The organism is Levilactobacillus brevis ATCC 14869 = DSM 20054, assembly GCF_001433855.1.
GTDB lineage: Bacteria > Bacillota > Bacilli > Lactobacillales > Lactobacillaceae > Levilactobacillus > Levilactobacillus brevis.
In genome coordinates this window covers 324,236-381,906 of the sequence record NZ_AZCP01000004.1, presented here as the reverse complement: position 1 = coordinate 381,906, position 57,671 = coordinate 324,236, and the positions used below count along the sequence as shown (strand labels likewise).

Below are 57,671 nucleotides of genomic sequence, written 5' to 3'. Positions count from 1 at the left end.
TCGGCATTATGGACTAATCCGGCGAAGACAACCGCGATAATCCCCGAGACATTGAGGCGTTCAGCAACAAAATAAATGAGATATGGCGTTAATAAATACATGACTTTAAGGGGCGTCCCGTTGTTATACGTATTATTCAAAAAGTTCAGTCGCGACCGCAACATACGTTGTCGAATATAGATCAGGATCGCACTGATGACACTTCCCCAAATAATTCCCCCTAAGGCAGAGTACCCAAAATCCACTAGGGTTTGACCGTAATTAATATACCCATTAACGTACCAGAGAATCGCCATATTCAAGAGAATAATCCCGGAAGCGTCGTTAAATAGTGATTCCAGCTTAAGCGACAACGCTTCACGTTCTGGTAACACCAATCCCATTGTTACCGACTCCGTGGCCGTTGCATCAGTTGGCGTACTAATGGCCGCTAGGATAAACGCCAATGGTAGTCCCAGCGTTCCCATCCAGGCCGCCCCAAATCCTGCAACCACCGCACATAGAACGACCATCACAATCGTCAGACTGATAATCTGACGAAAATTACGCCCGACACGATTCATTCTGGTACTCTGCCCCTCAAAAAACAGTAAAGGGGCCACAATTAAACCAATAAATATGTCCGAATCAAATTTAGTGACTAATCCATTTAACACTGGAATTGCCGCCAACAAGCCACCCAATAACATGCTGACATAGTTAACCGATACCCGGGATAAGAATTGCCGATTAATGACAATACTCAGGGTTGCAACCACAATTAGCGTTGCGCTTGACGCTAAAAGTTCCATTATCTTCACTCCTCTAAATGGTCACCATCAAAACTGGTTGACAGTACCATCGTTTCTTATTTTTATCATACTGCGTTGCCCGCCTTAACGCTACCCAACCAAGACCCCTGCAATAAATTTCCGATCAAACCAACCAAAAAGCCTAACCGCAACACCGTGTGGTTAGGCTTCTATCCGTTTAAAATTGACGTGTGTGCCTTGAGATCAGGCTAATCATGTACTGACAACAACCGGGCAATATTTTCTGCCGTACGCGTTAAATTCTCTGCACCAGTCGCCATTGCCGTCGTTAACGGTACCACTCCGGGTAAGATACCAAAAACTGCGTCAATCCCTAAACCATACAGTTGGTCAATTCCCGTTCCAACATTGCCGGCTAGTCCAATGACTTTAGCCTGTGGACTGACAGCCTTAACAGCTTGGGCAGTTCCCATAGGCGTCTTCCCATACTGGGTTTGGAAATCAATTGCCCCTTCACCGGTGAACACATAGTCGGCCTGAACCGCCCGTTCTTTTAAGTGGGTTTCGCGAACGACAATCTCAATGCCCTTTTCCATCGACGATTGCGTAAAAGCTAGAAGTCCAGCGCCCAGACCCCCAGCGGCTCCGGCACCCGGATAATCGGCTAAATCTACGCCCAGAGTTTCTTGAATAATCGTCGCATAGTGTTGTAAATTCCGGTCCAATGTCGCAACCATTTCTGGTGTGGCACCCTTCTGTGGACCAAAAACAGCAGCTGACCCCTGTGGTCCGACCAACGGATTGGTCACATCCGAGGCAATCCGCACATGTACCTGCTTAACCAATGGATCAACTTGAGACATATCGATCGTCGCAAGTTCGGCTAATCCACCACCGCCACGTTGAATGGGCTGTCCCTGTTGATTCAAGAAGCGAACCCCTAAAGCTTCCGCCATCCCTTGCCCGCCATCGGTTGTGGCACTACCACCAATCCCAATAATCAATTCCTTAGCACCATGCGTTATCGCATCCAACATCAATTGCCCTGTTCCATAGGTTGTTGTTATCAAAGGATTTTTCGTCTGGTCATTGATGAACTGGATACCGCTGGCGGCTGCCATTTCAATCACAGCCGTTTGATGATCGCCCAACAACCCATAGGTTGCCGTCACGGGTTGACCTAACGGGTTGAGCACGACCGCTTGGCGAAAGTCACCCTGCGTGGCGTCAACTAATGATTGCACCGTTCCCTCACCACCATCGGCCATTGGCACAAGTTCATAAGTCGCATTAGGGAAGACTCGCCGCAAGCCTGTGGCAATTGCTTGAGCCGCCTCCTGTGCCGTTAAACTTCCTTTAAATGAATCTGGCGCAATAACAAATTTCATGATAGATCTCCTTTACAGTACAGCATACATGAGGACCCCGACAACGGTCATGGTTAACCCAACCATGGTTTCATACGGAACAGACTGCATCCGCTCCTTTAACGTCATGTTCATGGCATTGGCAGTTACGTGAAAATAATTTCCTTGGGGCAGGTGATCAATAACGGTTGCCCCCGTATGCACCATAACCGCTGCGGCTAAGGGCGCGGTTCCAAAGGCCAAAATAGCTTTGCCGAATGACCCAGTAGCTAAAATAACCCCAGTAGAGGTTGAAGCCGTTGCTGCCGCCATTAGAATTCCGGCAATCGGTGCTAAGAAAGTTCCTGAAATTCCTGAAATCTTGATTAAATAGACAATAACACTTGGCAAGGTGGAAGTCGTGATTAAGCCCCCAATGGCACCAGCCCCAATCAGAATCAAAACTACGTCTGTCATTCGGGCCATCCCAGCCTTCGTATAAGCTAAGACCTGCTTACCTTGGTGCATGGCTAACATACCCACCAATCCAGCTAATGGCAGAATATACATCGCGTCCACTTCAAACTTCTCAAGTAAAGCAATGTGAAGAATATGACCAATTGGGTTCAGTAGCAGTAAGACAATCGCCAGCACTGGTGCCACAATTGCTGCTTTTAATGACGGTAATACGGACACATCACTGGCTGCTTGTTGTTTTTGATTAGCCGCAACATCAGCCATGGTGGCAATCGCACCATGATGCCGCAATAATGTGGCTAGTAATACGCTCGCGATCAAACCAAATATCGCCGGTACAAAGTCAGCAACCATGAGTTGACTAAGCTCTATATTGAAGCCGTGAGCCGCCGCAATCGTATTGGGATTCGGCGAAATAATATTGCCTGCCTTGCCCCCACCAGATAAAGCCACTAATAAGGCTAATTTTGAAATTCGCATCCGACTGCCTACCTCCAGTGCAATTGGCGCTACGATCAGTACGGCTACGGGAATAAACACCCCCACGGCTGTAATAATCATCGTCGCCAACGCTAACGAGAGAATTGCTAAACTCTCACCAAATCGATCGACGATTCCCCGAGCTATTGCATTAGCTGCGCCAGACTCCATCATAACACCAGCAAAAACACCGGCCGCTAGCACCCGAATCACTGTTCCCATAACACTCTGCGACCCAGCAACCACGATGTTAACGGTCTGTGTCAAGTTAGCACCACCAATTAACGCCCCAACAATCGTTCCCAATAATAGCGCATAAACCGGATTAAGTTTTTTGAGAATTAAACCAATGGCTAATGCTAACCCCAACAATGCCCCAATCCAACTTACAGATACTGCCATCGTACGACACTCCTTACTTTTTTATCAATTATCTCGCTAGACGTAAACCAGTCGCTTTTCTAGCTCACAATTTAGTCACTTACCGAACTAATTATTTGTTACTAATTGAGCAATGTAACTATGTCTTTAACTTTAATCGACTTTTCAAATTGGTACAATCGGCAATCTGCCCAAAAATTAGCGCTATTTTTTGGAAAATTCTCCCTGTATTTTTTCGGTCAAACGCTTATGATAATAATTGATCAAAGATTTTCTCTTTTTACGCTACCATTTTGAACAAAGGACCGGTGCCCGATGAAACTAGACCCTAAACTCGCGCAAGATATTGTGAATAAAATGATGACGCAGATCCCCTATAACGTCAATATGATGGACGACCAAGGCTATATCATTGCTAGTGGTGACCCCCAGCGGTTAAATACCTTGCATGTCGGCGCCGTGGCGGCCATTAATCAACAAACAACATTACCGATGCACGATTCTTACGGCGATCACGGCCAACCTGGTGTGAATATGCCAATTGTTTTTAACGACCAAATTATTGGCGTTATTGGTATCACTGGTGACCCTGAAAAAGTCACGCCGTTAGCCTCTCTGCTACGGGTAGCCACCGAGCTATTGCTCGATCAAAATCAGCACAACCTTCAGAAAAAGCAATACGAAACAACGTTGAATCGATTCCTATATCACTGGTCACAGGTCACCCAGCAGATTGACACGAATACAAACTTGTTACTGGAAGCGCAACAGTTGGGAATTGATATCCTCAAACCCCGTACAGCCATTGTCTTACCCAAACAGACTTTACCCATTGGACTATTGGATGCGACCGATTTTCAGTTCGACCTTGATACGACTACTTTAATTGTCTTAACAGCCTTACCGGCAACCATTGCGCGATTCACGGCCTATTGCCAAACGGGACAGCACCGATTGGGCATTGGCTTATTTGATCGTAACGTTGGTAACTCTGTGCGACAGGCCCGACAGACCTTACGCATCAGCCAAATCTTTCAGCGCCCTGATTTTATTCACTACTCGCAAATCGCCTTCATTCAAGCATTACTAGATGGTCATCTGCACGTTACCGACCTACAACAACGCTTTCAGAAGTTAGCCAGTACCGCAAATGGCCGCGAATTAATTAAGACTTTAGGCATGTTCGTCCGACTCAACACCAACGTCTTGCAAACGGCCGCGGCCTTACATATCCATCGTAATACCTTGAGCTATCGCCTTGACCGATTGCAGCAGATCTTTCAGTTGGACCCCCACCAAACACTCGACCTTTTCACCCTATATGTTGGTTACCTATACTTCAAAGCTGATAAATAAGACCACAAAAAAGCTGCTGGATGTTTTTCATCCAACAGCTTTTCAATACAGATGAATCATCCCCCAACGATTCATCCAACTACCCCAAGTGTTTCTTCTACCCGATAACCATCAAACTTGACTCTTTAGCCATCATGCCGTGCGCGCCACTGATGCAACCGTTCCCCGATACGTGGACGCCACAACCAGGCATATCCAAAGATAACCGTGATTAAAAAGGTCACAACATCTGCCATCCAACTCGTGTCGCCCCACGAAAATATTCCGGTCACATAAATCACAAAGACAAGATACACCGGTCGTTTCAACCGGGGCACCATGAGATATTCTCCATTGTGTTCCAATGACAGGTGTTGATAAAGTACTGCTCCCCATACAAATAAAATAATCGCCGCAATCAGCCAAACACCAATTACTAACCAAGTTAATTGACTACCTGATAAGGAAAATGGTCGGTTAGTTAAGATTGGTTGGCTAATCGCTCCTACACTCATAAGTGACAAGGTAAAGCCGGTAACCGTCACGATCAACGCCCCGGTTTGCCCAATAATTAACGCCGCAAACCAACAAATCGCAAACAACCCCGTTGCCACAGCCAGTCCACTAATCCATGAGGTTAGTAATCCCGGCCAAGCTAGTGTAAAGCTAACACCGTGAGGCTTCATTAACCAATACAAGCTGTACTGCACGGCAATCGTAACGATTGAAATTCCTAATAGGACGACTAAAGATTGGCGGAGCTTTGTCCAATAAACCCGCTGACGTGAAAAACCACTGGTAAATAGGAACTGGTTAAAGTTATCCTTCAAGTCCTGATTCATTAGCAGCAATCCCGCTAACCAATAAACGAAGATTAGCCAGTAGGAATAAGCTGTAAAGTAGTCACCCTTATAGGTTGCCCAATGATGAATACTTGCGCCTACTAATTGATGGGCGCCGGCAGTTTGTCGTGAACTTAGAGCAATGATCACCATCACGACATTAGCAAAAAGTGCCAATGCGCCTAATGCCAAGAATAATCGTCGATGACGGCGCCAAATCAATCGATCCAATTGATTATGCATCTGCTAACCCTCCTATTTCATTAACTGATAACCCGTGTCGTGGGCTAAATTAGCCCGGAACAGGTCTTCCAATGTCAACGGTAATTCCTCTAACAAGACCGGATTCAATGCCCGTAATTGCTGGTCTATCTCTGGTGTGTAATGAGTAATGACCACCACTAATACCCGACCAGACACACGGATAAGTTGACTATGTTCTTTGAGCACCGCCGGAATCGTTTTGTCATTGAAAACCAATTGTAATTTTTTAGCCGTCTCGCGAATCTCTTCCAAATGGTAATCTTGAACTAATCGACTGTCCTTTAACAAAAGTACGCGATCACTTAAGCCATCTAGTTCATTTAGATCATGCGATGAAATCAAAAAGCCCTTTTGTTGGTCAGCGACCTCATCGATCACCATCGTGGCAATATTTTCTCTGACAATTACATCTAGGCCATCAAAGGGTTCATCCAAAATAATATACGTCGCATTTGAGGTTAATGCCAAGATGAGGTTAACCAACGCACGCATACCTTTAGACAACCGTCGGTATTGGCTGTTCCGATCCAATTCGAATTGAACCAGTAAGTCTTGATAACGTTGTTGATCGAACTGGGCATAAACCAGCCGGAAAAATTCGGGAATTTCCCACAATCGATAATTACTTAAAAAATTATATTGCCCATCTAAGAAGAACAACTGCCGCTGCTGTAGTGGGTGTCGAGTCGTGCTCTGTCCATCAATCAGTACCTGCCCTTGCTCCGCAACGTATTGATTGGTTAGTGTTCGAAATAAGGTGGTCTTACCCACACCATTACGCCCGACCAGACCGATGATCTCACCCGGCGCCCAATCAAAACTGATGTCTTCAATAATCTGTTGGTGGTTGATGGCCTTACTGAGTGCCTTTACTTGTAGCGTCATTGTTCTACCCCCTGATAAGCCTCTTTAATCCATTTAACAACTTCGTCCAACGGAACGCCTAAATAACGAAGCTCCGTTAGTAATGTGAATAGCTGCTTTTTGGTAGCCACAACTTGTGCCGAATCTCCAGCAGCCACGGCCGTTTCTCGGACGTAGGTTCCTTTACCGTGAACCGTTGTGATCACCTGTTGTGCTTCTAATTGCTTATATGCTTTGCTCACAGTATTGGGATTCAATTGTTCTTGTCGCGCCATATCGCGCACCGAGGGTAGCCGATCACCCGGTTGTAAAATCCCCTGAACAATTTGCTGTTTGACGTGCAAAATCAATTGCTCGTAATATGGTAATCCAGACTGATCATTGACTTGCATGTGTGTTCACCCCTTGGTGTTTGGCTACGTGTTCTATCTGTACTATTATACCTAGTACACTCGATTTGACAACCCCCTTTCGGATTTTTTTGGTCCAGTCCAATCAATTTTAAGTAAAAAAAGACTGAGCCTAGGCCCAGTCCACTGTTAGTTTAACGATCATCGTCAGTCGATGCTGCCGACTGTGTTTCAGTTTGTCGCCAACCCAATTGGTTATAAAACTTCGCTCGTGCTAAATCATAGTACGGCAGAACAAACAGTCCCGCTAGGCCAAATGTTACAACTACCAGCAGGCCCCAAAGCAGAAAGCTCAAGTCCATAATAAACAAGAAACTCTTGTAGCCGTTCATCATTTCCCGAGATTGAGTAATTGCTTGTAATGCCGTCATTGATTCACCACGGTCATAAGCATCGCGGTAAATGTAAAAGGCCTGTGAGTAAGAATACGCCTTAATGATTCCGGGCACTACTAGTAAAAGGGACCAGAGGAACGTCAGAATCGCAACCAAAATACTAATAAATAGCCAACCTAAGAAATATTGGCCCTTGTCAAACAGCGTAAAGCTCCGCTGAATGGGATTGTCCATTTGCGTGCTTCCCCGGTCAATATCAATCATAGTTAGCTGCGATCCAGCCCGCAGCATAGCCGCCACGATCATAAATAATCCCGCAAATGAGAAGAGGCCGCTCAACGAAAAACCAGCGCTCCCCGCATTGATCTGCGAAATAATATTCATATTACGGGTATACATGGTATCGCCAATCCACCATAGTGCCATCCATAGAATAGATAATAAGACATAAAATTTATAGTTATCTAAAATCTGCCGTTTGGCACCGGCCTTTAGATCAATTCGATCTTGTGATGTCATCTTTATTCCCCCTCAAATAATCAGCTAATCCTTAAACGCCACACTAGGCTGATCATGGGTCACGACGTGTAACGTTGTGCTTATCCCCAAATAATCGTGCAGCCGGGTTTGTAAAGCAGCGGTTGCCGCCACATGGTCAGCGTGGCGTTGTGGATTAACATTCTCCATATAGAATAACAGATTCTGCGTGGCTTCGGTAGCCTCAACTCTGGCACTATCCCGCCAAGCCCAGCATCGAGAGATGACATCATAAGCATCGCGGTAGATGACTTCTCCTGACAGAGCCGTCTCCACGTCGTCCTCCCCGATGGGACGAAAACGTTCCCCACCCTGAGCAACCGTCAAATGGATATCGCCTTTGATTTGATCCATATCTTCAGCAGCCACTGGAAAGGCCCACTCAAGCGAGACCGAGTTATAAACATCCACGACTGGATTAATGGTGCCAACCCCTTTGCCATTTTTGGCCCGTTTCAACAGATTCTCGACCGCACAGCGCGCACCCTTTTTGGTTTTAAACTGTTGGAAAGCCTGTCGCCAGTCCTGGACAACTGTGTTTTGACTAATCGGATCATTCGGCACCCACTTAGTTGCGGCAACGTGATTGGCCGTCGTCAGCAAATCTGTGGGAACTTGCCCCTTAGCATGATTATCAATGTCTTGGGCTGTCAAAAAGGCAATTTCAACCTCTGGAAACAGTTGCCAAAATGCTTCGTCTACGATAAAACTTTGTGTCATTGGTTAACCCTCCCTAAAGCTAAGCTTTTTACCCTTTTAGTATACAATTTTTCAGATCAAAGACCCACTCTCGACTGTCACTTCTCGCCTACGACTTGTTACCTATCAAAATACTTGCTAAACTAAGCAGGAATCTATCAACGAATACCAGCATTAATTATTTAAAGGAGTTATCCATAACATGAAAAAGTTTTGGAAAATCAGTCTAGGCGTCTTGCTTATTCTGATCATTGTTGGTGGTGCTGCAGCTTATCATGAGCGTCACAAGATTCGCCGCTATCTACTCGTTCACCAGCAGTATCAAAAGACAGATATTTTACGTTTATCTCAAATCAAACTAAATTTACGACCGGCTCTATCGACTAAAAATACAACGGCAACTAATCACCTAACCACGACCTACCGGCGCGAGCTTCACCAGCTCCCAACCGGACCGCAGCACGCCAAAGTGATTGTTAATCCTTACCAAACGTCTCCCCTGTCTGGGTTAATCTTGGTTAAAACCGCCGCCAAAACTCGGGTCACCTTGACCGTCCATGGTGACCGACCAGCGACGACCATCACCAAAAAGCTATCCGGCTACAAAACAGCCCATTCGGTGGGGGTCTTAGGCCTATATGCCAATCGAACCAACCGTGTCACGCTGACCTTTACCCAAAAAGACGGGCAAACCTCGCGTACCACCTACCGATTAAAAACCGGGCACATACCGAAGGGCATTGGTAAAAATACGCTAAAAACCAGTAACCCTCAACAAATGGCTTTGGGAACCGGCCATACTAAATTAACCTTTGCCGTGTCCAGCCAGGGCTACACGTATGGACTAGATGCACGGGGAAAGATCCGATGGTACAGTACCAATAAAATTTCCCACATTTTTAAGCAGCTCAGCAATCACCACTTGTTAATTCTCACCAAAATTTCACCCGATGAGCATAAGTACAACGCCCTGCGAGAAACCGACTTTTACGGTCGTGTCTACCGGCAATATAACTTCAGTGGTCTCTTCCCCACTCGTAAAGAACCGTATAAATTAGCGACTAACACCGTCATTCATCACGATGCCATTGAATTGCCCAATCATAACCTCTTGCTAACCGTCGATGATGGTAGTAATAAGTACGTTGAAGATACCATGATTGAAATTAATTATAAGACCGGCAAGATTGTCAAAGTAATTGATTTCAAGCGCATTCTCCCCCGTTCAGCTTACACCACGTATACTGGCACCCATCGTCCTGACGGAAAAATTGACTGGTTCCACCAGAATTCAATGGTTTATGATAAAAAACGGGGTGAACTCATCGTTTCTGGACGCAATCAGGATATGATTTTCGCTATCAACTACAAGACCACCAAATTACAATGGATTCTGGCTGCACCACAAAAATTACCGGCATCCTATCAACACTACTTGTTGAATCCTCAAAGTAAACAGTTCCGTTATAGTGGCGGTCAACACGCCGTCAACCTGATTCATCAATCACAACATCAGGGCGCTACAATTAAACTGGAGTACTACGATAACAATGTCCCTGTTACCCGCGGAAAAACCAAGCAATCTAAGCAATGGTCAGCAGGGGAAATTGTCACGATTAACCAACTCCATAAGACCGTTAAAAAGACGTGGAGCTTTGGCAAAACGCTCGGCAAACGGAACTTTACGAATATTGTCGGGAGTAGCTACGCTGTGGGCAAAGGCAATACGCTCATTGGCTTTGGCTATGCTGACAATGGCAAGCGTAGTGAATTTGTTGAAGTCAATCGCCAAACCAACCAGATTGTCTTCGATGTCGATCGGACCAAGTTCGCCCACGGTGATTGGTCATACCGCGCACAACGCATGAATTTATACCCCGAAAGTGCTACCGTTTCACTTGCCACCATCACCACATCAAACTAAAAGACGTGTATCACCGGAGCTTTACGACAGTCCCGATGATACACGTTTTATAATCCAACAAGCAATGGCTATTGTTCGTTAATTACTACTGCTATTTTGTTTAGGCATCCCACTCGGTTTTCCTGATGGTTGCCCCTTCATATTTTTGGGGCCATTTTTCATCTGTGTCGTTTGGGCCGACTTTGCTTGTTGTTGTCCCAACATATAGCCGGTCCCACCGCCACCGACAAACAGAATGATTCCGGCTAGTAGCAGCACTAGCCAGCGTTTGGGTTCTTTACGGGCTGGTTGCATAGATCCGTCATCCTCTCTATTGATTCCTATTAATCAACTTAGAACCCAGTATACACGCGCTTCCTTAACCCTAACTAAATCCGTCATCGACTTTACTTGCAAACTATTGATGCTTTTGCTATTATGTGAACTATAATATGATATTAAAACAATAATGTTCGTAAATAAAGGGAGCGATTTCAGATGCGTAACGTGTATTTTAATCATGACGGAAGTGTCGACGATTTAGTATCACTACTACTGCTGTTACAAATGCCAGATGTCCATTTAACTGGCGTTGGTGTGGTTGGCGCCGATTCCTATCTAGAGCCAGCCCTAGCAGCTACCCGTAAAGTCATCGATCGTTTCGGTCACGATACTCACCTAGAGGTCGCCGCCTCTGACTCTCGCGGCGTTCACCCATTCCCGAAAGAATGGCGGCTAGATGCCTTTAGCTTAGATGCCCTGCCGATTCTAAATGAGTCGGGAACCGTTGTTACGCCCGTTGCGCCCAAGCCGGCACATTTAGATCTCGTTGACAAACTCCAGACTACCTCGGAGAAAACTACTTTGGTCATGACAGGCCCTTTAACTGATCTCGCACGAGCCTTGCAGGCAGACCCGTCAATTACGGCCAAAATTGAACAACTATACTGGATGGGTGGTACCTTTGATGGTCGTGGCAATGTTGCCGAACCTGAACAAGACGGGACTACTGAGTGGAATGCTTATTGGGACCCGCAGGCCGTTAAGACCGTCTGGGATAGTGACCTCACTATCCAAATGGTTGGACTTGAAAGTACTCGTCAAGTCCCATTGACCCCGGCCATTCGCCAGCACTGGGCAACATTACGCCAGCATCCTGCAATTGACTTTATTGGCCAAGGTTATGCCTTGGTGCCCGCTCTACAACACTTTGAGACGAACTCTACTTACTTCTTATGGGATGTGCTAACGACTGTTGCCAGCGAGTTTCCCGAAATCGTCACAACTAAACGCGTCACCAGTGATGTTTTAACTGAAGGCCCTGGTCGTGGGCGAACATTTGAAACACCGACTGGTCGGCCCGTAACCTTAGTGACTACTGTGGATCATGATGCCTTCTTTAAACGAATTGACACATTAGCTTTGCATGCCGATAAATAGGTTATACTGAAAGGGAGCCGGTATTTCCAACCGCCGACCTTTTATTTTTACTCAGAGGAGGATTTTCTTATGCTTCCCGTAACCATCGGTATTATTATTGGTGGCATCATCTCTTGCCAGACCGCCATTAATTCACGTTTGCGGGCCTTTATTGGCTCGCCCTATCAGGCTTCATTTGTCTCATTCACCATTGGAACGCTCTTTCTCGCCTTGGTAACCCTCGCCTCACATCAATCGCTTGGTGTCTCGTCCCAGCTACTAGCTCAAGAGCCATGGTGGTTGTGGATCGGTGGGTTCCTTGGCGTCATCTTCTTAACGACCAACATCCTCCTCTTTCCCCATATTGGCGCCGTGCAAACTGCCATTATGCCAATTTTAGGTCAAGTCTTAATGGGACTCCTAATTGATACGTTTGGTTGGCTAACGGCTACCCAACAATCTCTCACACCAGCCCGGTTCATCGGGGTCATTCTAGTGTTGATTGGTATCCTAGTGACTGTTGCCTTACCAGATATCTTACAACATCAAACTACCACGACGACCAGTGGCAATCCCTGGCCATGGCGATTGTTAGGAATTGTCGGTGGTGCCTTAGGTGCTGTGCAAACGACGATTAACGGCCATTTAGGTGTCGTTTTACATTCGGCAGTTCACGCATCATTCATCTCGTTTTTAATTGGTGCTATGACATTATTGGTGATTGTCTTCGTCGTTGATCGCAATCTCAGTCATATTGCCAATGCCATCGGTCACGGAAAACCGTGGTGGATTTGGCTAGGTGGTTTATTGGGCGGTATCTTTGTTTTAGGTAACACTTACCTGGCACCGATTCTCGGCACCGGCCAAACAGTAGTGTTTGCTTTACTCGGGCAGTTAACTGGTGGCCTATTGATTGACCAATTTGGGTTACTTGGAGCTAAGCGAAATCCTACGATGCCAGTTCAGTTTCTAGGCCTATTGTGTTTAGTAGGTGGCGTTATTCTCATTCGTTTATTTTAAGAATAAAAAGAGTGACTGACATGTTTTCATGCCAATCACTCTTTTTATGGCGCAGTTATGGTACCTTCTTGTAGACCTAAAAAGATTGTCAAGATCAAAAGATCTGCCGATCCCCCCAAGCTTAAATGCCGTTGGTCAAAGACCTGATTCAGTTCAACGAGTTTCTGCCACCCAGCCGCTGTCTGACTACCACCAAGCGCTAAATACGTATGCGCTTCGGTATGGGCCCAGTCAACTACCTCACTGTTGCCGGCTCGCTTCACTAAGTTTGTATCTATTGAATTCGCCACAATAGTCAGCAAAGTATCCAATAACCGCTGATTCAGTGTCCCTGTACTCTGACGCAATGCTGGTAAAGCCCAACGAAAGACCGTAGGGTACCCGGCCTCTGCTTCACCCCGAATTCCTTTAATACCATATTGTAAGTACATTCGTTCTCCCGCCGTTAACATTGTCGGGTCTTTCGTTGCCAATCCGTCAAAGTCACGTGCCATCAATCCCATCAGCATTTCCTGTACAATCTTGCGTAAGTCTTTTGTCGGGTGAGCCACCTGATAGGCACTAGCCGCGACCAAGATTCCCAAAGAAAAGACTGCTCCCTTGTGCGTATTCACACCAGCTGTTGCGGTAAACATCTCCCGCTCTGCCACAACCCCTAGTGGACGTAGTTGGTGAAACAGCTGAGTTAAATCTGCCGTCTCAAACTGGCGACCGACCTGCTCACATTGACTAAAGTAAGGCTGTAAACTTAAGGCACTGTTGATAAAGGTAAACGCCGTCATATCTGGATGAGGCCCCTGACTAGCTGGATCAACAAGTCCCGGCTTAGGTGTGACCGTCACTTCATACAATAAGGCACGGATCGCATTTCTAACCAGTGGCGTTTGGGTTTGTTCATTTATCACGGACTTCTCCTCCATTAGTGGCTAACTTGCTGATACAATCGGTCAAAATAGGCTTGTAATTCAGCAACCGAATGACGTCGTGACCGGGCACATTCTTTGGCTGGCCGTTGACAGACAAAGCAACGCCGTACTGGAAATCCCAAGGCAGTTCGTGAAATCGCTTTGGCCGGATTACCAGTTAGAATATCCACGTCAAAAATTCGTCCCAACACATCCGTATCTTCAAATGTCACTGCTGCACGCTTAACGGCGGCACTGGTAGCCGATGACCGCCAAAACAACTCATTTCCCGTTAATTCATGCCATTCCGTAATTGGTATCACCGCAAGATTCACTTGGGTCAATACCGACCGAAATCGACTTACGCCCATCGTAAATAGCTGCTGCAACGCCGCATTGTTCTTAATTGGTCCTGGAACATTTAGCTTCGTTACAATCAGAGTTTCATCTGGTGTCTGTTCTAAGATTCGTTGCTGGACTGCCACACGCCGATCCCGGTTTGCCAACACCATAGCAATGTCGACCGGTGAACCTGTTTCAAAAATACTATGTGCCATCATCGAGAGGCCTCCTTACAACCAGTTTAACAACAAGGAGTCTGAGACAACGGTCCCAGACTCCTTGCTCCTTCTTATTGATCTAACAGGACTAACCCGTTCAAATCATTTTACTTAATCTTTTACTTGTTTGACTGTATCAATAATAGTCCCATCACGATACTCAATCAAGGCAACTGTCCGATCAGTAAATTCAAGTGGTTTCGGTGTCCCAACACGCTTTTCCGCCATCTTTTGTAAATCAGCAATGTCATAAACTGGCACTCCTGGAATGTGACTCAAAGCTTGCCGCAAATCTTGTCGCTTAGGATTAATCGCAATACCATATTCCGTTACCAAGACGTCCACCGAGTCGCCTGGTGTTACCACCGTTGTTACGTCTGGGACAACGGTAGCAATCCGACCGCGGACTAATGGTGCTGAAATGATCGTTAATTTCCCTGTTGCTGCATCTTGGTGACCACCAATGGCCCCACGGATGACCCCATCAGATCCCGTCATAACATTGACATTAAACTTTGTATCAATCTCTAATGCACTCAAAATGACAACGTCAAGCTGGTCAACCATGGCCCCCTTATTATCTGGATCAGCATACCAAGACGCATCAATCTCTTGTTGATTACGGTTGGTATGCATTGAATCTGCTGCACCCTTATCAAAGTCTTGAACGTCCATAACTTTCTGAACTAGTCCTTCATTTAAGAGATCGGTCGTTGGCTTAGTGATACCACCCAAGGCAAATGAGGCCTTGATTTGATTATCAATCATCGACTGACGTAGATAGCGGGTTACGGCTAAGGCCGCACCACCTGAACCCGTTTGGAATGAGAAACCATCCTTGAAGTACGGTGAATGCGTAATAACGTTGTTGACCGTTTCAGCAATCTTTAATTCCTTAGGATCTTTGGTAAAACGGGTAGCCCCCGAACCAATCTTGTCTGGGTCACCAACTTTATCAACTTTAATAACATAATCTACTTGGGTTTGTTTAATTGACGCTGGCGTATTGGGATAGTCCACAATATTATCTGTCAGCAAAACAACCTTATCTGCATACTGAGCGTCCATCAGGGCATAACCTAGTGAACCAAAGACGGCATCGCCTTCCATCCCATTGGCATTCCCCAATTTATCTGCGCTAGGTACACCCAAGAACGCAACATCAATCTTAATGTCTCCATGCTCAATGGCCCGTGCTCGGTTACCATGAGAACGGAAGATCACTGGATTTTCTAGGCCACCATGAGAAACAAAGTCACCTAATGAGCCCCGCATCCCTGAACTGGTGATATTTGTAATCGTTCCTGCTTTAATGGCTTCAATAACAATATCATTCATGACCCCGGTTAAAGAGGATGGCGCCAACGTTAGGTTCTTGAAACCAGCATCAATGATCACCCGCATTACTTCATTAAAAACGAAGTCTCCGTTACGAAAATGGTGGTGAAAGGAAATCGTCATACCGTCTTTTAACGTAGCCGCTACAACTTTTTTAATTGAGTCAACTACCTTGTCATCACCAGTGGTAACCCGAACTTTAGGCGCTACACGTTGAACTTCGGGATGACCGATTTCAGTCGTAGCAAACGGCTGGTAGTTCATCTGTTGTAATAAATCCGTTGGTAATTCTCGATCAACATTATTTTTCAATGTAGTTTCCCTCCTCATCGACTAAGTTGGACGCCTTGGCTAGCTTCATAACTCGTTGTGCACGTAACACAACTGGCCGGTCAACCATTTGACCATTCATGGAAATAACACCAGAACCTTTTAATTTGGCCTCTTGAATGGCATTAATCACATTCTTGGCATTGCTGATTTCGGCTTCTGTTGGTTCGTAGACCTTATTGACCATGGCAATTTGCCGTGGATTGACCAATGACTTACCGTCAAAGCCTAATTGATGAATATAGGCCGTTTCACGGTAGAATCCTTCGGTATCATCCATATTTGTAAAGACCGTATCAAATGCCGCTATGCCCGCTGCACGAGCTGCATGTAAAACCATATTACGAGCAAACAGAAGTTCTTGTCCGTCTGGATAACGGTGTGTCTTCATATCAGTCGTATAATCTTCTGCAGACAACGCTACCCCAATCATCCGATCCGAAGCAGCCGCAATCGCTGGTGCCTGTAAAACACCCTTCGCACTTTCGATGGCTGCCATGATATGGATCGACCCTGCTTCACGACCAAATTCTTTTTCAGCAGCGGCCACATCTTGATCAAGCTTTTCGACCATTGCTGCTGACTCGGCTTTAGGCAACCGAATCACATCAATTCCAGCCTTGACCATGGCCTTCACATCATTATCGTAGAAGGGCGTATCCTGACCGTTCACTCGAACAACCAGCTCTGCTTCACCATAGTCTTGTGATTGCAAGGCTTCATAGACCAAAACACGCGCTGCATCCTTTTCGGGTAATGATACTGCATCTTCTAGGTCAAACATAATAGAGTCAGCACCATAGATGCCTGCATCCTTAACCATAGCTGGGTTATTCCCCGGCACAAACATCATTGTGCGTCGTAACCGTTCTTCACTTTCAGCCATTAGAGCACCTCCCATGCTGGTTGTTCCGTTGTTTCCGTTGCACGTTGGACAGCAGCAATCGTCCGGGCCTTAATCACACAGTCCAGTGCACCCTTATCAACTGCTTTTACCTTAGCTGCCGCAATTCCCATATCGCTGAGTGTTTGTTTGATAACTCCCTCGATTTGGTCGCCAAAAACCTTCTTAACATCCGATTGTAAATCAATGCTAATACCATTTGTCGCGGCTGAAATCGTCAATTGAATATCAGAAGATTCCAATGTACCGGCAATGGCTGTCTTTTTAATTTCCATTAATCGTCATTCCTTCCTGAATTCTCGACTGTAATGTTCGCTTGTGTTGCTGAATAAATGTTAGCGTTGTCGCGGGCAAAAACGACTGCACTGTTTCAAGTTTATCGGCCGCAATTGCTTGACGAACCTGCGTTGCGGTAATAACTTGTTGCCCCACCCGTTTGCGATCAATCACCTTAACCATAATTTCTGGCGGTAGTTCTTTTCGGAGCACTTGATTATAAATTCCGGTTGTCCGTGAAAAGGGTTCACTCCCCAAATAACGCGTTTGAATATTTAATCGCGGCGCAATCTGGTTCTTAAATATCCGAGCATCTATCGTTGTTTGGTAGCGAATTGCCTCATTCGGTGTGGGTAAAAAGTAAGCTGGAAATGTGACATAACTGACCATATATTGACCACCACTGACCACCGTCACATTACTTAAATCTCGTGTCCCCTGTTGAACCAGTTGACGGCGTTCATCTGTTGTAAATAAAGAAACGTTGTCTTGAACAACAAATACATAAACCCGATCATTTTCCTTAGCGGCCTGTTCCACTAAATATCGATGACCTAACGTAAAGGGATTTGCGTTCATGACGATTCCCGCAACCCGTTGCTGCGCCTGATCAACGGCCTGTGGAATTCGCGCAACGTAGTCCGCAACGTCTGTATCTCCCGTTTCTAAAACCGCGCCTAAATCCGTATGTGCTAATTCCTTAAAACCAACATGCTGAAAGCTCGCCGAGTACTTGTTTTTAGTAAAAACAAAAACATGGAAGATTTCCCGCTCAGCTAATAGATTCATCAATGCAGATATGATCGTATTAAAGTGACTACCTTGCGCCGATTCTTTATTGCAGACACCCACATATTTAAGAACATTGCCCGCAACCGACCCTGTCGCAACTAACTGATGCTGATCATTATAAATTCCGAGTGTATGATCAATTTGAGCCAATTCATTCGGCTGAAAATTGCTGATACCTAGTGATTCCAGAAAGGCTTGCCAATCATCAAAAACTACTCGATCATTTAAATTTAAAGATTGAACGTCATTATTGATAGTACTGCTCCCCCTTCACTTGTAGCATGATCTACAGGTTTTGTAAGACCATGATAATTGGAACAACGATAATAAACAAGACCGAGGTCGATACAACAATGTTTGTCGCAAACTTTACATCACCATGGTACGTATTCGCCAAGATAGGTAATACAGCCAACGATGGTGTAGCAGCCTGAATGATCAAAGTTTGTTGGAAAACACTGTTCATGTGAATACCAATATGGAAACCACAGAATACGATGATTGCCATGATAATGGGTGAAATGGCAAAGCGACCCAATAACGTCCAAATAACATTACCATCGAACCGCATATTCAAAATGCCAAAGCGACGGAGCATAATCCCGATATAGATTAAAGACAAGGGCGTTACCAACGCACCAATATCTGACAAGGCCGTCGTCGCAAAGGTCAATTTCATAAGACCATTTTCTAACCCAGGGATATAGATAAATGGCAATGCCACAATGAACCCCCATAGTGGCGCTGGAATTAGGTGATGCCAATCAAATTTCGCCTTATTGCCACCTTCACGGTCAATCGTTGGATCATCACCGGCGATAACCCAAACACCTAATGTCCAAATAATAACTGTGTTGACGATGTAATACGTCAGTAAATAAGGAACCGAAACTTCCCCAAACAAAGCCACGTTCAAGGGCATCCCAATAAATACGGTATTGGCCCCATTAATTGCTGTCATCATTAAACCACGACGCCCATGTGGTACTTTAAAGGCACGGACAGCGATCCAAGCAACAACGTAACCCACAAGAATCGAGATAATCGTGTAAATAACGCCTGCCGATAAATTCGCCAGGTTGGACGGATTGAAATACTTCATCATTGCCATAAAAATTGAAGCAGGTAAGGCGATCCGCATGATTAATTTAGAAAGTGAACCCGAAAACTTTTCATCGAACCAACCACGAAGTTGACCATAATACCCAACGGCAATCATAATCACAATTGCTAACACGCTTTGAATCGAGGTGAGGAATACATCCATGATATTTACTTCCTTTTCGAAAAACCCTATTTTTTAGAATTAAGTAATGCTTGTGTGACAGTTTCAACAACCCCATCATCAAACACACCTGGAATAATTTTTTCTGGTGTTGGAGCAGTGATCATTTGTGCCAAAGCTCGTGCAACAACTTCTTCAACCGCTAGGTCTACTGATTTTAGCCCGCTTAGAAGTAATCCCTTGAACAGCCCTGGGAACACTAGGATATTATTGACTTGGTTAGGATATTGGCCTGAGCCAGTAGCTACAACCCCAGCATGGGCTGCGTGAGCGACTGCTGGATCAATTTCTGGTTTGGGATTGGCCAAGGCAAAAATAATTGGTTGATCAGCCATGCGTTCAACTTGAGCGCCCGTCAAAACATCAGCATCAGATAAACCGATGAAGACGTCCTGATCATCAATCACATCGTCTAAGCTGTTGCCCGTAACACTTAAACCAATTTCTTTCGCCAATGTCGTTTGATACGTGTTATAGGTCGTTGAATCTGGCTTAACCACCCCATCAATATCAACCAACGTGATGTGTTGAACACCGACACCGTGTAACAGCTTTGCCGTCGCTACACCCGACGCCCCTACACCATTTAAGACGACCTTGAGATCGGCCAAGTTCTTGCCCACAACTTTAGCCGCATTCAGCAGCCCCGCAAGTACCACAATTGCGGTTCCTTCTTGATCGTCATGGTAAACCGGAATATCCAACGTCTGGCGTAACTTATCCTCAATTTCAAAGCAACGCGGTGCGGCAATATCTTCCAAATGAATACCGGCAAAAGATAATGACGTGTTCTGAACGGTCTGAACAAATTCATCAATTGGCACTTGTTTAATGGCAATCGGTAATGCATCAACGCCGGCCAAATCCTTGTATAGCAATGATTTCCCTTCAACAACGGGTAATCCGCCGGCGGGGCCAATATTCCCTAACCCTAAAACTGCCGAGCCATCTGTTACAACTGCGACCAACTTACCACTCAAGGTGAGTTGGTCTTTTAAACTAGGGTCCTTTTCAATCGCCTTTGAGATAGTCGCCACACCAGGTGTGTAAGCCTTACCCAAATCAGTTTTATTTTCAACTGCTAATTCCGGAGCCATTTCCAGAACTCCAGTATGGGTCGCATGTAATTTAACAATTTCATCTTTATCCAATGGCGTTACTTCCTTTCAGCATTTTTACCTAATCAGTGCTAAGATCGTTCATTTTTTAACAAGGCCTATCTTACTCCGACTTTTTAAATTTTGCAAATTTTAATTGATTTTTTTAATTTTTAAAATGACGATATTAATATTTTAAAAAAAGCACATTTTTTTAAAATATAAAAAAGGCTAGTTGCTTGGCAACTAGCCTAAACGATTCAGTTACGAATAATGGTATACTTAGTCCACAGCATTAGCGGAGGATTTTTAGTATGGAAAAAAATATGACTCATGAAGAATTACTCGTACAGCTCGCCCAGGACTATTATTATTCTGGTTTGGCTGTCTCCGAGCTTTCTCGTAAATATAATTTAAGTCGTTATCACATTACGAACTACTTAGACGAAGCCCTCAAATCGGGTATCGTTTCTATTCAAATTAAGGCCCCTGTCGCGCGTAACTTTCAACTCGAAACTCGATTCAAACAGATCTTTGATATTCAACACATCGCCATTCTACGCGGGGATGGTAGCTCAGACGCCAACGCCGACAATGTTATTGCCTATGCGGCTAATCGCTTACAGCCTTTAATCGCTGATAGCCATGTTGTTGGTCTGGCTTGGGGGGGCACTGTCCACAGTATTATCGATCACTTCAAGTCGGAGCTCAATGAAGACCTAATTTTCACGCAATTCGTGGGTGAAAACATGAAATACAATTCCCGAACAGGGTCCACACGGATGGTTGAACATGCCGCCTCCAGATTTGAAGCTGATTACGTTACCCTTCCAGCACCACTATACGTCATCAACCAAGTTGTGCATGATTTATTACCGGAAGAACCAGCTCTCGAACACTGCCTAAAGGTTGCCAACCGAATGGATCTACTATTTTGCGGTATTGGGACGCTCTCTTCGGTAGATTCTATTCCCGCTTGGCATCAGGCTAAAGACCAAATTTTTCCAGGTGTCGATCCCGCAGACGTCGCCGGTATGTTGTTCGGTCGCCCCTATGATATTCACGGACATTTTTTAATTCCCGAACGCGATACAACCGTGGGTATTCCCTTGGAGGATGTTATGGCAACCCCCCGTCGCTTTGGCGTCATTAAGAGCAAGTTTAAGACCTACGCGGCCTTGGGGGCATTGCGTGGTAAACTTTTAACTGACTTGGTTATGGACGAAGGAATTGCCCAACGAATTCTAACTGCTAAAGACGAAGTTTGAGTTACCATGACGCCAAAAATGATAGCAGTATTTGATTAAAGACTACGGGTTGTTCTGCCATCACAACGTGTCCACAATTCGGAATAATCTGGGACTGTCCATGTGGCGTTAGCTCGGCACTAACCGTTGCAAATGCCGGATCAAAATATGGTGATTGTTCCCCTGCCACAAATAAGCAAGGCTGATGAAAGTTAAGCAACACGTCCCGCCAGTCTTGCGTTGCATGATCAAGCAGTAACGGATAGTTCAGTTGTGCGTCATACGGATGAGCCTGGTTAGCCATCTGAACCGCCTGGTACGTATCATCGGGTAACCGCTGAACCGTTGAATGCCCCAGCGGGTGTCTTAGTTGTTCATGAAAGTTTTCCCAAGTCAATGATTTAAAGCCGTATGACCAACTGGTATCCGTAATCATTTTAGGACTTTGGTCAACGTCAATCACGGCCTGAACATGCTGCGTACCGAATAGAGATAGGTACGCGAAAATCGTGGCCGCTCCCATAGAATTCCCCATTAAAATACAAGTAGTTAGTTGAAGCTGTGCGATTAATTCGGCTAAATCGGTCGCGTGACGGGATATCCGGCGCCCTTTAATTGTGTGTGCTGAAGCGCCCTGATTTCGAGCATCCAACCGAATAACCCGATACCCCTGCGTCAGTAATGGTTTAAGCTGGGCCGTCCAGATTTCTCGGTTACCACCAATTCCGGTTAATAAAATAATCGGAATCCCGGTTCCCGTATCATCATAACTAAGTTGTATCCCATCGGTTGTTGTCATTTGCATCAATAAAACCTCCTCGACTAGTTTCTATTATGGCATATTAAAAGGGCACTGAACGTGTATTTCACGTCCAGTGCCCTTTTCAACCTTATGAGCATCCCAAAGTCAGCTCAATAGTTAGTCTCGTTATTCACCATCATACAAAGCTGCCACCTGAGCCTGAACCTGCTCATGACCTAAGAATTCGTCATAAGTGGTATCTGCTCGGTCAACCAATCCCTTAGAACTCACTTCAATAATTCGGTTAGCAATGGTTTGAATGAACTCGTGGTCATGTGAGGTAAAGACGATTGCGCCGTTAAAAGCAACCAAACTATCGTTCAACGCCGTGATCGATTCCAAATCCAAGTGGTTGGTTGGATCATCTAACAGCAACACATTTGCCTTACTCAACATCATTTTCGATAACATTGCCCGGACCTTTTCGCCCCCGGACATCACATCAACCGCACGATTCACGTCATCCCCAGAAAAGAGCATTTTGCCCAGAAATCCGCGCAAGAAGGTATTATCACTCTCTTCTTTCGAGGCAAATTGGCGTAACCAATCCAACACGGATAAGTCATTATTGGCAAAGTAGTCATTAACATTCTTCGGTAGATACGTCGTGCTGGTGGTTTGGCCCCACACCACGTTACCACTATCCGGTTGGACATCACCGGCAATAATTTGCATCAACGTTGTCGTCGTCAAATCATTCCGGCTAATGAACGCCGTCTTCTCATCGGGCCGCAGGGTAAAGCTCACATCATCTAAAATGGTGACGCCGTCAATGGCCTTTGACACGTGCTCGACTCGAAGCAAGTCATTACCCAAGTCGCGTTCCGGGGTGAACTTAATATACGGATATTTTCGTGAAGATGGCTTAATGTCATCCAGCGTGATCTTTTCCAGTTGCTTCTTCCGTGACGTTGCCTGCTTAGACTTGGAGGCGTTGGCACTAAATCGCGCCACGAACTCTTGCAATTGTTTAATCTGGTCAGCCTTCTTGGCGTTTGCATTCGCCTTTAATTGCGCCGCTAATTCACTGGATTCCATCCAAAAGTCATAGTTCCCGACAAATAACGTGATCTTACCAAAATCCACGTCACACATGTGGGTACAGACCTGATTCAAGAAATGCCGGTCATGAGAGACCACAATAACGGTATTCTCGTAACCTGCCAAAAAGTTTTCCAGCCAGCTAATCGACTGGACATCTAACCCGTTGGTCGGCTCATCCAGCAATAGCACATCCGGATGACCGAACAAGGCTTGGCCCAACAACACCTTGACCTTTTGGGATTCGGTCAGTTCACTCATCAAGACATTGTGTAAAGAATCATCAATCCCCAAGGCTTGCAACATCTGACTGGCTTCAGCTTCGGCTTCCCAGCCGCCCATTTCACCAAATTCGGCTTCCAATTCAGCAGCCCGAATCCCATCAGCATCACTAAAATCTGGCTTCATGTAAATGGCATTCTTTTCTGTCATGATATCGTAGAGCTTTTGGTGCCCCCGAATGACCGTATCCATGACGATGCTATCTTCAAAGGCAAAGTGATCTTGATTCAGACTCGACATCCGCTCATTGGTTCCCATTGAAACGTTCCCACTGGTGGGTTTCAATTTACCTTCGATAATCTTTAGGAAAGTTGACTTTCCAGCGCCGTTAGCGCCAATGACCCCGTAGCAGTTACCTGGGGTGAACTTGAGATTAACATCATCGTAGAGTTTCCGATCGGAGAACTGCATACTGACATTATTGACGGTTAACATGAACGATTCCTCCTATTTTGACAGAAAAAACCAACGTGTCTGATTAACGGCAACGTTGGTTTCAACTTATTTTCGTTATGACATATTAGGGTAGTGTATCATAAAAAGTGCCGCCTGTCACCCGCTTAGGACCAGCTTTGCTGTGCCGAATAACGTTGGCGATAAGTCCGTGGAGTCATTTGGTAGTATTGCTTGAACGTCACAAAGAAGTTTTTCTCGGTGCTAAAGCCCGTCTTGAGTGCAATATTTTGGATTGAATCCTGTGACGTCATCAGCAGTGATGTCGCCCGTTCTAAGCGAATCTGGCCGAGATACGCCTTGGGTGAAATCCCCATATAATCCTTAAAGTAGCGGGAAAAATAAACACTGGAGTAATTTAGTTGCTCCGCTAAATTGGCAATTGAAACGGGTTGCGCGTAGTTCTCCTGTAATTCCGTAACGGCCTGCCTGAGTGGTGCTGGTAATGGTAACTGATCACTGGTCACTTGGCCATTAACCGTGAGATGCTTGAGTAATTGGCCGACCAATTGATATTCAGCTCCCAAGCTCGTGAGATAGGCTGATCGCGCTGATGAAGGTGTAATCACTCCCGCAACCAACGTCTGAACGGCCTTCGCCAGCGGCTGATATACTGCCGATTGCAGGTCAAGGTCCAGTGGCCCCCAAACGGGCAGCTGCTCATCGGCCACAGCATTGCGTAACCAGGACGCCGGTAAAAGCAGCGTCACAATTTGGTTATCCTCATCCAGAAACGTCTCATAACTGTGCACTACCTCCGAATTAATCACGTAGAGGTGGTCAGCCAGCATATGATAGGTCGAGCGGCCAATGTGCACCGTTCCAGGCTGTCCTCGGTAAGCATAGGCCAATTCAACCGCGCGATGCCAGTGGGGCAAGACCATTTTTGGCCCCACCGTCCCGTGTGAAATAACTCGCAATGGCAATTCTGTCTTAAAGTTTAGTCGTTCATGATACGGATGTGGCATACTGACGCCCCTTCTTCTATCTGTCATTGAGCCATGTTTTCCCGCACGGTTTAACCGTAACCGCTTTCAGTCATAGCATAACATGTTAGGAGGCAAGATAGTTAAATTTAGTAAGCCAATTATTAGATTATGGGATTACCCCCATCCTTGATCCCCGTTATAATGAACTTGCAACATCAGGATAACAACGACGGCCATGATTGGCGTTGCCTTATCCGGTTAGGTTGCTGATCTTAACTACTATCACAACTTGGGGGAGTTATGATAGCTAGTGAATCGGTATGGCTTGAGGGGGCCTACCAACAGAATAGACGGCCATCGGGGCCTTGGGGGGAGCAGCTAGAGAACCATCTAGTTGCTTTTTAATTTGTCGTAACACCCGTTGAACTCAAAAAACGCGTGTTTCTAAGAATCTAATTGATCCCTAAAAACACGCGTTTTTTACTATCACAATCAATTAACGGTCGACTGCTGCTTGCCCGGTTGTTTTAGTAAAAAGGCCATCAGATACGACACAATCAAGAAGACAGCCACGACCAGATACGGAACGTGCGTATTCCAATCCAATAACATGCCGGACATAATCGGTCCCACAATGTTCCCAATGCTCGTTAAGGACATATTCAAGCCGTTGATTAAACCCTGGTCCGACTCGCTAGCCTTGGTTAAGAGCGTGGTAATGGCTGGCCGTAAGAGGTCAAACGCTGAGAAAATAATCAATGTAGCGACCATTACTTCTAACTTCGTGTGGGCCTGCGTAATCCAAATGGTACAGATTGCCGCGAGGAAGAAGCAAAGGCGAATCACCCGCCGCTCACCCCACTTGCTGACCATGGTATCGAACAACGCCACCTGCAAGAATAGTGAAATCAATCCATTCAGAGTTAATACTAAGGCAATATTACTCAGACTGAAGTTAAAGACTTCGTTAACATAAATGCTGTAAATACTTTCAAATCCCTGTAGGCCAAATGATGACACTAAAATCATCGTAAATAAAATAATAATGGGTAGCGTCCAAAACGCACGACTCATTGGGTGAGCAGTCGTTTTCGCTTGTTCGGGTTCTTCTACTACCCGCTTATTTTCAGCATCACTAGGAAGTAACGCAATCAAAACAATTGCGCTTAATAAGCCTAAGGCCCCAGCCACCCAAAATGGGGTTTTGTAGCTGATACCAGCTAATATACCACCAATACCGGGGCCCAAAATCAAGCCACCACTAAAGGCCGCTGATAGCCAGCCAATCACCTTGGCCCGTTGTCGTTTAGTTGTAATGTCTGACGCTAACGCCATCGCAGTTGGCACAACCATGGCGGCTGATAGCCCACCAATTAGGCGGGAAATATCAAAGACCCAAAGATAGTTCGTCAGTGCGAATAGGACTTCCGATACCATATATAACAGTAACCCCACCGTCAAAACTGGCTTACGGCCAATCTTATCGGACAATCGACCGATGAGGGGTGACGCCACAAATTGTGCCAGCGCAAACAGGGCATTCATGATCCCCATATCAGTCGCCGACAAATGCAGTTCTGTTTTTAAAAACGGCATGACCGGAATCACTAAACTAATTCCCAAGCAGACTAGAAATTCACTAAAAATTAAAATAAAAATGGCCCGTTTTGTTTTGCGTGTCACAACGGTTCACCCCTTCTCCATATTTTTCGACAATAGTCTCATGCTACCAACAAAGAACCGGGTTTGTCCACTGTTAAGCTCATCTTTTAAGCGACTTAATTACCAGGTTGTCGTAAAGCTTGTGTCCAGCGCTGATAATCCGCAGCAAAAAAGCTATCGCGCGCATATACCACCGCCAATTCATGGAGCAATTCCCCCGCTGGTAACCGTAATGTCACTAACTTTCCAGTCGTTAATTCACTCGCCACAACCGACCGATAAACAAAACTAATCCCTGCTCCCCGCAACAACAACTGCCGAATTGCCGCCAGATTATTAATCGTCACCGTCTGCGAAAACTCCGCTAGCGTTACATTGGCTGCCTGAGCCAGATTGGTCAGAATCTCTCGACTACCAGATCCCAATTCCCGCAGCAATAATGGATAAGCCGTCAAGTCCGCCCAACTAACTTGTGCCTGCTGCGCCAGTGGATGATTGGCGGCCACCACGGCAACAAATGGTTCCTCACGAACTATCTGATAATCATATCGCGTCTTGTCAAAATTGCCTTCGATCAAAGCAAAGTCGCTGGTTCCGCGATCAATCGCGGTCAAGGCGGCTTGCGTGTTAGTCACCCGGCATTGAATGTCGCGAAATTGCTGGGTAGCCTGAATCGCTTGAATCAACTGGGGCGCTAAGAATTCGCTCAAGGACAGTGTCGTGCTAAAAATCACTTGCCGCGTCACCTGAGGGTGCTGTAAGGCCGTGACCACCTTATTGGCCTGCACTTGAATCCGCTGCACAAAGGCTGCCAATTCTTGACCCGCTGGCGTGATGGTCAGCCGTGGTCGTTGATACCGAACCAGTTTCACGTTCAGCTCCATTTCCAAACTCTTAATCTGTTGAGACACTGCCGGCTGAGTAATAAAGAGCCGTTGGGCCGTCTGGGTATAGGACTTTGTTTGCACTAAAACCAACAGGGTTTCGTATCGTTTATCTAGCATATCATCGCTCCTCATAAGTAAAATTTATATCGTCATTAAATATCCCAATTTTATCTTATAATCGACTTCCGGTAAACTAAAGTTATCAATCATAGAGGAGGAAATTGATATGGATATTCGCAATACCCTAGTAACCCGCAGCTTCTGGGGAGCGGCTGTCATTACGTTAATTTGTGCGGTAGCCGGTAGCGAACTGGCCCAATTGCCCTATTTGAACTTAGTTGGTGCCTTGGTCATCGCCTTATTATTAGGGATGGCTTGCCAACTCGCACCCCGGATGGTTGCCGTCAACCGGGATGGCATTGGATTCATTAGCAATAAATTTTTACGATTAGGTATTATTCTTTTAGGTTTCAAGTTAAATCTTCTGCAATTGGCCCAAGCGGGGGTCAAAACCATCACGCTGGCTGCCGTCGTCGTTACTGGGATGGTCTTCTTGACGTATAACTTGAGTCGTAAGCTTGGGGTCGACCGAGAACTAGCTATTCTAACCGCTACGGGTACGAGCATCTGTGGTGCCGCCGCCGTCATGGGCGTCTCTCCACAGATTAAAGTCCCTGCCGATCAAGCTGAACGACAAAGGGAAAACGAAGTCTTGGCCGTTGCCATCGTAGCGATTTTAGGAACTGTCTTTACCCTAATTGAAATCGGGTTGAAACCTCTATTGCACCTGACTGCCGTTCAATTCGGCGTCATGACGGGTGGCTCACTGCATGAAATTGCCCACGCCGTTGCCGCAGGTAGTGCTGGGGGCCCTGTGAGTCTGGACACCGCGATTATTACCAAGTTATCACGAGTACTCTTATTGGCTCCGGCTGCCTTGATCATTGGCTGGTGGTACCAAAGACAAACCGCCACAACAACCACAAACGATGGTCCAACCAAATTACCAATTCCCTGGTTTATGGCCGGTTTCCTATTAACCAGTATCATTGGCACCTGGGTCCCCTTAGGAGCCACCACGTTGGCTGGTCTGGTTAAACTTGCCTACATCTTCTTGGGGATGGCAATGGCCGCTCTTGGTATGAGCGTGAATTTCCGCGTTATCTTCCAACGGGGGGGCAACGCCTTTCTAGCCGCAACCTTATCGTCCGTGGTCTTACTAGCTGGGGTCACCATTGCCAGCAAGCTATTCTTTTAAATCGTGATTCATACAAAAACCAGTATCCAGCCGGTTCATGGCTGTGATACTGGTTTTTTACGTCTATAGCCAACGCAATAGTTGGTGAATCGTCCCGTTGTCCCACAAAATATACCCGCCAAGCAGAATATAAACCACGACGGTCAGATGACGCCCCCACTTCTCTAACACGCCAGCAATCACTGGCAATGTCGCCAGTCGAAATCCCAGTTCCCAAAACACAACGACCATGCCGGCAAACGTGATTAAAATTAATGGAATCTTACTAGTCGCAACAGTGGTAAATAGGGGCACGTAGATCCCAATATTGTCGGCGCCACACGTAGCAACGGTAATCAGCACGACATTCGCAATCAATCCCCGGGGCTGACTGACCCGGCGTTCAACCGCGGCCACATCATCGTCATCGCCTTGAAGTCCCAATTTGATGCCTAAATAGATGGGAATTAGGCCTAATAATCCAAGAACCCAAGGGGTTGGTACAAAACCTAAGAAGAAGGCCAAGGCCAGAGAGCTCCCAACCAGAATCAATGTACCGATAAAGTCACCAATTAACACGAGCCAGCGATCTTGAGGCTTTACGCGGCTGAAAATTATCATTAGAATAACAAGGTAATCTAATCCGGTTGAGATGTAAGCCGTCACTCCGGTTAAAATTGGTTGTAACATGGTCGGTCATCTCCAATATGTTATTTTTAACATATGTTATCATATTCATATGAAAGGAGCAACCTATTTAAATGTCGTCTACTGAAGAACCCGTCACTACCATTCAAGCGCCCAAATTGGCTGCAGCACAAGCTATTTTCAAACTTCTAAGCAATCCCACGCGACTGCAAATTCTTTACCTATTGGAACAGCGATCACTCAACGTGAGTGAACTGGGTCAGTACTTACAGGTCGAACAGTCGGTTGTATCTCATCAACTGGCTCTCCTGAAGAAAGAACAACTGGTCACCGCCCAACGTATTGGTAAACAAAATTTCTATGAGCTCGATGACCCCCATATTTTAGATATTGTTAACGAAACCCTTGCCCACGTGGATCATGTTTTGCGGGGGAAAAAGCATGGTGAATAATGAAAAGGCAACCACATAATGTGATTGCCTTTTCATTCTACCGACTACATCTCCATCCCCATCTTCTCATAGGAACTCATCCCCGCCAAATGTAAATCTTTGACGGCAATACCGCGTTCTTCAGCCACGGCCTTCATCAGGGTCTCCATATCCATTAATTTATAGGTTTGTGGGTGTTGCGGATCAAAGACCTCAATTTGAGCCATCATGCCGCCATCTTCGTGTTCGATGATGTGACAATGATACATGTAGACCCCTGTGTGGTCAAACCAAACCTTTAACCGCACGGTCTCCCCAGGGTTAACACCAACTGTATCCTTAAAACCGTGTTCATTCGGATATGGGGCGTGCCCGTTACGTGAGACTACTAAGAACTGCGTACCATGCATATGGAACGGATGCACCATGCCGCCGTCCATATCATTCGTATTGGTAACATCCCACAGTTCAACATTACCAACCTGCTGTTTGGCATCGATCCGTTGCATGCCAAACTTTTTGCCGTCCATCATGACCGTCTCATCCATGCCGGACATCACCACTTTACGAATCGGCATATCCGGTGTCACGTCCGGATTTGGTATCTCAACCAAATGTTCTGGGAGCACAGCCGTATCTGGCGTAAATTCATGAACTCGGAAACGAACCAACGGCACGTCGTCACTATACAGCGTGACGGTCTCTCCCGGTGTCACGTCACCAAAATCAACAATAATTTCAGCACGTTCAGCACAAGTCAACATCAAATGTGTAAAGGCCACCGGTTCTGGCAGCAAACCGCCATCCGAAGCAACCTGGGTAAACGGCAGATCCTGACTAAAATGCAACCGCCATTCCCGCCGATTAGCGCCATCTAATAACCGTAAGCGCAGCCGTTGGGTTGTCACGTCAAAGTACGGGTTAACTGTCCCATTAATCAGTGGTGTCGGGCCCTGAACACCGTCGGGATCATAATCCGCTTCATAGTCCCACTGATTATCTTCATGGAACCGCCGATCCTGTAAAATCAGTGGAACGTCATCAACGCCATAAGTATGTGGCAATGGCAACTGTGCCTCGTGATCATCGGTTACTAAGGCTAAGGCCGCAAGCCCCTTCCAGACCTGTTCCGCCGTTGATGGACACGGGTGCGCGTGTAACCATAAGGTTGCTGCCGGTTGGTCCACTTTAAAATCAATGTGCCGCGTCTGTCCCGGATAGACCGGTGCATGACAGCCACCGTCCGTATATGGCCCGGGGACATTTAAACCGTGCCAGTGAAATGTCGTCAGTTCTGGTAAGCTATTCTTCAAATCAATATGCATCGTTTTACCCTGCGCAAAAACCAATGTTTGCCCCAGTAGACTGGTGTTATAGCCCCACGTCTTGGTCTTCTTACCGGGTAACAGTTGGGTTTCACCAGCTTGGGCCTCGACCGTATAGTAGGTATCCGTCGCGGTTTCTTTATCTGGCTTCAATAACGGCGGAATCCGTAAGGCTTGTTGTGGTGTCTTCGGTTCTGCCAGCGGCACATACCCACCATCATGGGTGTTATAGGCCGCTTCATCAAAAAAATAATCGGTATTAAGTGATTTTGTCATTTTTCTGGCTCCCCTACGATCAGATTTCTTGTTACCCTTTCATCATACTCCCCGAACCGGCGATTACTCAATCTGTTCGTTCTCTTTCTCGTAGATTTATGGTAAGTTAAGAGTATCTAATGGCAAAGGAGCACCGCTCATGACAAATCGATATAAATACTGGCTGATTGGTCTGGGCATCGTGGGATTGGTTGCCTTGCTAAGTTGGTTATGGATTGACTACCGCACGACTGGTACCACGATTCTAGCAACCCACTTCAATCGGGATCGCGCCGTTTTAATTAATCAGTTGCGCCATCAGGGACGACATAACGCCATTATCCTCGTTGCGGCTATTGCCATTGGTTCAGCCATCCCTGGGGTGCCAATTTCAGCAATTGCTATCTTATCTGGTATCTTCTTTGGTCGCTGGCCCGGGTTCGTGATTAACCTAACTGGTATTACACTGGGCAACCTGCTGGCCATTTACCTCATGAGCCAGTTTCCCAAACGCTCGAAACCCAGTCGCTTTCAATACCTCACTGACAAGTTAAAGACTATGCGCCATCCGCGGTTAGGGCTAAGCATTGGCTATGCTATTCCGATGTTACCGACCGTACTGGTCAACTACACGGCGCTAGAATTACGACCGTCGTTTGCCACCACTTTTAGCTGTATTGTAATGGGGTCTCTGCCCGTATCATTTCTCTACGCCTTTGGTGGCGATGAACTGTTATCTGGTAACATCAAAACCGTTATCTTAGCCGTGGTCTTAGTCCTTTTATTAGTGGGATTGTATGAAATTATTCGCCGCGATCAACGGCGCAAAGCACAGGCTGACTAGTGGCCCTGACGTCAAAAAGGTACGAATACTTGCCAGACAAATCCAGCAGTATCCGTACCTTTTATTAGTTCTCTAACGAAGTCCGATCTGACCGGGCCCGTAACGCGTATAGGATTGTCACAGTGTCGACCACTTCTTGGAAGACCGCGCCAACAATGGCTGGAATAATCCCAGTCGTGGCAATCAGCATTAAGCCGGTACAAATAAAAATCCCAATCAATACGGACTGCCGGGCGACCCGCATGGTGTCTTGCGCAATGACTCGCGCCGTACTGACTCGCGTGAGGTCATCCTTGAGCACCACGGCATCAGCTGATTCACTGGCAGCCGTTGCCCCATGGGCCCCCATTGCGATCCCAACATCGGCGGTTGCCAAAGATGGTGCATCATTAATCCCGTCACCGACCATCGCTACCGGCCGTTGGTTCGCAGCTAGCTGATCCAATACTGCAATCTTACCGGCGGGCAAACATTCCGCGTGAACTTGGTCTAACCCCACCTCTTGGGCAATTTGTTCTGCAATTGGCCGACGATCCCCAGAAATCATCATCAAGTGCGCGACTCCCGCTTGGCGTAGTCGCGTCATAGTTGTAGCTGCTTCTGGTCGTACGCGATCATTGAAGCTGACGTATCCCTGATAGACGTCATCGACCGCCACATAAACAGCCGTTTGATCCGGTTTGGTGATCGACTCTGACGTGACAAATGCCGCTTTACCTGCACGAACCTGCTGGCCGTTGATAGTCGCCACTACCCCTTGCGCCGTCGTTTCCGTCACATCGGTTGCCGTTAACAATGGTAATCGATTAGCAGCAACTAACGACTGGGCCAAAACGTGGCTAGAATGCTGTTCCGCGCTGGCTGCCAGTTGTAACAGCCGATCGGCCGACTGCGCCCCTTGCGGTACCACCTGATCCACCACTAATTTTCCCTGCGTAATCGTTCCCGTTTTATCAAAAGCCACCGTTTTGACCTGTGCTAATTTTTCCAATGTCGTCCCAGTTTTGACAATGATCCCGTTGCGACTCGCCCGACTCATCCCCGAAATTAATGCAATCGGGGCTGCGAGAATTAACGGACACGGTGATGCCACGACTAAAACCTCAGCAAACCGGACCGGCGTCTGTGAAATTGCCCAGGCAATCCCCACAATGATGTAAGCCAGAATCGTAAACGGTACAGCGTAGCGATCCGCCATTCGTACAAACTTGGCCGGCTGCGCTTCTGCTTGCTTTACCAAGCGAACGATATTTTGATACTGACTATTCTCAGCGGTCTGATCTGCGCGGAGATACACCGCCGCTTCACCATTGATGCTCCCAGACATGACCGTATCGCCAATTGCTTTTTCAATGGGCCGTGCTTCACCCGTCAGTGACGCCTCATTAACTGTCGTCGGCCCCGTAATCAACGTCCCATCAACAGGCATGACCTCGCCGGGCTTGACCAGCAGTCGGGCGCCCACCGTAACTGTATTGACCGCAACATCCGTAACTGTCTCGCCATCAACCACGTGGGCCGTCTGCGGCGATTGGTCAAGTAGCGTTTGTAGCTCACTATTGGCTCGCTGCGCCGCAAAGTCTTCTAGCGCGTCGCCCCCCGTCAACATGAGTAAGACGATTAACGCTGCCCAATACTCACCCACGGCTAAAGTTGCCACAACGGCGGTAATCGCCAACAGATCCACACCGAATTTGCCAGAGCGTAAAGTCTTCACCATGTCCACAAACATAAGCAGGGCTAAACAAATGCCAAGGGCACTGACTAATAATTGTGCCAGCCCTGCTTGGTGTGCCAAAAACTGCAGGCCTAAAGCGATCACACCTAGACTCACCACAAACCAAAATCGTTTGTATTCCTGTAATTTTCCCATCACGGTACCCCCAAAATAATACTTTTAAGTCACTTCATTATAACAATTATTGTGATCTCAAACACATGACGGTTTCAGTCATCATGAATAAAAAGCGACTGATCCGCAACGGACCAATCGCTTTTTAAAACTATCATTAATGACGACGTAAGACCCGAACACTTCCTACAGCCAGTAGCAATCCCAAACCACTTAATGTGGCCCAAGCCACCGGTGCCTCATCAGTCTGCGGTAATTTCCGGTTATGATTAACCGTTCGACCAGCCGATTGTGTGGCGGTTGCTTTTGCGGTTGTCTTTGGCTTGACCGTTGTCTGCTTAGCCTTAGCTGCTGTCTGCTTGGCTTTAGCCGCTTGTTTCTTTGCGGCCGCTGCTTCGGCTTCTTTAGCAGCCTCTTCTTTATCCTCAGCCTCTTCACGAGCGGCTTCTTCGGCATCAGTCTCGGTACCGTTGTCGGTATCAATCGTTCCAGTATCCTTGTCTTCAGGTTCTTCCGTGGTTTCGTTGACATCGCCACTACCAGAACCACTATTGCCCTTTGAAGAAGAAACCTTCCCATTGGCCTGTTCAGACTGCTTCGTGCCGGAGGTGCCACCACCCCAAGTCATTTCGGCGTTGTTACGGAACTTGTAGCCCGAATCAATCAATGATGGGTCGGTGATCTTGGTATAGTAATCAATCGCGACCATTTGATCCAAATCGTCGTTAAAGGCCAAATCAAACCCCTGATCGTGATACGTCACCTGATAATCATCAGCCGTCATTGCTGGCTTTTCACGTTTGTAGCCAGTCGCGCTGGTCCAATAAGCCTTGCTGACTGTGACACCGTGAATCATTTCTTGATGATCCCCGATTGTGTCACTGATCTCAACATTCTTTAAATGTAAATTTTTCCGGTTCACTAAAATGGTCCACTTGATGGTGCCATCATCTTGAATCGTTCCATTCTTAGACAGATTAGCTTCGTTAGCAACCATATTAATGGTTGAAGTGCTACTGCCATTATTTTCTAGTGGAAAGACCACATCTTTCTCGCCCGTATCGTCGTACCGATATTTGGTTGCCAAATTCAGGGTTAACTTCGCATTGGTTTTCCCTTCCAATGCATCGTTCATGGTGATTACCACACCGGTATCTGAGACAACGGCTTTTCCAATCACCTCACCAGATTCATCCGTTACATCGAACGTATCACCTGGTGTTTTTCCCCGTAAATTTTCAGGAAAATCTAACGTAATCGTGTCGCCATTATGTAAAGGTGTTGTGCCAAAATCCAGATGATATTGGATATCAATCGTATCAGCGTGCTTAAAATCTGGTCCGTTAGTGACCTTAGCCGCTGTCGTGAAGTTCGCGCCATTATAATTAGTAGCTGCTTGGGCTGGTACTGCCCACTGGCTAATAATCAGAATGCCCAGCAAACCAATTAAGCCGATTAGTATTCGCCAACCTTGATGAATCTTTCTCAAATAAATCCCCTCCCGGAACTTTGCATACTATCAGTATACGCGTGCCACCTATTACCTGACAATAGACAGTGGCCATCTTTTATTCATCATTTGAATAATTCAATTTTCAAATAAAGCCCCCATCAATGGAATACGAGTCCATAAAAAAAGCATGGGCAACTTGGCCCATGCCGACAAACTGGAAACTAGCAAATACGTGTCCCTAAAGTTTGCATTTCTTTCTTCAAGTCTAATTTTGATTTCTCTTCAGCTGAGTACGTAATCAGCCCGACTGCGCTGTCCAAAATACCTGTATCATCACGTAATGCAAGTTGATTGAAGACCCGATCCAACGTCAATCCGTTGTTTAAATAGAGTTCCGTATCAGCGTTAGTCCACAACTGGATTCCCGCATCGTTTTCTACCGGAATGGCATAAGCTGGATCCTTTTCCGTCAGCGCCACAAACTGAAACTTGTCACCAATCGCACAGCTTCCACCGAGTGTCGAATAACGGTTAGAACCATCATCTAACGTGAGTAGTAAAACCGTGTCTGGTTGGACGTGGGTCCGTAAAAAGTCCTGAGCCGCAGCTGTCATTGTGATTTTCATCATCAAATCCCTCTTTCTGAAAATAATGCCTAATCAATTGTGCACAATTAGTTATACCGCAGTTATCCCTATTTGTAAACCAACTTGCTTACCCCAAAAAGTGGTCACCCGCAGACTCACGGATGACCACTTTTTGATTAAGCTTCATGGTAACTTCGTGTCACCAGAGCAATCAATTCAGTTTCGGACAGATTTAACTTCTTGGCTTCAGCCGTAAAACGGTTGACATAACGTTCATAGAACTGCGCCCGCCGTTTCTGACGAATCGTTTCAGCTGCTGTGGCGGTGACAAACATGCCCACGCCGCGCCGCTTTTCAATGATCTGTGCAGTCACTAGCCGATTCATGCCTTTAAGCGCCGTCGCCGGGTTGATATGAAATTCTTTCGACATCTCTGTCGTAGACGGAACCTGTTCGCCAGCCCGGTAGATACCGGTAAAGATGGCCTCTTCTAATTGTTCGGCTACCTGCAAATAAATGGGTTCCGGGCTATCAAAGTTAAATTTCATGGTTTATCCCACATTCTTTTTTAAACTCATTTTGTCGACTAATCTGCTTGCTTGGGCAACACGATGCGCCAGTATAGTGCTAGCGTGATTACATAATAAATGGCATACAGTCCAATAAAGATTAAGAACGTGCTACCAATTCCTAGATACGGACTCATCGGTGCTTGCATCAGCGGTTTAAACATTTGTAAACCAAACAAAACGTCAACTATACCCATGATACCAGGAATGAGGAATAAAATCCCAATTTCTTTTGCAATGCCCGCACGCATCAGTCCCTGACGAACACCAACCTTGTACAGCATCCGGTAACGACGTTGGTCGCCTGGAGCGCCAGAAAGAATCTTGAACATCAAACAAGATGCCAGCATAGCTAGAAAGGCAATCCCCAAGAAATACCCCATGAATTCGAGTCCACCAAAGAAGGCATTCATCATGGTAAAGCTTTGATAACTACCGACCGTCATGCCTGTGGGTAATGGGTAACGGTCAAGTTCCGTTTGATTTAGGTGCTTTAAGACTCGTTGATCCTGTTGCATGTTTTTTACACGTAAGGTCGTCACTGTCATGGTCTTGCCGGCTTGACGACTAAATTGCTGCGCCTTCAGAATTTTCGGTGTGTAGAACGTATAGGCTCCGCGGATAGCCAAGTTCTGGAAGTCCATGCCAGCCAGCCCCTTCTTTTGAAAGGCTGACAAACTTTCTGTATAGTACTGATTTTTACCTAAGCTCTTTCCCGTCGTACGCAATTGTTCAAACGGTTGTTGGCGCAGTTCAGTCGCATTGTAATAAACTACTTTGCCTTGCCGTTTTTGCGTATAAGTTGCTTGATGGCTAACGTGCAGTTGATTAATCAACTTCTGTTGCTTGGGGGTCACGTTGTGGACCGCCAGGGTATAAGCATCAAAACTCCCCGCCATTTGTGGCAATTGCCGATGGTATCCCGAACCAACGGTAATGGCCCCCAAGGCCATCGCAAACAGTAATGAAACAATGGTTAACATTCGCGTGTAGTTATACACCCGGAAGTTTAGTTGGCCCAATAAGAACCCGTTCAGATGCTTTTTTGCCCAACTGGTGTGCCGTAACGCCCGAATAACCACTAGTAAGGTCGCCCGGAATAATAAATAGGTGCCACAGGTGATGGTCACTAGCGCAATTGGAATAGCCATGACTTGTAGCAATTTGATCGCGGCTAAGGCCCAATAACCAATCGCTAACAAAACAATGCCCAGCAATGCCTGACCGATTTGTTTCCCTGGATTGACCTTAGGCTGGTCGGCCTGGTCATCACTGTGAAGTAATTTTAAAACCGTGGAACGGGTTAAATGCAGTAAGTTAAAGAGCGATGCCAAGACGAACAACCCCACGTAAAGGACTGCGGTCGCAATAATCGCTGGCACATAAACTGCTTGTAAGTGGGCCAAGTGAAGGCCTAATAGATTCAATAAGAAGCCCACTAGGAACTTACTCATCGCTAACCCTAAACCAATCCCGATGGCGGTCGCGATCGTCCCTAAAATCAAGGTTTCCAAAAAGACCAGTTGACCAATTCGTCGCCGCTTAGCGCCCAGCATCATGAAAACACCATAGTCATGCTGCCGCATACTCAATAAAAAGCTGTTCGCATACATAATGTAGACCAGACTAATCAAGATTAATAACACGGCCCCAAAGCCAAAGATAATAACAGCTTGTGATACCACCGCATTGGCCGAAATGAAAGCCTTGTTGGTTGCCAAGTTGGCAAACATATAGAAGATGGCCGCCGACATGGTTAACCCCGCCAATAAGACCAGATAATCTCGCCGCCGATTTTTAATCCCAGCAAGTGCTAATTTTGCTAACATGTTGCGCCCCCCTACTCGTTGAACGTTCCGAGCTCATTTAAAATTTGTTGGTAAAATGCTCGCCGATCTTGTTCCCCACGCCGTAACTCTGAACCAATCTGACCGTCTTTAATGAATAAGATCCGTTGACAGAAGCTTGCTGAGAAGGGATCATGCGTCACTAATAGGACGGACATTTTCTGTTGTTCATTGATGGTCGTCATCAAGTCCAAAAGTTCCCGGGCACTGGTTGAGTCTAAAGCACCGGTTGGCTCATCACCCATCAAAATTGCGGGGTGATGAACAATGGCCCGAGCCGCCGCTACCCGTTGTTTTTGCCCACCAGAAAGTTCAGCCGGATATTTCGTTAACAAATCGGAAATCGACAAAGTGGCTGCGACCTCGTGAATAGCTTGATCCATCACTTTCGACGATGTTCCTTTTAATGCTAACGGCAAGCCAATATTTTCTTCCGCCGTTAAACTTTCTAGTAGATTAAAGTCTTGGAAGATGAAGCCGACTTCTTCGGCCCGGAAATCCGCCAACTGGTTGCCACGCATTTTGGTCACATCATGACCATTAACCACGACGTCACCTTTAGTCGGCGTATCCAGTGTGGATAGCATGTTCAGCAAGGTGGTCTTCCCCGAACCAGATGCGCCCATGATGCCGACGAACTCCCCGGCGTCCACCGTAAAATTAAGGCCCTTTAAGGCTGTATACTGACGTTCATTAGGTTTGCCATACGTTTTCTCTAAATCGCTGACACTGACGACTGCTTTCGTTGTCATGTTAAAATCCCCCACTCGTTTGTTGGTTAGTTACTTGCGTAATTAACTATAACGGTTGCTGGCAAAAAGTCAACCTTTTTCCCCAAAAGTCATCTAGCGCGAAAAAATTAGCCGGACGGTGTACACTTAAGGATGTACGTGACTAATCTGAAAACGAAGGAGTTTTTCTGATGAAACAACGACAACTTGGCAATACTAACTGGCAAGCCTCAGCAGTTGCATTAGGAATCATGCGGATGGGCGTCTTAGAACAAGCAGACGCCGTCAAGGCTTTACAGGCAGCTCACGAGGCCGGGATTAATTATATTGATTCGGCTGACATTTATGTCAATGGTCAATCTGAAAAGACCTTTGGCGCAGCGTTGAAGGCCTCTGGTCTGAAGCGCGATGACTTCTATATTCAATCCAAGGGTGGCATTATCGTTGACCCGCAACGGAGCCATGATGACCTAGTCTTTGGGAAGCGTTATGACTTTTCTAAGCAACATTTGATCGATGCCGTCGATGGTATTTTGGAACGGATGAATATTGATTACCTGGATGCCTTTCTCTTACACCGTCCCGATCCACTGATGGAACCGGCCGAGATTGCCGATGCATTTGACACCTTGCAACGATCTGGCAAGGTTCGGCACTTTGGGGTCTCCAACTTCAACGTGCAACAATACTTAATGCTGCAAGATGTCGTTGATCAAAAGTTAATGTTCAACCAACTCCAATTCAGTGCCGCTCATACGGGTATGATTGATGCCGGACTTCACGTCAACATGACCGACAGCCGTTCTGTTGACCATGACGGGGGAATTCTTGAATTTTCTCGGCGCCACCATGTGACCATTCAAGCGTGGTCACCGTTCCAGTATGGGTTATTTGAAGGTATGTTCATTAATGACCCGAAATACCCTGAACTCAACCAAAAGTTGCAGGAATTGGCTGACAAATATGGTGTTTCTAAAAACGGTATTGCAATTGCCTGGATTCTTCGCCACCCCGCCAACATTCAAGTGTTGCTTGGTACCATGAATCCGACACACATCAAGGATAGTGCGGCCGGTGCTGATGTTACCTTAACCAAGCAGGAATGGTACGATATTTACTTCGCTGCTGGTAATGATTTGCCTTAAACTAGTCTCAAACTTCATGCTGTAAAAGCAAAAAAAGGACGTCCGATTATGGGCGTCCTTTTCATTTTAAAGATGATTGAATTTATTGATTAACCGTCGAGCCGGTCGGGCCAGCCAAATCAATCCCATCGTTGCGACAATGCTAAGTCCTACCATTAATGCTCCAAAAAGTGGTGTCCATGCTAAGCCAAATTGACTGGTCACTTGACCGCCAATCGCCGACCCCAACGCAATCCCCACATTGAAAGCTGAAATATTTAATGCGGAAGCCATCGTGATATCTTGTGGCGTCTGTTGTTCGGCCACCTGTACGATGTAGAGTTGTAGTCCCGGAACGTTCATAAAGGCAAAGAATCCCATGACTAGCACAGTTAAGAGACCCAGCCACTGACTGTGTAACGTTACCGTTAATACCAACAAGGTCACCATTAAACCAACGAACATCTTCAATAAGGCTGGCAAGGGATGGGCATTAGCCCAGCGACCACCTAGTGTATTTCCTAACGCCACCATTGCCCCGTAAACAACGAGAATCACGACGACCGCCTGAGCTGACCAGCCCATCTTCGTTTCTAATAATGGCGACAGATAGGTGTAGGCCACAAAAGTTCCACCATAACCCAACGCCGTCACTAATAAGGCCAATAGTAGTTGTGGTGTCTTTAAGACCCGCAAAATCCCTTTAGCCGTTGCGCGACTTGGTAACGGTAACTGGCGTGGAATTAAGATGTAGTCGGCAACAAGTCCGATCACGCCAATCACGCTGATAAAGATAAAGGACCACCGCCAACCGCCCAGTTGCCCAATCATGGTCCCCAATGGCACACCCGTTACAGTGGCCACCGTCAGCCCGGTAAACATAACTGCAATCGCCGATGCCCGTTTAGCTGGAGCCACAACATCCGCAGCAATGACGGACGCCACCGTCATAAAAATGCCATGAGCTAAGGCCGCAACAACACGACCAGCTAATAGGATACTAAATGTCGGTGCCAAAGCGGCCAGTAAATTACCAGCAATAAACAATCCCATAATCATCAACATTAAGGTGTGTCGATTCATTTGACCGGTTAGTAACGTCATCAGCGGCGCACCGACCATAATACCCAAGGCATAGACAGAAACCGTTAAGCCGGCTTGTGCCAAGCTCACATGAAAACTTTGAATGAGCATGGGAATTAATCCCACACTAATAAATTCCGTTGATCCAATTGCAAATGCACTTACAGCAAGTGCCAATAAAGTTAACGTTGGTGAAATCTTTTTTGTCATAGGAACCTCCTCTAGATACCAGTTGTCTGTTGTATGAGTTATGATTATACTGGTTAGGATATCCAGAACAAGAACCCACTTTAAAGTGCGATACCCACCAAAAAGTAATAATTAATCAGGAGGCGCTTTGATGAGCACAAAAACCTATCATATTGGTGTTGAAGCAACGATGGAAATTATTGGCGGTAAATGGAAATCCATTATTTTATGCCACCTACGTCATCAAACCATGCGGACTGGTGAACTGGCGCGGGCCATCCCCCAAATTTCACAAAAAATGTTAACGCAACAATTACGGGAGTTGGAAGCCGCTAATATTGTCGAACGTCACGTTTATAAGCAAGTACCACCTAAAGTCGACTACACTTTAACTGACTACGGCCAGAGTCTGTCCGGTATCCTGCACGAACTCTGTGTCTGGGGCGAGCAAAACATCGATCGCCGTCAAGCACAAGGCGAGGCCATTACCTTGCTAAGCCGCGATGATGTCTAAATCTAAATTCAACACAACTTGGACAAATGGTCTCCCACCTAAACAGCGTAATTGACCAGGTCTAATGCAATAAGTCTAAAAAACATCTTCCAATACAAAGTGGAAGATTTTTTTTAGACGACAAATTTAATTAAACTTTTTCTGTTGTAAATCTGAAAATTAAATAAGATACATGTTCGGCAAAGAAAAATAGCTTATATACAATACCATCTAGTGAAAAATCAATCCTAAGAATCATTAATTTGTCTTCTAATTCAATCCCGTTTTATATAAAAATCTGGTATCTCACCCGCATGCGGGTATAATGAACCTTAATAATTATTTTTTTGTCAATCTAACTTACTTACCGGAGAAGGAAAATTATGCACATCTATCTTAATATCGTCCCTCAAGCGCAGCTAGACTGGGTGCGGTTAACCACACTCATCGAGGAAGTCAACGGCCAGCGCTTCACGGATATCTCTTTGAATCTACAGTTACCTGAGGGTCAAACTTTGACTTCAACTCAGCAACATCAAGCCGAGGCTTGGTCATTAGCTGTAGGTCATCCTGACATTATCCCAGCAGAACGGACATACTTACTGAATTTACGTGACACAGATCATCTTTTACCTGGCGCTTTTCGCCAGTGGGCTCAAGTTATTCAGCAGCATCCCAACTGTCTCATTAGTCTCGCAACTTTTGACAGTAGCATAGCGTTGGACCTTCAAATTCAGGACTATCTTACCCAACATATAGAAAATCGTCTCCAAACTACTTTACACCAGTTGGTAACTGATCGTTCAGATACAACCAGTGCTCAACAATTGGCACTTTGGGGTCTCCAAAACTATAGCATTCAAACGAATATTCAAAGCCTTAAATACTTGAGTCAACGATTACGACCAACTGGCTTATTATTGCCTAGTATGCAATTGTTTCCTGATATACCCTTAGTTTCATTGCAGCAGACACTTTCTTTGCTACAATCAGCAACTGAAGTCATCCGACTGCACGTTCCCACTATCGCAAGACAGTCATGGACTGTTACAACACCTTTGCGCTGGCTCTCTGAACTTCAAATGATTGATCTTGATCATTTGGCTTTGGGATGGGCTCCACTCATAACCCAATATCGTCAACAACAATTTAACCAGATTTTGAACGTTGCCGGACGCCGTCAAGTATCGACGGCGACACATCTTCAGTTACTGACGCAAATTAAACAAACTCAGACGCCCCCAATCCATCGGTGGTCACGCTTAGGTTTGCTGCGGATGCTGTCACCTCGAGTGGCTCATCAGTTATTCTACTAGGGGGATCTCATGAAATTTAGTTTGATTACACCGTACTTACCCAGCGAATATGACCAATTATTGGCATTAAAAACCAACTTAATGGCCCAAACGACCACTGATTTTGAATGGTTGATTGCGGGTACCTTACCGATTGACTTGGACCAGACGGAATGGCAAGCACCATTTACCATTCGTCAGGTACACCCCAAAGCTTCAACCGTTGGCGCCGCCCGCAACGCCGCCATGGCTGTTGCTCAGGGCGACTGGTTGGTCTTTGTTGATAGTGATGATTACCTGCTTCCAACGGCGTTAGCAACGGTTACTGCGCTGGAAGGCCTAAAATCCACAACCTTTATCGACTTAAATCAATACCCGACCTATGAACCACACGTTTCTTTTGTCAACAGTCTCACGCAGACCTCGGCAACTGACACACTACCCAAGTGGGGTGGTCCTAAACGCCAGCGTCTGCGGAATCGATCACTTAATTTACCCGCTGACTTGCTGACTGAGCTACCGACTACCACACCAGCTTCTTCCGCGGTTCAGAACTGGCTCACCCACAAGTATTTGTTATTCACTGGCGAAGATCGATTTGAGCAATTTGGTCGTCAAGCTAAAATAACGGGCAAGATACTCAATCGCCAACTGGTCGAGCAACATCATTGGCAATTTGATGAGGCCAACGCCCTCTACCCTGATTACCACTTCCTAACGCAGGCAATGCTGGCAACGCCGACCTATCTGCGACTAGCCGATCCCCTATATGTACGTGTTAAACACAATGATCCCATCAATCAACCGTCCATTCACCAATTAGAGGACCCCCATCGCTGGCACCACCGGCTTGCTGCTTGGCAGTTGGCTCTGGTGGACTTACCGGTCGGTCCTTTACATGTGGCCTTCAGTCGATTCACTTTAGATCGGTTACACCGCTATCTCTATCAAGCGTTAGCGACCAGCTCCGAAACTACCGTTGCTGATAGTCCTGCGTTAATGGACCAGTTGCACGACTATTTACAGCTCGTTGATCCTGATACCTTACGCGAGTTACCCCACAATAGCCGTCAAATCTTACGCGCGATTCGTCGCCAACCACGCGTTCCTCAATTTCAGATCAACGTATTGGTTCGCTTACGACAGTTGAATCGTGTGATCCGTCACCGGGGGCGAGGTATTACCCGCTTGGCCTACAACTGGTGGTTCACCAAGTTGCCCATTAAACCCCGAACCATTTTGTATGAGTCTTTTCTCGGTCGCAACTTTTCTGATAGTCCTAAAGCCATTTATAACTATCTTGAAAAGAACTACCCTGGTCGCTTTCACCACGTTTGGGTGATGAATCCAGGGGTTAGTGAAACGCCGGCCGGTCGGTCCAATACCAAGGTCGTCAAGCGCTTCGGTTGGCGTTACATGTATTACTTAGCCACCGCCAAATTTCAAGTCATTAACATGCGCCAACCGAAGTGGTTCATCAAACGTCCAGGCACTAAATTTCTAGCGACTTGGCATGGCACACCTTTGAAACACTTGGTGTTTGACATGGATAACGTTGCCAGTGCCAACCCGCTGTACAAATCGATTTTTTACCAACAATCGCGTCAGTGGGACTATCTCGTCACGGCTAACCAATTCTCCGTCGACGTTTTTGAACATGCCTTCATGTACCCCACCGACCAAATGTTACCATCGGGGTATCCGCGCAACGATATTTTGAGTGCGCCAGATAAGGACGAGCAGGCCCAACAAATCAAACGTAAGTTGGGGATTCCCCTCGACAAAAAAATTATTCTCTACGCCCCAACTTGGCGTGATGATGATTACTACGGCGTTGGGGATTACAAATTCACGTTAAAGCTAGATATTGATCGACTAAAACGAGAACTCGGTGACGAGTATGTTTTAGTTCTCCGCACGCATTACTTTATCACTGAACACTTAGACACAACCGGCTTTGGTGATTTTGTTTACAACGAATCTAGTTACGATGATATTAGCGAATTATATTTAATTGCCGATGTCTTAATTACCGATTATTCCAGTGTCTTTTTCGACTACGCCATTTTAAAACGGCCTATTCTGTACTTTGTTTATGACTACGAAAAGTATGGAAGTGTCCTCCGGGGATTTTACCTCAACATGGAGACTGATCTGCCGGGGCCCCTACTCAAGACTAACGACGACATTTTGGCCGCCCTACATGATTTACCAGCCGTTACGCAACAATACGCTGCGGCTTACCAACGATTTAGCCAACGCTTTAACGCTTGGGAAGATGGTCATGCCAGTCAGCGCGTCGTTGATACTTTCTTCGCTGATGAACTTCATCATTAATTGCCACCAAAAAAGGTCCCGACAATCGTCGCGACCTTTTTAGTGTGTGCTACTTTTTTCTCGTTCACGCGTCCAAATATCCGTAATTAGACTTGCTAACGTTATCTGCTGCATCTGCCGCTCCGCTGCCTGTTGCACCTCACTATAGGCCGTCTCCAAAGTGGCTTGAATATTGCCACCAACAATGCATTTTGGATTGGTCTCCTCATCAACGTGTAGCAGACCCCCCGGATTTTCCACAGCCTGATAAATATCCAGCAACGTTATCAAGGCAGGATCACGTGCCAGTTTTGGTGCCGCTGCACCTTGCGTCGTGGCTAACAGGTTAGCCCGTCGCAAAGCGCCCATCAATCGACGAACCAGCGCCGGGTTAGACGTAACACTCGCCGCAATGGCCGCACTAGATAAATCATGATCCCGGTAAATAACAATATAGGCCAAGATATGAACTGCATCACTAAGCTTATGTGAATAGCGCATCATGAGTCCCCCCTAAATATCTTTACCGAATAATTATACTGATCCCGCCTTACTTCGCAAGTGTCGCGCTTAAAAAGTCTGGTAAGCTCTGCGCTGGACGCCCCATGATCTGCCGAAAGTCCGTGCTAACCGTCGCCAATAACCCTTGCGCACCACCGGCATACATTGACGCTAACATATGACCCTCATTTCCTTCGTTATATAACGCGGCAAACTGGGGCAACGTTACCGGTGCATACCCAATCTTAGCCTCACTAGCAGTACTCAAAACCTCAGCCAAAGCGGGCATCGTATACGAACGTTCCTGAGTCAAGGTGTAAATAGGCTGACGCCATAACGTCGGCGTCACCGCTAATTGCGCGAATGCCGCTGCGCTTTCCGCCAGACTAATAAAGCTTAGTGACGCATCGCCCATCGGATAGATAACATTACCACGCGCAATCAGTTCTGGTAGATAAGGGACTAGCGGATCAGCATACAGCGCGTTGCGGACGACTGTATAGTCCAACGTACTGGCTGCTAAACGACGGGGAACATAGCCATAAAACGCCGATAGATCAAACGGATTATTCACTTGATCGGCAATAAAACCCATCACCAGTAAGTGTTTGACCTGCGCCTGTTCTGCTGCCGTCACGACATTTTCAAATTCACTCACGCGACTAAAACTATCATGACTCTTGCTGGGCACATAAATCGCCACATCAGCCTGACGCAAACTGGCTACCAAACTGGTCACATCTTGGTAATCCAATGGTAGAACCGTCATCCCCTGCTGAACAAATTCAGTGGCTTTACTGGGCGTGTGCACCCCTAACGTTATCTCTTCAGGTGCTACTCGCTGCGCTAACTGGCGGGTAATTTGACGGCCAAGATGACCAGTCGCCCCGGTAATAACATATTTCATCGTTCATCGCTCCTTTTGTTACTTTTATTGTTACATGAAAGCCGTTTGACGTCAACTATAGTGACCTCTGGTCTATCAAGCGCTTTCTTTAGTAAATAAGACTATAATAAACTTAAGCAATTAGATGCTAAATCAATAACCGATAGGAGTGAGTTGGATGGTTCAACAATTAGTCGATAAAGTGGCAATTATTACGGGGGCTGGCTCTGGTATGGGTCGATCAATGGCCGAATTATTTGCCAAAGAAGGCGCCAAGATCGTTGCCGCTGACATTAATCAGGACCGCTTAAATGAGGTTGTGACGGCCATTACCACAGCTGGTGGTCAGGCAATTGCCAGTGTAACCAATGTGACCAAAGAGGCTGACGTGGTCGCTATGGTTCAAAGCGCGGTTGATCATTTCGGCCGTCTCGATATTTTGGTCAACAATGCCGGGATCATGGATAATATGGCTCCAGTTGGCACACTCACTAATGAATTGTGGGATAAGGTCATGACGGTTAATACCACTAGCGTCATGCTGGCAACCCGAGAAGTCCTAAAGATTTTCACTAAGCAAAAGTCTGGCGTTATTTTGAACATTGCTTCTGTCGGTGGTTTAGGTGGCGGGCGGGCCGGCGCAGCCTATACCGCGTCAAAGCACGCCGTCGTTGGCCTTACCAAAAATACCGCCTACATGTATGAAAACATGGGCATCCGAACCAACGCAATTGCCCCCGGTGGTATCAAGACGAACATTGCCGAATCCATGACGGGTGTCGATCAGGAAGGCATGGCCCGTCAAAATGTGGGGATGCCACTATCCCCTGAACCCGGTACGAGTGCCGAAATCGCGCAGACCGCTTTGTTCCTCTGTTCCGATGCAGCTAGTTACGTTAATGGGACCGTTGTCCCCGTTGATGGCGGCTGGACCAGTTATTAATAATATAGTGCAACCCCGAGTGAGACCAAGGGCAATTAGTTAGTTCGAGCGCGCGTTCTAAGTTGCTTAGGTAGCAGCCCATACATCTGCAAACACATCTCCCGGGCCGTCCGGTGATTGGTTAGCCCATGTTGATCGAGTAGCTGGCTAATCGGTGTATCGGTGGTCGTTAGCTCCTGATAGAATCGGCTAAGCCGGACCATATAGAGATACTCGATTAAGGTCACGCCGGTCTGCTGCTTGAAGAGCCGTGATAAATAACTGGTGTTATACCCAAATCGACGCGCGAGATCTTGCACGCGTAGTTTAGCGCGATAGTGATCATTAATATAAATAATCAAATCCTTTAGCCCACTGGCCGTCGTTGTCAGTGGGTTTTTCTCGTCCGTAAAATTAACTACCAGCGTTTTGAGCATCAGTAGCACCAAAACGCCTTCATCAAACAAATACCCCGCCTGATGTTGCTGGTTAACTCGATTAAGCTCCTGAAACCACGTCACAATCCGGTGATAATCAGCCGTTTGTTCTTGCCCGGTTAATTGAAAGTTTAAGGTTGCCGGGTCCTTCACGTACTTTTCAATAAAGGGTAAGGGAATCTGCAGAACCAGCGCATGATTCGGCGTATTGGTCACATCATGGATAACCCCTGACGAAATAACTTCAAATTGATTTGCCTGAATAACATGCGCGACACCGTCAAACTGAAAGGTCAACTGCCCTGCCAATACGCAAACTAATTCAATACTACTATGCCAGTGAAACGGCACATAACCACTCGTTGTCACCGTTGACTCGTAAAACCGTATACCAATATCCAGATTAGAAATCACATTCTCATGATGTTGTCGCATTAGCTCGCCTCCTAAAAAAATGACAATTATGACCTAAGTGACGTCTTTTCATGACTATCTTTATACGTCAAATTGACTTGTATCCGCTTACACATTATTGTGAATCTATCAGGTTAGGGCTTGTGAACAACTAACTTATAATCCTATCACTGTAGTGTTCATTTTAACATGAGGTTTAACAAATGGAGTGTGAAAATAGATGACTTTAATTCAAAATCCAATTATTCCCGGTATGGCACCCGATCCGTCAATCATTCGAGTAGCTGATGATTATTACATCGCAACCTCGACGTTCCACTGGACGCCTGGCGTTCAAATCTTTCATTCAACTGATTTAGTTAACTGGGAGCTCCTCACTTACGCTCTCACCCAAGATGAGGTCAATCTTCGTGGCACCAACACACCTGCTGGTATTTGGGCCCCACATTTATCCTACGACTCGCAAACCCATAAGTTTTGGCTAGCCTATTCTCACATGCAAAATATGGCCGGTCGCGAATTTAATGCCGACTCTTTTGCAATATCTGCCGACAGCATTCAGGGTCCGTGGTCGGCACCTATTTACCTAACCTCAATCGGTTTTGATCCCGCTCTTTTCCACGATGAAGATGGCAAACACTACCTGTCCATTTTGGAATGGGAAACCAGGGATGGTTACCAAGCACCCGGACACATTGTCATTGCGGAAGTTGACCTTGAACATGGCGGTATTATTGGCAATTGGCATCGTGTTACCACGGGTTTTACTACCCGTGGTTGTGCCGAAGCGCCCCAGATTTACCATCACAATGACTACTACTATTTACTAATCGCTGCTGGTGGCACTGGCTACGCTCACGGTATCGAGATGGGCCGATCACGTCAAATCTTCGGTCCGTATGAACCCAACCCAACTGGCGAACCCATCATCACCTCATCGCCTCAACACCTCTTTTCGTTAGGTGATCCTGATGCTGGCCATTTTGAACGCTTTGATCCCCGTGCACCCATGCAGAAGGCCGGCCACGGTTCATTGGTTCAAACCCCTACTGGTGAGTGGTACGTGGCTCACCTCATGTCTCGTCCACTCCCCAATAAACCGTTGAATCCATTAGGCCGAGAAACAGCCTTACAAAAAATGAGGTGGACAACTGATGGTTGGCTGCAAATGGCTGATGGCAGCAATCTAGCCAAACTCACCACGCCTGCTCCCAGTGACTACTCATCCCCAAAACAAACTCATACGGCGGATATTCACACTGATTTTACCGCCAAAGTTGTTGATCACCACTTCATGACCCCTTACCATCAGCAGACCACGGATTGGGTTAACATCACCGAGCATCCCGAGCACTTACGCATTTACGGTCAAAATTCATTGTTTTCCCAGTTCAATCCCGCCATTATGGGCACGCGGGCAACCGCTCTGACCTACACAAGTCAAACGGCACTGACTTTTCATCCGACTCACTACTCACAAACAGCTGGACTGGGCTTGTATTACGATGCCAATAACTGGTTATATGTCCGCTTATGCCAAGCCGATACAGAAGACCGGACAGTCTTACGAATTCTTCAGGCTAAGCTAGGAGAACGCATCGATCACCGGATAACCGTTGACATTCCAGATGGTCATGTCGCCTTAAAAATCGACTACCACGATGGCTGGGCCCAAGTCAGTTATCAATTGCCCCAACAGGCTGAGTGGTCAGTGCTAGAAGCACCGATTGATGTCAGCTACTTATCCGATGAAGGCGTTAACGGTGAACCAGGCGAAATTGGCGGGTTTACTGGCCTCTTCAATTTTATTGGTGCAGTTGATGCTTACCAACACGTCTCATTTGCTGACTTTGATTACTACACTGTCAAAAATTATGAAACCGAGGACTTAACTCATGAATAAAGTAATCATCCCCCTTAAACGTCTGATTCCCGGCCTGATCATTGGACCAGCTAGTTGGTTAGGCCCTTACATCGTCATGAATAGTCTCTTCTTACCGGCATTGATTCAACACTTTGACGCGCCTCACAAAGTTGAACTCGTCGCGCTCTTCTCTACTTGTGGCATGATTGTCGCCGCGCTTTCCAACATGATTGCGGGGGCGCTTTCCGATAAGACCCACTCACGCTTCGGCAAACGTGCACCATGGTTGATGGGCGGCGCCTTCGTCTTTATGCTTGCCATGATTGCTGCCTCATTTTCCCCCAACATCCCCATTTTGCTAACAGCCTGGATGGTGGGCCAAGCCGCCCTCAACTTCATCGTGGCCCCCATGGTTGCGTGGATTGATTTTGCACCAGAAGATGGTCGCGCAACGGCGTCTTCGGCCTATGGTGGCTTGGGAATGGCACTCGGTAATAATGGCTTTAATGTCGTTGGCGCACTATTCTTAAGTCAGTTTCGCTTAGGCTTCATTATTTTTGGGATTTTTACTTTTATCGGTGTCTCCATTGCCACTTTGATCGTTCATGAACCAAGCAACCTAGCCGAACAATCCGTGACGACACAACCAGCGCATCAAAAACTCACTTTAAAAGATGCCGCTGCTATTTTTCCACGGTGGTCCGTTGGGCGCGATTATTACCTTGCCTTAATTGCCAAACTATTCCAAGGTGTCGGTAATTTTGCAATCACCGGCTACATTCTCTACATTATGACTGATTTTCTCCATCGGGGGAACCAGACACAATCTGCCATTCAATTGATTAACCTCATCATGCTAATCTTTGGCGTCTTCATGGGCTTTGTTGCGGGTCCACTGTCTGATAAATTTAAGATTTTAAAACTCCCGGTTGGCTTCTCCACGCTTTTTCTGGCATTCGGTGCCCTGATGCTCTTTTTCTTCCGCGACAATTTGGGAATTATTACCTATGCATTCGCTGCTGGCATTGGTATGGGCTTATGGAATTCACTGGATAACCTCCTAAACCTGGAAGTGATTCCCGACCAAAACCGTGTGGCCTTCTTCCTGGGAATCTATAATCTCGGGAATACCATTACGCAGGCCATCGCACCGGTAATTGCCGCTGGTGTCATTGCTCTATTTGGTTACGCTGGTATCTTCATCATTTCCTTTATCTTCTCTCTCATCGGCGGTATCTTAATCTTACAAATCAAGTCAGTCAAACGTTAGCCGTTTTGCCATAAAAAAGCGTCCGGGAAAGATTCCGGGCGCTTTTGATCTCCAACCATCTAATACGAAAACGTGAGGTCAACGATACTTAACTCTCCTTGACCCCCTTTATAAATCCACACCGCCATCCACATGAAGCACCTGGCCCGTTACGAAATCATTGCTCATTAAGTACAGATAGGCCGAAGCAACCTCGTCTTTAGTGGCGACTCGCTGTAGGGGCACCCCCTTTGCAAACGCAGCTGATTGTTCCTGGATTGCCTGCGGGGTCAACTGCCGCCACAATCCTGTCGGCGTCCAAGTCGGGGCCACCGCATTAACCCGATAGTGCGGCGCCATTTCTACCGCTAAACCGGCGACCAACGTATTGATCGCCTGGTTACCAATAATGGCTCCAGACGCGTCGGCTGGGTGCCCGCCAGCACCTGATGTTAGGATCAATGAACCACCATCAATAAGATGGGTGGCTGCCATCTTTGACAACTGTAAATTGGCAAAGAATTTATCTTCAATCGCTTGACGAATAGTCGCGACTGAATTATCCAAGAAGCCACCACCCATTGCCCCACCCAAAAATGATAAGACGTGATTGAATGGCGACTGTTGCTCAAAAAAAGCTGTTAAAGCTGCCTCAGATTGTGCATCTAATGCCGTTCCCTTAATGACCCCTAAGGTCCGTAATTGAGCAATGGTGGTATCGACATGTGCTTGCTGGTGGCCAATAATATGCACTTGGGCACCAGCCTGCAGTGCCTGTTGCGCTACTGCTTTACCAAAACCTGACGTTCCACCGACAATTAATACGCGTTGCTGTTCTAATTTCATTGTCTGCCTCCTGAATCCTATGTTGCCTTTCATCATACAACAAGATCCAACTTTTAGTCACAGACATTGACGATATTTCCGTTAGTCGTTAAACTGATCAATAAAGTTCTTACAAACAAGGAGACGACACGGTTGCTCATGTGGTTAGGCTTAGTATTAATTGGATTTTTAGTCGGGATTTTAGTCTTGTCAACTGATGGTGGGGGCGCAGCCATTTATCTGGGCTTATTAACCAGTGTTTTTGGATTAGCGCCGGCCGTGGCAGCATCCACGTCCTTATTCACGGCCTTTCCATCTCTAGTGGTGGGGGCTTATGGTCATTACCGAACTGGCCAAATACACTTCAGAGTTGGTAATCAGATGTTACTCACCGCCATTCCCGCGACCATTGTGGGGGCGTTGCTTGCGCCATACATACCCGGTAAGCTTTATACTTGGCTGGTCGCCCTTATCTTAATGGGCTTGGGTCTTCAAATTCTGATTAAGCGATTCCTTAGTCACAATGATCGCCCAGCGCCCCATCAACGGGCACAGGCGACCATTTATGGGGCGCTCAGTGGCATTATGGTTGGTGTCGCTGGACTTAGTGGTGGTGGCCCTATTATTGCTGGGTTATTAGTTCTAGGGATTGATATGTTACCAGCGGCAGCTACTTCCGCTTACGTCTTAGTCGGAACCTCCCTAGTCGGGCTCCTATTTCACCTATCCGCTAACAATATTGACTGGTCTGTTGGCCTGAGTCTCATGATTGGGGCTGTCTTAGGGGCGTTGTGTGCCCCACGCTTACTGATGCATATTGATCCACAAAAACTCAATCAATACGTTAAGCCGTTCATGGGGCTGTTGCTTATCGTGATGGGACTGCGTATGATTGTCTAATAACAAAAAAGGAGCCGTGACCTATTCGTCACAGCTCCTTTGACATTCTTTGCGTTAATCTTGCCGTTTCCGGCGAATAATGGTTGTCCCTAGCAGACCACCAGCTAAGGCCAAGCCAAGCACTTGTAACCAGCCTTGATGGGCTTCACCCGTTTGTGGTAAGCCATCGGCCAGTCCCAAGGCTGCCAGAATCTCGCCACGGACTGTTTGCAATTCAGCAACTAGGGCTTGGTTTCCTGCCGCCTTAGCTTGAGCAATTGCCGCGTCAACCTTATTGAGCAAAGTCTCTTCGGCCGCTGTGTTCCCTTCTTCTTCAAAATCAATCAAATCGTCTTCGTATTCATCAGCTAAATTAGGTTGTTCATGTTCATACGTCGTCTCTTCATCGGTTGGTTCTTCAGTTTGCGGTTCCTCAACGTTGGGGTCTCCTGTGTTAGGCTCCTCTGTATTAGGTTCCTCAGTGTTAGGCTCTTCTGTGTTTGGTTCCTCTGTGTTTGGTTCCTCTGTGTTTGGTTCTTCAATATTCGGTAATTCAATCCCAATTCCCGGAAGCGTCATGACCTCTTCGTATTCCGGTTCATCTTCGGCGTCCGTATTGTCTTGCAAGTCCCACCGGTGGGTTTCCGCATTAACAACCACTTTGTCAGCAATAATATTACCATCCAAGTTTTGATTAGCCACTACTGTCGCAGAAGGCGCGAGGACACTTCCTTGGAACGGTGCGTTAACGTTAATCGTGCCGCCATACTGCTTATCACTAGCGGTACTGTCATAAAAGTTCCACAGCAAATGGTTGTCACCAAAGTCTTCGGTCTCTTGGTTATTTCGTTCCGTTCCATCACTGTAAATGATTTTAATTTGTGAGTTGATCGTATAGTCCGATTGACCACCCGTATCCACATTAATAATCACCGTCGTCCCATCAGCATCTGGTGATAACCCAGAAATGGTTAATGGCGTGTTGCCAGCAAGAACATCCGGTGTCACATTAATGACAATTTGATTATTGGCATTCGGCGTCATAGAACTAACGTCGATGACCCGCTTATTCAAGTCATCAAAATCGCTATTCGAATACGTCACTTCGCTTGCCGTATTCGCTAACGACTCATTGAGTGCTTTTAACTTAGCAAACTCAGCATCAAAATCAATGTACGTTTGCCCATTTTGATCTTGATAAACTTCTGAGGCTAGCAAGTGATCAATATAGACGCCATTGACCATCGGCCGGTTAGGATTACTAATATCTACTTCAATGCCGTCCCCGAAGATCACCTTGTTTTCACGGGTATCCCCCCCTGAGACAAATGAACTACCAGCAATATTGGTTAGGTTTTGTATGTAAGAAATATCTTTATCCAATAGTTCTTCAATGATGTTTGTTCCGAAGTTCACGTTGCCAATCAAATTTTGTACCGCAACGTTACCATTTGTGTGGGCGTTCAACTCAGCTTCCCGCGCAAAGATATGAAAGACTGAGGAGACCCCCAGTAAATTATCTAAATCCGGGAAATCATCGTAGACACTCCCACCTGCTTGAATGCCGCTGTCCGCATATGGCGTTAATGCCGTAGTAGTTGCCGGCGTTTGATCGGCCAGTTTTTGTAACAAACTAGCAACGGTTGCCTTAGCCGTCCGGGCCTTGGTAGCAGCAGAACTGAGTGCGTTCGTGTGCCCCAACTGTTGCTTACGCGTTGCACCGGTACGTGTTTTAGCTTTTAAGGTATTTGCCAAAGCTAGGCTTAACCGACTCCCCGGAACAATTGCGGTTGTCGTGTGGGTCGTCGCTTTAGCCTTCTTTGCCTTGGCTATTGTCTTAGTCGCTGCGGTTGCCGTCTTTTCGGTTGTTGACTCAGTCGTCTGCGTAGCTGTAGATGTCTGCGTTGTACTGCTACCGTTCTCCTGAGCCACTGACGTACTGCTTTGACTAGCGGCACTGACGCTTGACTGACTCACCACACTACTCGTCGCACTAGTACTACTCTCTGATGACGTTGCTGCCTGACTGCTAGTCGTCATACTAGAACTGGTATCATCAGTTACGTCAGCTTGTGCCGTTACCGTTACGCCACCTGCCAAAGCTGCAATGACCGCACAGGCAAATACCCAACGGCGACCGCTTTTATACATTTTAAAATGGGTACGTTTAGTTTCCATATCGTTTAATCCCTACTTTCTTCATAAAAGTTTCCAACCTTATTCTCGCGCTACTCCTCCTAACAATCAACAGGCAATCACCCATTAATTGGTAAACGGCTAGTTATTTTGACGGATATTTCACCACCACAACGGTTCTGGCTAAAAAATAGATGTGTTCATTTGTCACTATTAATTTTTATGGCCTATACTAAGCTTAATTTTTCTAAGAAGGTGACTCGCTTTGACAACTATTTATCCCCTATTACACCAGCTCGCCAAGACACGAGAGCTACCACAACAATTAGAGCATCGGCACCCTACCTTGTACGGTGATCCTCACCAACCACAAGGATTGGTTACGACTTGGACAAACGCCCTTCATCCCCACGCGCTATACTTTGCTGGCTACGTTGACCCAACGCGTCCCAGCTTTACGTCTATCAGCCAACAAATTCTCACAGATGTGACGCAGCAAGCATTAAGCGGGCACCATCAATCCCTCATCACCCGTGACTTTGCACCGCAACATCCCTTTAATCTCTGGCTAACTAAGCACGAATTCCATCTTATTCGCACGACCTATCTTCCCCAATTAACACTGACGACAACTGGATTACCGGATGCCCATGCAACCGTCTTAAGTGCGGCGCAAGTCTTAGCAAATCCAAAACTCTGTCAGCAACTGAGTGCTTGGGCTTATCAGGACTATGCCCAGACACACCTCAATAACCCCGTAATCTCCCAATCACCTGAAGCGTGGCAAGCTCGTATTTTTAGAGATCAAATTCTTGAGGCACCACTGGCCTTAATGGTCAATGAACACCTAGAAGCTTGGCTATTTTCCTTTGCCGACTCCCCCACGTCCGTCGCAATCGCTTGGCCAGGAGAACGGCACAGTGGCCAATTAGACCATCTATTACCAGTCATTTTAAATTGGCTACAACGGCATTTTCACACACTAGCCGGTGAATTTGATACGACTGATCCTTTGGCTATGCACTTACAGTCCCGACTACCCTTTCCACCAACGGCCGCCTATATGACTTACCAGCGGCAATTGCCGATTAGCAACAAGCGCATCTAATTTTTAATCAATTCAACTGGGCAAACGCCTAGTATAAGTGGCCCAAGCCTTGTAATATTACGATTACGCACAAAATAGTAATGCCAATGATTTTGCACCGTAACCATTCTGTAACTCATAACGACTATCTTAGTAACTGTACTTTGATAACACTACTGAGATCACAACAATACATATGAGGGATGGAATTGCAAAATGAAGACACTACAAAAAGTTAGTTTCGCCGTGGCATTTGCCGCCGCTTTAGTACCCGCATTGAGTCAAAGCACCACCGCTCATGCCAATAGTACAAATACAATTGTTAGTACCAGCAATAT

At 46.4% G+C, this 57,671-nt stretch carries 54 protein-coding genes (2 of these 54 running past the window's edge); 18 read left to right on the top strand and 36 right to left on the bottom strand.

What is annotated here, in order from left to right; genetic code table 11:
• From FC61_RS09720 to FC61_RS09710, 3 genes are all read right to left on the bottom strand, one after another.
• Positions 1-791, bottom strand: partial view of a cation:proton antiporter gene (locus tag FC61_RS09720; protein WP_021742178.1) — the beginning only. Its footprint begins 817 nt before the window's first position; 791 of the gene's 1,608 nt are visible here — the first part of the coding sequence; it begins with the start codon at positions 789-791; its stop codon lies off the left edge, out of view.
• Between the two features lie 209 nt (positions 792-1,000).
• Positions 1,001-2,140, bottom strand: coding sequence for a glycerate kinase family protein (locus FC61_RS09715; protein WP_021742177.1), 1,140 nt, complete (start codon positions 2,138-2,140; stop codon positions 1,001-1,003).
• A 12-nt stretch (positions 2,141-2,152) separates the two neighbouring features.
• Positions 2,153-3,457, bottom strand: coding sequence for a GntP family permease (locus tag FC61_RS09710; protein ID WP_021742176.1), 1,305 nt, complete (start codon positions 3,455-3,457; stop codon positions 2,153-2,155).
• Positions 3,458-3,751: 294 nt separating this feature from the next.
• On the opposite strand from FC61_RS09710, the gene FC61_RS09705 reads away from it, so the two are divergent.
• A complete protein-coding gene (locus FC61_RS09705; RefSeq protein WP_021742174.1) occupies positions 3,752-4,792 on the top strand; it encodes a CdaR family transcriptional regulator in 1,041 nt (346 codons plus the stop codon).
• Between the two features lie 125 nt (positions 4,793-4,917).
• Here the strand turns inward: FC61_RS09705 and FC61_RS09700 are convergent, their stop codons facing one another.
• The 5 genes from FC61_RS09700 to FC61_RS09680 all read right to left on the bottom strand — a co-directional run bounded on the left by FC61_RS09700 (position 4,918) and on the right by FC61_RS09680 (position 8,743).
• The gene (locus FC61_RS09700) at positions 4,918-5,856 is read right to left on the bottom strand and encodes an ABC transporter permease (protein ID WP_021742173.1); all 939 of its coding nucleotides are present in this window, start codon (positions 5,854-5,856) and stop codon (positions 4,918-4,920) included.
• Between the two features lie 12 nt (positions 5,857-5,868).
• The gene (locus FC61_RS09695; RefSeq protein WP_011667198.1) at positions 5,869-6,762 is read right to left on the bottom strand and encodes an ATP-binding cassette domain-containing protein; all 894 of its coding nucleotides are present in this window, start codon (positions 6,760-6,762) and stop codon (positions 5,869-5,871) included.
• Positions 6,759-7,133, bottom strand: a complete 375-nt coding sequence (locus FC61_RS09690; protein ID WP_021742172.1) for a GntR family transcriptional regulator — start codon at positions 7,131-7,133, stop codon at positions 6,759-6,761. Before FC61_RS09690 ends, FC61_RS09695 begins: the two co-directional genes overlap by 4 nt.
• Before the next feature lie 152 nt (positions 7,134-7,285).
• Positions 7,286-8,005 (bottom strand): DUF975 family protein, encoded by a 720-nt coding sequence (locus tag FC61_RS09685; RefSeq protein WP_021742171.1) that lies wholly within the window; start codon positions 8,003-8,005, stop codon positions 7,286-7,288.
• Positions 8,006-8,029: 24 nt separating this feature from the next.
• Positions 8,030-8,743, bottom strand: coding sequence for a B3/B4 domain-containing protein (locus tag FC61_RS09680; RefSeq protein ID WP_021742170.1), 714 nt, complete (start codon positions 8,741-8,743; stop codon positions 8,030-8,032).
• 181 nt (positions 8,744-8,924) lie between these two features.
• On the opposite strand from FC61_RS09680, the gene FC61_RS09675 reads away from it, so the two are divergent.
• On the top strand, positions 8,925-10,646 hold the full coding sequence (locus tag FC61_RS09675) for an aryl-sulfate sulfotransferase (protein ID WP_021742169.1): 1,722 nt from the start codon (positions 8,925-8,927) through the stop codon (positions 10,644-10,646).
• Between the two features lie 78 nt (positions 10,647-10,724).
• Here FC61_RS09675 and FC61_RS09670 read toward each other — a convergent pair whose 3' ends face one another.
• A complete protein-coding gene (locus tag FC61_RS09670; protein WP_011667193.1) occupies positions 10,725-10,940 on the bottom strand; it encodes a hypothetical protein in 216 nt (71 codons plus the stop codon).
• 183 nt (positions 10,941-11,123) lie between these two features.
• Here FC61_RS09670 and FC61_RS09665 point away from each other — a divergent pair, with 183 nt between their 5' ends.
• On the top strand, positions 11,124-12,065 hold the full coding sequence (locus FC61_RS09665; protein ID WP_021742168.1) for a nucleoside hydrolase: 942 nt from the start codon (positions 11,124-11,126) through the stop codon (positions 12,063-12,065).
• 69 nt (positions 12,066-12,134) lie between these two features.
• Complete coding sequence (locus FC61_RS09660) at positions 12,135-13,064, top strand: DMT family transporter (RefSeq protein WP_021742167.1); 930 nt, start codon at positions 12,135-12,137, stop codon at positions 13,062-13,064.
• 44 nt (positions 13,065-13,108) lie between these two features.
• Here FC61_RS09660 and FC61_RS09655 read toward each other — a convergent pair whose 3' ends face one another.
• The 8 genes from FC61_RS09655 to FC61_RS09620 all read right to left on the bottom strand — a co-directional run bounded on the left by FC61_RS09655 (position 13,109) and on the right by FC61_RS09620 (position 20,551).
• Positions 13,109-13,984 carry a triphosphoribosyl-dephospho-CoA synthase gene (locus tag FC61_RS09655; protein ID WP_021742166.1) on the bottom strand — a complete coding sequence of 292 codons (876 nt, stop codon included), beginning with the start codon at positions 13,982-13,984 and terminating at the stop codon, positions 13,109-13,111.
• Entirely contained in the window at positions 13,984-14,529 is a 546-nt protein-coding gene (gene citX / locus FC61_RS09650; RefSeq protein ID WP_021742165.1) for a citrate lyase holo-[acyl-carrier protein] synthase, read from the bottom strand. Before citX ends, FC61_RS09655 begins: the two co-directional genes overlap by 1 nt.
• A gap of 111 nt (positions 14,530-14,640) precedes the next feature.
• Positions 14,641-16,179 (bottom strand): citrate lyase subunit alpha, encoded by a 1,539-nt coding sequence (gene citF, locus FC61_RS09645; RefSeq protein ID WP_003593416.1) that lies wholly within the window; start codon positions 16,177-16,179, stop codon positions 14,641-14,643.
• The gene (gene citE, locus FC61_RS09640) at positions 16,169-17,083 is read right to left on the bottom strand and encodes a citrate (pro-3S)-lyase subunit beta (protein ID WP_003593414.1); all 915 of its coding nucleotides are present in this window, start codon (positions 17,081-17,083) and stop codon (positions 16,169-16,171) included. Before citE ends, citF begins: the two co-directional genes overlap by 11 nt.
• Complete coding sequence (citD, locus tag FC61_RS09635; protein ID WP_003593412.1) at positions 17,083-17,376, bottom strand: citrate lyase acyl carrier protein; 294 nt, start codon at positions 17,374-17,376, stop codon at positions 17,083-17,085. Before citD ends, citE begins: the two co-directional genes overlap by 1 nt.
• Positions 17,366-18,424 carry a [citrate (pro-3S)-lyase] ligase gene (gene citC / locus FC61_RS09630; RefSeq protein WP_035464815.1) on the bottom strand — a complete coding sequence of 353 codons (1,059 nt, stop codon included), beginning with the start codon at positions 18,422-18,424 and terminating at the stop codon, positions 17,366-17,368. Before citC ends, citD begins: the two co-directional genes overlap by 11 nt.
• A gap of 31 nt (positions 18,425-18,455) precedes the next feature.
• A complete protein-coding gene (locus FC61_RS09625; protein WP_021742161.1) occupies positions 18,456-19,436 on the bottom strand; it encodes an AEC family transporter in 981 nt (326 codons plus the stop codon).
• Between the two features lie 26 nt (positions 19,437-19,462).
• Entirely contained in the window at positions 19,463-20,551 is a 1,089-nt protein-coding gene (locus FC61_RS09620) for an NAD(P)-dependent malic enzyme (protein ID WP_225353921.1), read from the bottom strand.
• Between the two features lie 314 nt (positions 20,552-20,865).
• Between FC61_RS09620 and FC61_RS09615 the strand changes: the two genes are divergently transcribed.
• A complete protein-coding gene (locus tag FC61_RS09615) occupies positions 20,866-21,819 on the top strand; it encodes a sugar-binding transcriptional regulator (RefSeq protein WP_021742159.1) in 954 nt (317 codons plus the stop codon).
• Position 21,820: 1 nt separating this feature from the next.
• On the opposite strand, the gene FC61_RS09610 is transcribed toward FC61_RS09615, so the two are convergent.
• The 5 genes from FC61_RS09610 to FC61_RS09590 all read right to left on the bottom strand — a co-directional run bounded on the left by FC61_RS09610 (position 21,821) and on the right by FC61_RS09590 (position 27,971).
• Entirely contained in the window at positions 21,821-22,603 is a 783-nt protein-coding gene (locus tag FC61_RS09610) for an alpha/beta fold hydrolase (protein WP_021742158.1), read from the bottom strand.
• Positions 22,604-22,726: 123 nt separating this feature from the next.
• Complete coding sequence (locus FC61_RS09605) at positions 22,727-24,358, bottom strand: ABC-F family ATP-binding cassette domain-containing protein (RefSeq protein WP_021742157.1); 1,632 nt, start codon at positions 24,356-24,358, stop codon at positions 22,727-22,729.
• A gap of 125 nt (positions 24,359-24,483) precedes the next feature.
• On the bottom strand, positions 24,484-25,344 hold the full coding sequence (locus tag FC61_RS09600; RefSeq protein WP_035464813.1) for an AraC family transcriptional regulator: 861 nt from the start codon (positions 25,342-25,344) through the stop codon (positions 24,484-24,486).
• Positions 25,345-25,797: 453 nt separating this feature from the next.
• The gene (locus tag FC61_RS09595) at positions 25,798-26,988 is read right to left on the bottom strand and encodes an MFS transporter (protein ID WP_011667188.1); all 1,191 of its coding nucleotides are present in this window, start codon (positions 26,986-26,988) and stop codon (positions 25,798-25,800) included.
• A gap of 95 nt (positions 26,989-27,083) precedes the next feature.
• Positions 27,084-27,971: a LysR family transcriptional regulator gene (locus tag FC61_RS09590; RefSeq protein WP_035464811.1), complete on the bottom strand. Its 888-nt coding sequence runs from the start codon at positions 27,969-27,971 to the stop codon at positions 27,084-27,086.
• A 109-nt stretch (positions 27,972-28,080) separates the two neighbouring features.
• Between FC61_RS09590 and FC61_RS09585 the strand changes: the two genes are divergently transcribed.
• Positions 28,081-29,112 carry a YeiH family protein gene (locus FC61_RS09585; protein WP_015473268.1) on the top strand — a complete coding sequence of 344 codons (1,032 nt, stop codon included), beginning with the start codon at positions 28,081-28,083 and terminating at the stop codon, positions 29,110-29,112.
• A 63-nt stretch (positions 29,113-29,175) separates the two neighbouring features.
• On the opposite strand, the gene FC61_RS09580 is transcribed toward FC61_RS09585, so the two are convergent.
• A complete protein-coding gene (locus tag FC61_RS09580; RefSeq protein ID WP_021742153.1) occupies positions 29,176-29,781 on the bottom strand; it encodes a cadmium resistance transporter in 606 nt (201 codons plus the stop codon).
• A gap of 71 nt (positions 29,782-29,852) precedes the next feature.
• Between FC61_RS09580 and FC61_RS09575 the strand changes: the two genes are divergently transcribed.
• The gene (locus FC61_RS09575; RefSeq protein ID WP_021742152.1) at positions 29,853-30,191 is read left to right on the top strand and encodes an ArsR/SmtB family transcription factor; all 339 of its coding nucleotides are present in this window, start codon (positions 29,853-29,855) and stop codon (positions 30,189-30,191) included.
• 44 nt (positions 30,192-30,235) lie between these two features.
• Here FC61_RS09575 and FC61_RS09570 read toward each other — a convergent pair whose 3' ends face one another.
• Positions 30,236-31,771: a multicopper oxidase family protein gene (locus FC61_RS09570; protein ID WP_021742151.1), complete on the bottom strand. Its 1,536-nt coding sequence runs from the start codon at positions 31,769-31,771 to the stop codon at positions 30,236-30,238.
• Positions 31,772-31,910: 139 nt separating this feature from the next.
• Here FC61_RS09570 and FC61_RS09565 point away from each other — a divergent pair, with 139 nt between their 5' ends.
• Positions 31,911-32,594 (top strand): VTT domain-containing protein, encoded by a 684-nt coding sequence (locus tag FC61_RS09565; protein WP_011667182.1) that lies wholly within the window; start codon positions 31,911-31,913, stop codon positions 32,592-32,594.
• A 64-nt stretch (positions 32,595-32,658) separates the two neighbouring features.
• Here the strand turns inward: FC61_RS09565 and FC61_RS09560 are convergent, their stop codons facing one another.
• The 6 genes from FC61_RS09560 to FC61_RS09535 form a co-directional block, all read right to left on the bottom strand.
• On the bottom strand, positions 32,659-34,467 hold the full coding sequence (locus tag FC61_RS09560; protein WP_042516672.1) for a heavy metal translocating P-type ATPase: 1,809 nt from the start codon (positions 34,465-34,467) through the stop codon (positions 32,659-32,661).
• Between the two features lie 136 nt (positions 34,468-34,603).
• On the bottom strand, positions 34,604-35,935 hold the full coding sequence (locus FC61_RS09555; RefSeq protein WP_021741867.1) for a collagen binding domain-containing protein: 1,332 nt from the start codon (positions 35,933-35,935) through the stop codon (positions 34,604-34,606).
• Positions 35,936-36,120: 185 nt separating this feature from the next.
• Complete coding sequence (locus tag FC61_RS09550) at positions 36,121-36,528, bottom strand: iron-sulfur cluster biosynthesis family protein (protein WP_021741866.1); 408 nt, start codon at positions 36,526-36,528, stop codon at positions 36,121-36,123.
• 134 nt (positions 36,529-36,662) lie between these two features.
• Positions 36,663-37,034 carry a GntR family transcriptional regulator gene (locus tag FC61_RS09545; RefSeq protein WP_021741865.1) on the bottom strand — a complete coding sequence of 124 codons (372 nt, stop codon included), beginning with the start codon at positions 37,032-37,034 and terminating at the stop codon, positions 36,663-36,665.
• A 38-nt stretch (positions 37,035-37,072) separates the two neighbouring features.
• Complete coding sequence (locus tag FC61_RS09540; protein WP_021741864.1) at positions 37,073-38,884, bottom strand: ABC transporter permease; 1,812 nt, start codon at positions 38,882-38,884, stop codon at positions 37,073-37,075.
• A gap of 11 nt (positions 38,885-38,895) precedes the next feature.
• Positions 38,896-39,654 (bottom strand): ABC transporter ATP-binding protein, encoded by a 759-nt coding sequence (locus tag FC61_RS09535; protein WP_011667176.1) that lies wholly within the window; start codon positions 39,652-39,654, stop codon positions 38,896-38,898.
• A gap of 170 nt (positions 39,655-39,824) precedes the next feature.
• Here FC61_RS09535 and FC61_RS09530 point away from each other — a divergent pair, with 170 nt between their 5' ends.
• On the top strand, positions 39,825-40,778 hold the full coding sequence (locus FC61_RS09530) for an aldo/keto reductase (RefSeq protein ID WP_015473257.1): 954 nt from the start codon (positions 39,825-39,827) through the stop codon (positions 40,776-40,778).
• A 66-nt stretch (positions 40,779-40,844) separates the two neighbouring features.
• Here FC61_RS09530 and FC61_RS09525 read toward each other — a convergent pair whose 3' ends face one another.
• Positions 40,845-42,050: an MFS transporter gene (locus FC61_RS09525; RefSeq protein WP_021741863.1), complete on the bottom strand. Its 1,206-nt coding sequence runs from the start codon at positions 42,048-42,050 to the stop codon at positions 40,845-40,847.
• Between the two features lie 130 nt (positions 42,051-42,180).
• On the opposite strand from FC61_RS09525, the gene FC61_RS09520 reads away from it, so the two are divergent.
• The 3 genes from FC61_RS09520 to FC61_RS09510 all read left to right on the top strand — a co-directional run bounded on the left by FC61_RS09520 (position 42,181) and on the right by FC61_RS09510 (position 46,154).
• Positions 42,181-42,543, top strand: coding sequence for a winged helix-turn-helix transcriptional regulator (locus FC61_RS09520; protein WP_011667173.1), 363 nt, complete (start codon positions 42,181-42,183; stop codon positions 42,541-42,543).
• A gap of 362 nt (positions 42,544-42,905) precedes the next feature.
• Positions 42,906-43,838 carry a hypothetical protein gene (locus FC61_RS09515; protein ID WP_021741862.1) on the top strand — a complete coding sequence of 311 codons (933 nt, stop codon included), beginning with the start codon at positions 42,906-42,908 and terminating at the stop codon, positions 43,836-43,838.
• 9 nt (positions 43,839-43,847) lie between these two features.
• The gene (locus FC61_RS09510) at positions 43,848-46,154 is read left to right on the top strand and encodes a bifunctional glycosyltransferase family 2 protein/CDP-glycerol:glycerophosphate glycerophosphotransferase (RefSeq protein WP_021741861.1); all 2,307 of its coding nucleotides are present in this window, start codon (positions 43,848-43,850) and stop codon (positions 46,152-46,154) included.
• 39 nt (positions 46,155-46,193) lie between these two features.
• Here FC61_RS09510 and FC61_RS09505 read toward each other — a convergent pair whose 3' ends face one another.
• Positions 46,194-46,634 carry an Rrf2 family transcriptional regulator gene (locus FC61_RS09505; protein WP_035464610.1) on the bottom strand — a complete coding sequence of 147 codons (441 nt, stop codon included), beginning with the start codon at positions 46,632-46,634 and terminating at the stop codon, positions 46,194-46,196.
• Positions 46,635-46,683: 49 nt separating this feature from the next.
• Positions 46,684-47,541 carry an SDR family oxidoreductase gene (locus FC61_RS09500; protein WP_015473250.1) on the bottom strand — a complete coding sequence of 286 codons (858 nt, stop codon included), beginning with the start codon at positions 47,539-47,541 and terminating at the stop codon, positions 46,684-46,686.
• A gap of 157 nt (positions 47,542-47,698) precedes the next feature.
• On the opposite strand from FC61_RS09500, the gene FC61_RS09495 reads away from it, so the two are divergent.
• The gene (locus FC61_RS09495; RefSeq protein ID WP_011667168.1) at positions 47,699-48,463 is read left to right on the top strand and encodes a glucose 1-dehydrogenase; all 765 of its coding nucleotides are present in this window, start codon (positions 47,699-47,701) and stop codon (positions 48,461-48,463) included.
• A 35-nt stretch (positions 48,464-48,498) separates the two neighbouring features.
• Here FC61_RS09495 and FC61_RS09490 read toward each other — a convergent pair whose 3' ends face one another.
• On the bottom strand, positions 48,499-49,314 hold the full coding sequence (locus tag FC61_RS09490) for an AraC family transcriptional regulator (RefSeq protein ID WP_021741859.1): 816 nt from the start codon (positions 49,312-49,314) through the stop codon (positions 48,499-48,501).
• A 199-nt stretch (positions 49,315-49,513) separates the two neighbouring features.
• Between FC61_RS09490 and FC61_RS09485 the strand changes: the two genes are divergently transcribed.
• Both FC61_RS09485 and FC61_RS09480 read left to right on the top strand, forming a co-directional pair.
• Positions 49,514-51,196, top strand: coding sequence for a glycoside hydrolase family 43 protein (locus FC61_RS09485; RefSeq protein ID WP_042516673.1), 1,683 nt, complete (start codon positions 49,514-49,516; stop codon positions 51,194-51,196).
• Positions 51,189-52,427: an MFS transporter gene (locus FC61_RS09480; protein WP_011667165.1), complete on the top strand. Its 1,239-nt coding sequence runs from the start codon at positions 51,189-51,191 to the stop codon at positions 52,425-52,427. The genes FC61_RS09485 and FC61_RS09480 overlap by 8 nt, the downstream gene beginning before the upstream one ends.
• Before the next feature lie 108 nt (positions 52,428-52,535).
• Here FC61_RS09480 and FC61_RS09475 read toward each other — a convergent pair whose 3' ends face one another.
• On the bottom strand, positions 52,536-53,252 hold the full coding sequence (locus FC61_RS09475; RefSeq protein WP_035464943.1) for an SDR family oxidoreductase: 717 nt from the start codon (positions 53,250-53,252) through the stop codon (positions 52,536-52,538).
• 138 nt (positions 53,253-53,390) lie between these two features.
• On the opposite strand from FC61_RS09475, the gene FC61_RS09470 reads away from it, so the two are divergent.
• On the top strand, positions 53,391-54,131 hold the full coding sequence (locus FC61_RS09470; RefSeq protein WP_035464951.1) for a sulfite exporter TauE/SafE family protein: 741 nt from the start codon (positions 53,391-53,393) through the stop codon (positions 54,129-54,131).
• 54 nt (positions 54,132-54,185) lie between these two features.
• Here FC61_RS09470 and FC61_RS09465 read toward each other — a convergent pair whose 3' ends face one another.
• Positions 54,186-56,288: a collagen-binding domain-containing protein gene (locus FC61_RS09465; protein WP_021742426.1), complete on the bottom strand. Its 2,103-nt coding sequence runs from the start codon at positions 56,286-56,288 to the stop codon at positions 54,186-54,188.
• Between the two features lie 223 nt (positions 56,289-56,511).
• Here FC61_RS09465 and FC61_RS09460 point away from each other — a divergent pair, with 223 nt between their 5' ends.
• Positions 56,512-57,354 carry a hypothetical protein gene (locus tag FC61_RS09460; RefSeq protein WP_035464944.1) on the top strand — a complete coding sequence of 281 codons (843 nt, stop codon included), beginning with the start codon at positions 56,512-56,514 and terminating at the stop codon, positions 57,352-57,354.
• A 195-nt stretch (positions 57,355-57,549) separates the two neighbouring features.
• Positions 57,550-57,671: the start of a C40 family peptidase gene (locus FC61_RS09455; RefSeq protein WP_011667159.1), read on the top strand. Its footprint extends 655 nt past the window's final position; 122 of the gene's 777 nt are visible here — the first part of the coding sequence; its start codon is at positions 57,550-57,552; its stop codon lies off the right edge, out of view.

Excerpts from the sequence above, each read along its gene's own strand:
- FC61_RS09715 (WP_021742177.1), bottom strand. The coding sequence starts at position 2,140 with ATGAAATTTGTTATTGCGCCAGATTCATTTAAAGGAAGTTTAACGGCA.
- FC61_RS09710 (WP_021742176.1), bottom strand. The coding sequence starts at position 3,457 with ATGGCAGTATCTGTAAGTTGGATTGGGGCATTGTTGGGGTTAGCATTA.
- FC61_RS09705 (WP_021742174.1), top strand. The coding sequence starts at position 3,752 with ATGAAACTAGACCCTAAACTCGCGCAAGATATTGTGAATAAAATGATG.
- FC61_RS09700 (WP_021742173.1), bottom strand. The coding sequence starts at position 5,856 with ATGCATAATCAATTGGATCGATTGATTTGGCGCCGTCATCGACGATTA.
- FC61_RS09695 (WP_011667198.1), bottom strand. The coding sequence starts at position 6,762 with ATGACGCTACAAGTAAAGGCACTCAGTAAGGCCATCAACCACCAACAG.
- FC61_RS09690 (WP_021742172.1), bottom strand. The coding sequence starts at position 7,133 with ATGCAAGTCAATGATCAGTCTGGATTACCATATTACGAGCAATTGATT.
- FC61_RS09685 (WP_021742171.1), bottom strand. The coding sequence starts at position 8,005 with ATGACATCACAAGATCGAATTGATCTAAAGGCCGGTGCCAAACGGCAG.
- FC61_RS09680 (WP_021742170.1), bottom strand. The coding sequence starts at position 8,743 with ATGACACAAAGTTTTATCGTAGACGAAGCATTTTGGCAACTGTTTCCA.
- FC61_RS09675 (WP_021742169.1), top strand. The coding sequence starts at position 8,925 with ATGAAAAAGTTTTGGAAAATCAGTCTAGGCGTCTTGCTTATTCTGATC.
- FC61_RS09670 (WP_011667193.1), bottom strand. The coding sequence starts at position 10,940 with ATGCAACCAGCCCGTAAAGAACCCAAACGCTGGCTAGTGCTGCTACTA.
- FC61_RS09665 (WP_021742168.1), top strand. The coding sequence starts at position 11,124 with ATGCGTAACGTGTATTTTAATCATGACGGAAGTGTCGACGATTTAGTA.
- FC61_RS09660 (WP_021742167.1), top strand. The coding sequence starts at position 12,135 with ATGCTTCCCGTAACCATCGGTATTATTATTGGTGGCATCATCTCTTGC.
- FC61_RS09655 (WP_021742166.1), bottom strand. The coding sequence starts at position 13,984 with ATGGAGGAGAAGTCCGTGATAAATGAACAAACCCAAACGCCACTGGTT.
- citX (WP_021742165.1), bottom strand. The coding sequence starts at position 14,529 with ATGATGGCACATAGTATTTTTGAAACAGGTTCACCGGTCGACATTGCT.
- citE (WP_003593414.1), bottom strand. The coding sequence starts at position 17,083 with ATGGCTGAAAGTGAAGAACGGTTACGACGCACAATGATGTTTGTGCCG.
- citD (WP_003593412.1), bottom strand. The coding sequence starts at position 17,376 with ATGGAAATTAAAAAGACAGCCATTGCCGGTACATTGGAATCTTCTGAT.
- FC61_RS09625 (WP_021742161.1), bottom strand. The coding sequence starts at position 19,436 with ATGGATGTATTCCTCACCTCGATTCAAAGCGTGTTAGCAATTGTGATT.
- FC61_RS09620 (WP_225353921.1), bottom strand. The coding sequence starts at position 20,551 with ATGGCTCCGGAATTAGCAGTTGAAAATAAAACTGATTTGGGTAAGGCT.
- FC61_RS09615 (WP_021742159.1), top strand. The coding sequence starts at position 20,866 with ATGGAAAAAAATATGACTCATGAAGAATTACTCGTACAGCTCGCCCAG.
- FC61_RS09610 (WP_021742158.1), bottom strand. The coding sequence starts at position 22,603 with ATGCAAATGACAACAACCGATGGGATACAACTTAGTTATGATGATACG.
- FC61_RS09605 (WP_021742157.1), bottom strand. The coding sequence starts at position 24,358 with ATGTTAACCGTCAATAATGTCAGTATGCAGTTCTCCGATCGGAAACTC.
- FC61_RS09600 (WP_035464813.1), bottom strand. The coding sequence starts at position 25,344 with ATGCCACATCCGTATCATGAACGACTAAACTTTAAGACAGAATTGCCA.
- FC61_RS09590 (WP_035464811.1), bottom strand. The coding sequence starts at position 27,971 with ATGCTAGATAAACGATACGAAACCCTGTTGGTTTTAGTGCAAACAAAG.
- FC61_RS09585 (WP_015473268.1), top strand. The coding sequence starts at position 28,081 with ATGGATATTCGCAATACCCTAGTAACCCGCAGCTTCTGGGGAGCGGCT.
- FC61_RS09580 (WP_021742153.1), bottom strand. The coding sequence starts at position 29,781 with ATGTTACAACCAATTTTAACCGGAGTGACGGCTTACATCTCAACCGGA.
- FC61_RS09575 (WP_021742152.1), top strand. The coding sequence starts at position 29,853 with ATGTCGTCTACTGAAGAACCCGTCACTACCATTCAAGCGCCCAAATTG.
- FC61_RS09570 (WP_021742151.1), bottom strand. The coding sequence starts at position 31,771 with ATGACAAAATCACTTAATACCGATTATTTTTTTGATGAAGCGGCCTAT.
- FC61_RS09565 (WP_011667182.1), top strand. The coding sequence starts at position 31,911 with ATGACAAATCGATATAAATACTGGCTGATTGGTCTGGGCATCGTGGGA.
- FC61_RS09560 (WP_042516672.1), bottom strand. The coding sequence starts at position 34,467 with ATGGGAAAATTACAGGAATACAAACGATTTTGGTTTGTGGTGAGTCTA.
- FC61_RS09550 (WP_021741866.1), bottom strand. The coding sequence starts at position 36,528 with ATGATGAAAATCACAATGACAGCTGCGGCTCAGGACTTTTTACGGACC.
- FC61_RS09545 (WP_021741865.1), bottom strand. The coding sequence starts at position 37,034 with ATGAAATTTAACTTTGATAGCCCGGAACCCATTTATTTGCAGGTAGCC.
- FC61_RS09540 (WP_021741864.1), bottom strand. The coding sequence starts at position 38,884 with ATGTTAGCAAAATTAGCACTTGCTGGGATTAAAAATCGGCGGCGAGAT.
- FC61_RS09535 (WP_011667176.1), bottom strand. The coding sequence starts at position 39,654 with ATGACAACGAAAGCAGTCGTCAGTGTCAGCGATTTAGAGAAAACGTAT.
- FC61_RS09530 (WP_015473257.1), top strand. The coding sequence starts at position 39,825 with ATGAAACAACGACAACTTGGCAATACTAACTGGCAAGCCTCAGCAGTT.
- FC61_RS09525 (WP_021741863.1), bottom strand. The coding sequence starts at position 42,050 with ATGACAAAAAAGATTTCACCAACGTTAACTTTATTGGCACTTGCTGTA.
- FC61_RS09520 (WP_011667173.1), top strand. The coding sequence starts at position 42,181 with ATGAGCACAAAAACCTATCATATTGGTGTTGAAGCAACGATGGAAATT.
- FC61_RS09515 (WP_021741862.1), top strand. The coding sequence starts at position 42,906 with ATGCACATCTATCTTAATATCGTCCCTCAAGCGCAGCTAGACTGGGTG.
- FC61_RS09510 (WP_021741861.1), top strand. The coding sequence starts at position 43,848 with ATGAAATTTAGTTTGATTACACCGTACTTACCCAGCGAATATGACCAA.
- FC61_RS09505 (WP_035464610.1), bottom strand. The coding sequence starts at position 46,634 with ATGCGCTATTCACATAAGCTTAGTGATGCAGTTCATATCTTGGCCTAT.
- FC61_RS09500 (WP_015473250.1), bottom strand. The coding sequence starts at position 47,541 with ATGAAATATGTTATTACCGGGGCGACTGGTCATCTTGGCCGTCAAATT.
- FC61_RS09495 (WP_011667168.1), top strand. The coding sequence starts at position 47,699 with ATGGTTCAACAATTAGTCGATAAAGTGGCAATTATTACGGGGGCTGGC.
- FC61_RS09490 (WP_021741859.1), bottom strand. The coding sequence starts at position 49,314 with ATGCGACAACATCATGAGAATGTGATTTCTAATCTGGATATTGGTATA.
- FC61_RS09485 (WP_042516673.1), top strand. The coding sequence starts at position 49,514 with ATGACTTTAATTCAAAATCCAATTATTCCCGGTATGGCACCCGATCCG.
- FC61_RS09480 (WP_011667165.1), top strand. The coding sequence starts at position 51,189 with ATGAATAAAGTAATCATCCCCCTTAAACGTCTGATTCCCGGCCTGATC.
- FC61_RS09475 (WP_035464943.1), bottom strand. The coding sequence starts at position 53,252 with ATGAAATTAGAACAGCAACGCGTATTAATTGTCGGTGGAACGTCAGGT.
- FC61_RS09470 (WP_035464951.1), top strand. The coding sequence starts at position 53,391 with ATGTGGTTAGGCTTAGTATTAATTGGATTTTTAGTCGGGATTTTAGTC.
- FC61_RS09465 (WP_021742426.1), bottom strand. The coding sequence starts at position 56,288 with ATGGAAACTAAACGTACCCATTTTAAAATGTATAAAAGCGGTCGCCGT.